Source organism: Rhodococcus baikonurensis (genome assembly GCF_040489275.1).
Classification (GTDB): domain Bacteria; phylum Actinomycetota; class Actinomycetes; order Mycobacteriales; family Mycobacteriaceae; genus Rhodococcus_F; species Rhodococcus_F baikonurensis.
This window is the reverse complement of the sequence record NZ_JBEUOQ010000003.1, coordinates 398400-454683: the sequence shown is the minus strand read 5'-3', so window position 1 is coordinate 454683 and position 56284 is coordinate 398400. Positions and strand designations below refer to the sequence as shown.

Here is a 56284-nt window from a genome sequence, read left to right as displayed (position 1 = left end):
TCGCTGATCCGACGCCCGACGCCTGGGCGAGCTCCTCGCTCGAGACGATGGAGGTACCGCGATCGGACATCACTCCGAGGACCCGCAGGTATGCGGCCAAGCGCGTCACCGTAGCCTGGGGGATGACGCGATCCTGAGTGATCGAGTCGGTAACCGAGGCGCTGGCAGCGTCGGTGACGGAAGAGCCCGCAGCGCCGGTGACGCGCTGAGCCACAGGCTCATGCGTCTGGTGCGGTTCGGTCACGTCGCTGGCTCCTCGTCCGGTCGACACGACTGTCGACCTCCACGATGCTCCGGGGGAATGTTCACACCACGGTAACCGCTTGTGAACCCATGCACAAAGTTGCTCGAGACGGGTTCGATGTGCCGTTCACCTGCAAAGCGGCTCCGCGGACAACTTTGAGGGTTGCCTTACTTGCGTAAATCGTCACGAAGGCGCTCTTCGTCAACTTCCCAATAACCGTGCTCGCGTCCGTCGAGAAGAATCACCGGCAACCGGTCTCCGTATTCCGCTCTCAGCTCCGGATCCGTCGCAGCAGCTTCGTCCACGTCGATGCACGTCAATTCGAGCTGGAACTCGGAACAGACCCGTCGTAGTACCTCCGCCGCGCCGACACAGGACGCGCATCCTGCGCGTGTCAACAGGGTTACTTCATGCGTAGCTGTAGTCATCGACGCATACCTTTCTTCTACTGGGACGCCATCTACTTGATCGGTCGAGTGTGCCTCCGGAGCCCCACTCGGTACCAAATCAGCGGAGAGGAACGTCACACACCACAGGGAAGGTCGCCATCCAACCCATCGGGCCTCATCGCGGAGGATAGGCTGACTCGAAGAGTTCTCTGCTCGAGAGTGCAACACGGGAGGTGCGGGTGCCTGCGCGATCACTACCGAACGGCTCCGGATTCGGATCAGGGCTGGCCGGGGTCATTCTCCCCGGACGTCGACATGTGAAGAATCCGCTGGGCCCGAGTGAGTCGGAAGTTCGAGCCAATCTCGCCGGCGAGGCGAGCGCTGACGCAGCTCTGGCATTGCACGAAGCTGCCAACCCCTCCGAACCGGAAACCGGCGAAGAGCCCCCGGCCGTTCCGCGCGACCTCACGGCCGCCGCATTCTTCGACGTCGACAACACCATGGTGCAGGGTGCCTCGATCATCCACTTCGCCCGTGGTCTCGCCGCACGCAAGTATCTCAAGACCTCGGATCTGGTGGATTTCGCGTGGAAGCAGATCAAGTTCCGAGTCACCGGCCGAGAAAGCAGTGACGACGTCGCGGAAGGCCGCGAGAAAGCACTGTCCTTCGTGGCCGGTCGATCCACCGCCGAACTCGCCCGCCTCGGCGAGGAGATCTACGACGAGGTCATCGCCGACAAGATCTGGCCAGGCACGAGGGCGTTGGCCCAGATGCACCTCGATGCAGGGCAACAGGTGTGGTTGGTGACGGCCACTCCGGTCGAACTGGCTCAGGTGATCGCCGAGAAACTCGGACTGACCGGTGCGTTGGGCACCGTCGCCGAGAGTGAGGACGGCGTCTTCACCGGTCGACTCGTCGGCGACATCCTGCACGGCATGGGCAAGGCGCACGCCGTGCGGACGTTGGCGGTGCGTGAAGGACTCAATCTCAAGCGCTGTTCCGCTTACTCGGACAGCCACAACGACGTACCGATGCTCTCGCTGGTGGGAACGCCGGTGGCGATCAATCCCGACGCAGATCTTCGTGAACTCGCCAAGAACCGCGGCTGGGAAGTTCGCGATTTTCGCACCGGACGAAAGGCCGCCAAGATCGGCGTGCCGACGGCACTGGTGCTCGGGGCGGTCGGCGGTGCGCTCGCGGCAATTCTCGCCCGGCGCAAAGAACAGAACGCCTGAGCGGGTTCGGTCCGGATCGATTCTCGCTCCGGACCGAACTCAGCCGAGAAAGACGTTGCGCCGCTTGGCCAACAACCGATACAGCGTCTGCTGAATCGTTTCCCGAACGTGGTCCGTGACCTCGAACAGGACCATCGGATCGTCGGCGGCACCGCTCTCGAACGTGTCGGTGACGATGGGCTTTCCGAATTCGATGTACCACTTCGACGGCAACGGCACCAGGCCGAGCGGCCCGAAGTGCGGAAACAGTGGTGTCACCGGGAAATACGGAAGACCGAGAACTCGTGCGAGAGTGGTCAGATCACCGATCTTGGGATAGATCTCCTCCGAACCCACGATCGAGCACGGAATGATCGGGACGCCGGTACGCATCGCGGCCGACACGAATCCACCACGCCCGAACCGCTGCAACTTGTACCGCTCGCTGAACGGTTTCCCGATGCCCTTGAATCCTTCCGGGAACACGGCTGCGACTTCACCGTCGTTGAGCAGACGCTCGGCGTCGGGGTTGCACGCGAGCGTGTGACCGGCCTTGCGCGCCAGTCCGCCCACCACCGGCATCTCGAATGCCATGTCCGCAGCCAGCATTCGCAGTGGACGATGCGCCGGATGATGATCGTGCACGGCAACCGACGTCATCAGTCCGTCGATCGGGATCACACCGGCGTGATTGGCGACCACCAGCGCTCCCCCGGTGAGGGGAATGTTCTCGATCCCACTGACCTCGACGCGAAACCATTTCTCGAACAACGGCCGCAACATCGGCATGACGACGTTGTCCGCGAAATGCGGGTCGAATCCGAACTCGTCGACCTCGTAGTCGCCGGAGACCCGACGTCGGAAGAATTCTGCTGCCGAGGCGATCTGGTCGACGAGCGCAGACCGGGCCGCATCGACGAACGTGTTCTCGCCGCCGTGGTCGGCTGCCGACGACGCTCCGGACGGATGCCGACGCTCACTTTGTTCACGGATGTCACGCTCCGCGCCGGTGACGGACTCACGCGAACGAGAAGTTGCCGACTTTCCGGCGTGAGTTGCGCTGGGCCGCAGGGGAATTACTTTCGCCACGTCAGTCACCCCTTCACCGCACTTCGTCCCGACAACGGCATGTGCATCACGTCTGCACTTGCTGTCGCCGCCGCGGAGTCACCGCCGAGGATGGTGGTCAACGCATTCTCCGCCCGATCGATCCACTCGGACTTGATGATCCGGCGGGTCTGCGTCGCGCGCATGAAATCGTCGAGTGCTTGCATGGTGGTCCATCGCGGCTCGAACCCCAGTTCGCTGCGCATGCGAGTGGTGTCGAGTCCGCAGCCGAATCGGAAGTACTCGAGTTGCTCGTCGGTGTAGAGCCTCATGGACGATCCCACCAATGCGCTCCCGACGCTGCGGAACAGAGCGAGCGGCATGGGAACTTCCACGCGTCCTGCCCGGCGGATCGCCTGCGACATCATCACCACTCCGTCGCCGGCGATGTTGTACGTACCCGAGGCGTGGCCGATGGTCGCCTTCTCCAACGCTGCGAGCGCATCCTCGACGTGGAGCAATTGCAGGCGCGCGTTACGGCCGACGATGGTCGGCACGAGCGGGGCGGTGACGTAGTGGCCGACGGTCGCAGTCAGCTGAGGTCCGATCAACGGCGCCAACCGCAAAATCCCGACCGAGATGTCCGGGCGCCGACGCCCCATTCCGCGAAGGTATCCCTCGATCTCGAGACTGTCGCGGGCATATCCGCCCGGCGGCCGGCGGCGCGCACTCATTTCTTCGGTGAACTGAGCGGGATCCTTCGCACTGCACCCGTAGACGACCGAAGCCGAGCGCAGGACCACCTTGCGAACCGTCGGAGCTTTCTGGCAGACCGCGAACAGTTGCATGGCGCCGATGACGTTCATGTCCTTCATCGCGGCGCGGCTGCCGGCTTTGGGGGCTTTCTGAAGCGTCGACGCGTGCACGACGGTGTCGACCTCGGCGTTTCGGATCACTTTGCCGATCAGCGGATTGCGGATGTCTGCTCGCACGAATTCCGCGCGGCCCATCCTGCGCAACATGTCCTTGCTCGGACTGACGGCGTCGACGGCGATGACACGCTCGATCGACGGATTCTGCGCAAGCCTGGTCACCAGGTACCCGCCGAGGAATCTGCTCGCCCCGGTCACCAGTACGACGCGAGGCGTCGTGCCCCCTGAAGTGTTGTCACCTTCAACCACCAAGTACCCCCATATCCAGTAGAAACGCGCTCTGCCGAAGCGTCCCTCCCGCGATTTTCCCCCACTTTACGGGCAGAGGGGGTCCCGCGCTGACTACCCAAAATTCGGCCATTCAAGACAAACCGCCCAGCCGATGAGACGCGGCACACATCGCTTCCCCCCGAATATGCTGATGCCCGCCACCCCGGAAGGGGCGGCGGGCATCAACAGGTACTGCTTATTTACCGAGTTTCCTGCGCTGTACTCGGGTACGACGAAGCAGCTTGCGGTGCTTCTTCTTCGACATGCGCTTGCGACGCTTCTTGATCACTGAACCCATAGCGGGTGTCCCTCACGTTCTTCTCTAGCGTTCCTGCGCACGCCGGTCACGTACGCCTGCGCCAAGCAATTGGCGCCTGGCCCTCGTTTTAACTAGCTCAGCGCCTTACGACACCAGCTTGCTGGTACGACAGTGACTCATCGTACCGGTGTGGAGTCACTCGGCATAAACCGAGCCTCCGGCACAGCAACCGCTGTGCCCGCGACTCGGCTCACGCCGAGCTCATCCTCCTCGAACCGGCTGGTCAGCCGGCATCGAAGTACGAGGTTTCGAGGTAATCGTGCACTGCCTTCGCATGTACACGGAACGAACGACCCACTCGTACAGCGGGCAATTCGCCACTGTGTACCAAACGGTACACAGTCATTTTCGACACCCTCATCAAAGTTGCTACCTCAGCAACAGTGAGGAATTGCGTGCCGGCCACTGCCGGCTTTCCGTCGTGGGACGAACCCATGGACGGCTTGTTTGCAGACACCATTAATCCACATACCTCCAGCACGACTCGCGCCGCCGGCTTCCCCTCCGGCGGAACAGACACGTACGTACTAAGTCGAGCTTAGCTGTACTGGTGGGGTTAAAGCGACGGGTGTGGCTAAACGGACGACTATTCCGCAGCTGCACCCATCGCGGCCGAACGCGACTTCGCGGCATCCAAGGCATCGAAGAACGCCGTCCGCAGGCCGCCCGCTTCGAGCTGACGCAATGCTGCAGCCGTCGTTCCGCCCGGTGACGTCACCGCGGCGCGAAGATCCGTCGCACTGTCGCCGGTGCGATCGAGCATCGCTGCGGAACCGACCATCGTCTGCACCACCAATTCGGTGGCGACCGGGCGTGTCAGGCCGAGACCGACTCCCGCGTCGATCATCGCTTCGGCGACGAGGAAGAAGTAGGCCGGGCCGGAACCGGAGACAGCAGTGACCGCGTCGATCTGCGATTCGGGAACCGTCACCACCTTGCCGACGCTGCCGAGGATGCCGCGTACGAGCTCGAGATGCTCGGCCTTGACGTGGCGTCCGGGTGACAGGACGCTCACGCCCTCTCCCACCAACATGGGGGTGTTCGGCATGACCCGGACGACCGGAAAGCCTGCGGGCAGACGAGTTTCGAAGAACCCGGTGGGGATTCCCGCCGCGAGAGAAACGATCAGCTGCTCGAGGTCACCGTCCAGATCGACCTTCGTCAACGCGGTGAGGGCTGATTCGACGTCGTTCGGCTTGACCGCGATGACGATGACGTCTGCACCCTCGGCTGCGTCCGCGACCGAACTGACTCGGATCGAGTATTCGGCAATCAATTCGTCTGCGCGAGGCTGATACTGCTCCGCGACAACCAGATCCTTGATGGCGTGGCCGGCCTGCAACAGCCCGGAAATCAGCGCCTCGCCGATCTTGCCGCCACCGATAATCGCAATTCTTGTCATGGCGAACAGCCTGCCACGACCGCAGCGATCGACCCTAGCGGGGCATCATCGCCAATTGACGACTCTGTACGACGACTGCGCCCGCCGAATCGAGAACAGCATGATCCTCTTCGAACCACGTGCTGCCCAGAACATCCGAGCTTGCCCGCACGCGAAGCCATCCCGGCGTCGGTAGTCGGCGCAGGTACGTCGTCAACTGCACCGTCGGCGCCCACCCGAACAGGCCACGGTTCATCGTCACCGGCGCGCTGATGTCACCGGCCATGATCGCGAACAGCACGGCGGTGTCGAGGTCGTTTTCGTCCTCGGGTCGAGGACGAACCCACATCCTGACCTCGGCCTCGCCTTGGCTCCCGGTGAGGAAGTGCGCCGAGGTGGTGTCGATCCTCATGTCGCAGCCCTGCCCGACGTGCACGACCTGCGCCATCGGGTGATCGCCGATCACTGCCACCGCACTCTCCGGCGGTTCCGGTGACATGTCGTCGATCGACGAGGCCGTGACGAAGGTGGGATCGCCGTCATCGGGGAATCCGAGCGTGACCGCCGCGCGAACAGCGCTGCGGCCCGCCTGGCTCAACTCGACGTCGAACAACGCGACCTGGCGCCCCTGCTTTCGGACGATCACCTCCAGTTCGACTTCACCCGGATCGGGCGCTGACAGATAGTTGGCGCTCACCGCGAGTGGCTGCATCTTCACCAGCGAGTCGGTCTCACCTGCGCCGTCTCGCAGACATTGACGCGCGGCAGCGGCGCACACAGCCATCATGGAGCCGCCGTGCACTTTCGGCCCGATGGTCCAGATCGGATCGATCGTTGCGGTGTATCGCCCGTCGCCGAGCGAGGTGAGGCGATTGAGATCTTGAAAGGGGCTGGTGCTCATCAATTTTCCTGTTCGGTGCTGTCTCGGTGTTGCGAGAAATGTCGTGCGGCCAAGTCTTGGTGCGCCAAGCGTCGTAAAGCTGTCAGAACGGGTTCGTACATGGCGGTTCCGAGGACGGCATATCGGATGCCGTCCTCCGTCGTGCTGGTGGGCATCAGTTCGATTTCCACCTCGGCAATCCCTCGGATGTGGTCACCGTAGGCGCGCAGACGCTCGTCCGAGAGACTCAGTCCTGCGTCCTCGAGGCCGATCAGTGCCCGCTCGAGGTGAGCGACCGCCACGTACCTCGGCTCGAAGACTTGACCGAGAAACTCCAGAACCTTGCGAGCTCTGGGGAACTCTGGATCCGGTTCAGGTTCGACGTACGGCGGTAGTTGCGCGATTGCGCGGCCGAACGTCTCGAATTCGGATCGCTCGTCACTGTCCACCAGTTCGAGCACCGCGCGAATCCTCGGAATCGCGAGTCCCGCCCCGGCCAGGGCTCTGATCAACGCGAGTCGCCGCACGTGCTGTTCGCCGTACCTCGCTCCCGTTGCGCTGGTCGGCTCACCAGGCATCAGCAGACCTTCACGGAGGTAGTACTTGATCGTGGCCAGCGCGACGCCTGACTGCGCGGCCAGTTCGGAAACCTTCACCGCTCCTCCGTCCATCCGACTCGCTTCGGCCCACTACTGGATAGTGATGCTATCCAATGGCGGCCGAGCACCGATGAGGAGGACGTGCCTTGCGCTAGGGTTGAACCTTCTTTGCGCACACCACCAGAAATTTCCGAACGGAGCGAACAGGCGGAATGACGGATTTGCAGTCGGAGGCTCAGCCCGACGAACAGTGGCGCATCGTCGAACCACTGACGCTGACTCCCCTGCTCACCGCCGCACTCGAGGTCTTCCACGAACTCGGTTACCACGGAGCGTCGGTTCGTGACATCGCAAAACGCGCCGGCGTCACCGTGCCGACGCTGTATTACCACCACGGCAACAAACAGGGCATCCTCGTCGCGCTGATGGAACCGGGCATCGAGAACGTCACCGCACGCGCGAGCGCTGCGGTCGACGCTGCCGGACCGTCGCCGACGGCGCAGTTCGGCAATCTCATCGAGGCGTGTGTTCTGCACATGACCAGTCGCTCCGACATAGCCTTCCTCGATTCCGAACTGCGGTACCTCGAGGAAGCGGAACGAAAGAGCTACGCCGCCAAACGAAAGAAGCTCGAGAACCTACTCGTCGACGTACTGACGGCCGGCGTCCAGAGCGGTGAGTTCACGGTCCCCGACATCACCGGAACGGGCCGCGCACTGCTGGGCATGTGTCAGTCCGTCGTCCTCTGGTATCGACTCGACGGACCGCAGACTCCGCGCGAAGTCAGTGTTCTCTATCGCGAGATAGCTCTGAAAGCCGTCGGTGTCACTGCGTGAGCGCTGGTCGAATTTCCAGTCATGTCCGATTAGCCCTTAACTGACGAACGTCACACCTGTCGGCTGACACCGAAACCGGGACGCGCCCACGGTCACGGGTCCACACTGAGAAGCAGAGATGCGCGGGGTGGATCCGCAGACCGAGGGAGTTCTTGACGTATGGCCAACAGCAATCCATTTGTTCCTCCGAGCGCGGTCGACGTCGACCTTTCCGCGGTTGCCTGGGGGGCGAACCGCACGATGTCCGACTTCGAGACGGGAATGTGGCGGATGGAAGAGGCGCAGCCGCAACTGCGCTCACCGATCGTTGCGGTCGAGGTTCTCGATCGTGCCCCGGATTGGGACCGGCTGCTCGACGCAGTCGAGTGGGCATCGCACGTGGTTCCGCGTATTCGTATGCGCGCGGTGGAACCGGCGATGCAACTGGGCAATCCGGTGTGGTCGGTTGATCCCGAGTTCGACATCGGCTACCACCTACGACGCGTCCGCTTGCCCGCACCGGCGGACTTCGATCACGCGCTGCGCATGTGTCGTCACCTTGCGACCGAACCTTTCGACAAGGCTCGACCGCCGTGGAGCGCGCTGCTCATCGAAGGTCTCGACGACGGTCGTGCCGTGTTCGTGGTCAAGACTCACCACTCCATCACCGACGGCATGGGCGGCATCCAGATGATGACGCTCCTGCACAGCCGTCGCCCGGACCCCACCCCGAACAAGCCCGACCGCACGCCGCCTGCTCCTGAGCACCTGTCGTCGGTAGGCGCCTTCGGCGAGGAGGTCGTCAGCGAGATCCGGCGTGCGCCCTCCCGTATCGCCAAGCTGGTCCGCGGCGCCACCAATGTTGCGACCACGGCGATCTCGAGTCCGTTCAGCACCGCTTCCGAGGTCCTCGGCTACGCCAATTCACTCCGCAAGATCGTCACTCCCCCAGCTCGTTCCGGTTCCCCTCTTCTTCACGATCGTGGTCTCGGACGGTGGTTCGGAACTCTCGAAGTGGGTGTTCCCGAACTCAAGGCCGGAGCGAAGGCTGCCGGTGGTTCACTCAACGACGCCTACGTCGCCGCCCTGCTCGGCGGTTTCCGTCGCTACCACGAGTCGTTCGGACAATCCGTCGAGAGCATCCCGATGGGTATGCCCATCAGCATGCGCACCGGCGCGGACGCCAACGGCGGCAACCGGTTTGCAGCCGTTCGCTTCAACGGTCCGGTCGCCGAGACGGATCCCGCCAAACGCATCAGGCAGGTGCGGGAAATCGTTCTGGGTCTGCGTGAGGAACCGGCGTTGGACGCTCTCGACGTCGCCGCCCCGATCCTCGCCCGCCTGCCGAATTATCTACTCGCGAACTGGTATCTGTCCCAGTCGACAGGACTGGACCTGCAGGCAAGCAATGTCGCCGGCGTACCGGTACCGGTGTATCTCGCCGGAGCGAAGATCGAACGGATGTTCCCGTTCGGCCCGGCCCCCGGTTGCGCAGCAATGGCAACGCTGGTCTCCCACGTCGGAGTGTGCTGCATCGGAATCAATCTCGACACCGCCGCGGTCACGAAGCCCGCACTGCTCATGCAGTGCTTGCAGGAGAGCCTCGACGAGATCGTGGCTCTCGGAGTCACAACGGAAGGTGCGTGAGTCATGAGCGAAAACACGACCAACCCGCGCGTGTACCTCACCGAAACCATGACAGAGGCCGAAGCCGGAGTGCTGCGAAAGTGGCTCGCCGACAAGGCGACCGCATCCGAAACTCGGCCGGTCACCGTCAACATCACCGACAAGACTCTGGCCGAACTGGCGGCACGGACCGACGACCCGATGCTCGCGCCGCTTCGCGTGGTGTGGATTCCGGACACCCATACCAAGCACAACGTCGCGGTGCGACTGCGTGACGCACTGGCACCACGCGATCCTCTCCACCCCGGACGCGGCGCACAACGCAGAACTCTGCGCACCGACCCGTCACGGTGCCAGGTCATCGAAGGCGAGCCGGCGCCACTGAGCGATCTCGAGCGTCGTCTCGAAAAGAGCGGTGGCGGTTCGCTACCCGAGTTCATCCGACGGCAGGCCGCCCTGGCGCTCGAGCGTGCCGAATTGGGCCTTCTGGGTGGCCAGTACAAGGTGTCGCGGTTCGTCGTCGACGAGATCACCGACACCCGCCGGTTCGCCACCGAGGTCATGGCTCTGGCCGACCGCTTGAACATCGCCGTCGCCGAAGTCGACCGCCGCGCGCGTGAAGCTCTCGAAGAAATGGTTGCCACCCAGAGTCGCCAAGCCATCGCGGTGTGGGATCGTCTGGGGCGCTATTTCGCTCGCGCCTACAAGCTCGACGTGGACACGAGCCGGTTCGAGGAACTCCGTGAGCTGAACAAGGAACACTCACTGGTCTTCCTCCCCAGTCACCGTTCGTACCTCGATCCCCTCGTCCTGCGCCCGGCGTTGATCGCGAACGGCTTGCCGCTCAATCACGTCATGGGCGGCCTCAACATCAGCTTCTGGCCCATGGGCTCGATCCTCAAGCGCAGCGGCACCGTCTTCATTCGTCGAAGCATCGGCAACGACGAGGTCTACAAGTGGTCGATGCACGAGTACATGCGCTACCTGCTGACCAAGCGCTTCAATCTGGAGTGGTACATCGAAGGTGGGCGCGGGCGTACCGGGAAATTACGCCCGCCGCGCTTCGGTCTCCTGACCTACCTGACCAAGGCCTTTCAGGTCAGCGGCGCATCCGACGTGTATCTCGTCCCGGTCGCGCTGAGCTACGACCAGCTCTACGAGGTCGGGGCCATGGCTGCGGAGGCTCTCGGCGCCGAGAAGACACCGGAAGGCCTGCGCTGGATGGTGGGTTACGTACGCGCACAGGGAAAACGGAACGGTGTCGCACACGTGACCATCGGCCGGCCGCTCTCACTTGCGGACGCACTCAGCCAGGAAACCGATCAGCGCCTCGCCATTCAAAAGGCCGGCATCGAGGTGTGTCACCGCATCAACGAGGTCACACCGGTGACCGTGTCTTCGCTTGCGATGCTGGCGTTCCTCGGAATCGAAGACCGGGCGTTGACCGTTCGTGAGCTCACCGCGATCCTCACGCCGCTGTTCGGGTACATCACCGCGCGAAATCTTCCGATCGCCGGCGACGTCGAACTGCCCGATCCGCGCGTCATCGAGAAGGCGTTGCAGACACACGTCGATTCCGGTGTCCTCGAGCGCTTCGATCGCGGCGGCGAGCAGGTCTTCTACCTCGGCAAGGACCAGCACCTTGTCGCTGCCTTCTACCGCAACAACACAATTCACTTTCTCGTCGTGCGTGCCATCACCGAACTCGTACTGCAGGCAGCCGTCGAAGAACGGTTCGAGGATCCCATCGGGGACGGTTGGGCCGAGGCCAAGCGCATCCGCGATCTGTTGAAATTCGAGTTCTTCTTCAGCGATCGGGACACCTTCGAGCAGGAGATGCGGACCGAGCTGACCCTGATCGATCCCGAGTGGGAAACCGTCATGGCCGACGACAAACGAACCGAGCACATGATCGAGTCGGTGCGGCCGTACCTCGCGCACCGTGTGCTCCAACCGTTTCTCGAGGCGTACCAGGTTGTCGCCGATCAGCTTGTGCTTGCCCCGATTTCGACGTCGTTCGACGAGAAGTCCTTCGTCAGCAACTGCATCGACGTCGCACATCAGCGTCGCCTACGACAGCAGATCGCCAGCAACGAATCGGTTTCCGGTGAATTGTTCGCCACTGCACTGAATTTGGCGCGCAACCGGAACTTGATCGAAGTCGACGACGACGGCGTCCGGGCCAGGCGCCTGGCATTCGCCGCGGAAATCAAGGTTCAGGTCGAGCGTCTGCGCCACCTCCGAGCGCTCGCGCATGCACGGCTCGATCAGGTGGCCATGCCGGTGCCCGACGCCGCTGCAGTAGTCACCATTCCCGAAGCAAACCGAGCGCCCGCCGCGAACGAGGAAGTAGGACTGTGACCGGACTCGAGCGTCTGCACTCCGCCATCGAAGCCGCCCCTCCCGGGCCCGGAACGATCGCCGCCTTCGACCTCGACGGCACCTTGATCAGTGGATATTCGGCCAGCGTCGTCTATCGAGACCGCCTGCGACGCTTGGATATCAGCGTCGGCGAATTGTTGCGCACCACCGGTGCCGCGATCGACACCCAGTTCCGCGGCGCTGATGTCGGAGCGTTGATGGACATCGGCGTGCGCGCCCTGGGCGGCCGTACCGTCGAGGAACTGAACGACTGGGGCCGACGGTTGTTCAAGCAGGAGATCGCCGCGATGATCTACCCGGAAGCCCGTGGGCTATTGGCGGCGCACCGGCGAGCAGGCCACACGATCGTGATGGCCACGTCGGCGACTCCGTTCCAAGCCAAGTACGTCGCCGAAGATCTCGATATCGAAGATGTGCTGTGCACCGAGCCCGAAGTCGTCGACGGCATGCTCACCGGCGAACTGTCCTCGCCCGCTCTGTGGGGGCCGGCCAAGGCCGATGCCCTTGCGGGCTATGCCGAGAAGATGGGCGCCGACTTGAAGAACGCGTTTGCGTACTCCAACGGTGTCGAAGACGTGTTCATGCTCGAGGCCGTCGGGCGACCTGTCGCGTTGAACCCCGATCGTGGTCTGGCCAAGATCGCGTTGCGCAATCACTGGCCTTCGGTCAGCCTGCGTAAACCGCAACGAGGTGCAACACCGATCTCGACGATCCGAACGGCGACGGCCATGGGCGCGCTTGCTGCTACCGCCGCCCTCGGTGCGTCGGCAGGCATCGTCACCGGCAACCGTCAACTGGGTGCGAACCTGGTGGGCACGTACGGCCCCGACATCTCACTCTCACTGCTCGGCATCGACGTCGAGATCGACGGCGAGCACAACGTGTGGGATCACCGCCCGGCGGTGTTCATGTTCAATCATCAAAGTTCCCTGGACATGTTGGTCCTCGGCACCGTCATCAAGCGGGACGTGACCGGCGTCGCGAAGAAGGAAGCGGCAAGCGATCCACGGTTCATGCCCGTCGGTGCACTGCTCGACGTCGCCTACATCGACCGCACCGACACCACAAAGGCGAAGGCTGCGCTGCAACCGGCAGTCGACAAGCTGAAGAATGGCGTCTCGATAGTCATAGCTCCGGAGGGCACCCGTTCTCCGACGCCACGCCTGGGCCCGTTCAAGAAGGGCGGCTTCCACTTGGCGATCCAGGCCGGTGTGCCGATCGTGCCCGTGGTGATTCACAACGCGGGCGAACGGATGTGGCGCAATTCGCTTGTCGCCCATCCCGGTCCGGTCTACGTCTCGGTGCTCGATCCCATCTCCACCGAAGGCTGGGAGACCAAAGACCTCGACGCACACGTCGAGAAGGTGCGCGCGCAGTTCGAAGCTGCGCTACTTGCCGGCCACCGCTGAGCGTGCCAGGTGCTCGCGTGCAAACGCGAGCGCCTGCGCCAGCATCGACGACCGCTCCCGACGGGTACGCGCATTTTGAGTGTTGATCTCGATGACAGCCTGGCCGCTGAAGTCGCTCGCAGCCAATTGCCGACACAACTCCGCGCACGGCTGTGAACCGTGTCCAGGAATCAGGTGCTCGTCCATCGACGCGCCGCGGCCGTCGGCCAGGTGCAGGTGCTCGAGGCCCTTGCCCATCCGGGAGGCCAACTCCAAAGCGTCCATTCCCGCCGTCGCGGTGTGCGACAGATCGAGTGTGTAGTGAGCGTGATCGGAATCGGTCGGGTCGTACGACGGGCTGAACGCGGACAACGCTGCCCCCGGACCGCCACGTTTACGCAGACGCTCCGCGGACTTGTCCTTGCCACCGAAGAAGCTGTCGGCGCGCATGGGGAACATATTCTCCACCGCCACCACGACGCTGCTCTTCGACTCGAGATCGACAACTTGTTCCGCGAAGCCTTCGGCGTACTTGCGCTGCCACCGGAACGGCGGGTGCACGACCACCGTCGTCGCGCCCAAGGTTTCGGCCGTGCGTACCGAACGCTCGAGCTTCTCGACCGGATCGGAACCCCACACGCGCTGCGAAATCAGCAGACACGGCGCATGCACGGCCTGCACCGGAATCGCGTACTTGCGAACGAGGGCAGCAACAGCACCGATGTCCTGACTGACGGATTCGGCCCACACCATCAGCTCGACACCGTCGTATCCGAGATCGGCGGCGTAGCGAAATGCTGCTTCCGTGTTCTCCGGATACACCGAGGCCGTCGACAAACCGACGGCTATCGGCCGACGAACCATGCGCTGCGATCCCCCGATCATCGTCCGATCAACCCGAGGTCAACAAGAACGCCAGTGGACCGAGCGTCACGATCATGCCGACAACCACCGCGATCACGAAACTCGTGATGTCGTCCGTCTTGCGTAGAACCCGCACGACGGCCACCAAGCCGACGATCACGATCAGCGCGAGCACCAACGCCACCCACGGCAGCATGTCCCACAGCTTCTCGAAGCCCTTGAACATCGCGCCGCCGACGATCAGTGCAACAACCACCTGACCGGCAAGCACTGCCCATTCACGGATCGAGTTACGCTCGCCGGCCTCTTCCGCTGCCGGTTGGGCTTCCACGTCGGTCTCGGACTCGGCGACGGCAGTGGACTTTGTCGCACCGTCAGCGACCACCGGCGCCTTGACCAGATCGACCACGGCGGTCGATTCGGCCTCGCCGGCATCCGCGTCTGCGATCTTGTCGATCAGTTCGGTGCTCTCTTCCGGCGCGGCCGGAGCAGGAGCAGTCGGTGTGGGTGCCTTGGCGACGGGAGTGGGGACACGCGGCGGCAGGATCGGCGGACGCAACGACGGCGACTGGGTTGCGGCGCGCTCCTGACGCATCAGGTCGCCCGCCAGGGTCTGACCCGACAGCAGGGCTGGTTCCTGCGTTACCTGCGTCGGTGACGAGGAGTTGAGCGGTGCCCGGCTCACCCACTGTCCGGGCGAGGACTTCGAGGTCTGTCCCGGCGAAGGTGTGGAAGTCGGCTTCGGAGTGGTGACCGGCGGCGCGGCAACCGGCTTCGACTCGGCCTTGGGTGCCTGCGGCTCGTCGTCATCGTCATCGTCGTCGTCGAACGAGACGGCGAAGGCTGCGGTGCGGTCGGCGGGAACGTTCGGTGCATGTTCGGCCGACTTGGCGGTTTCCGCGACAGCCTCGGCCGGCGCAGAAGATGCAGCGTTTTCTGGCGCAGGGGCTTCAGGCTGAGAAGCTGCTGATTCGGCTGACTCGGGCTCGGCGGCCGCGCGCGATCCCGACTGGCGAACGATCGGGATCTCACCCGTCAGTTCGGCGACGGAGATGCCACCGGCTACGCCGCGCCGACGTCGTCCACCTCGGGATTCGACGCTCTGACCGTTCCGCTTTAGCAGTTCCGCTACGGAAATCTGCTGACTGTCCTCGGTCATCAAGCACTCACCACCAATTCACCGCCCATTTCTGTGTCGAGCTTTCGCAGAATCAGACCCTCACGCAATGCCCAGGGACAAATTTCCAGTTCGTCCACTCCGAGCGCCCGCATGGTTGCCTCTGCGATGAGCGCGCCGGCCACAATCTGCTGTGACCGATCCGAGCTCACTCCTTCCAATTCTGCACGGTCCGCTGCCGTCATCCTGGATATGAAGGCTATGAGTTGCCTGAGTCCGCTGGAAGTCAGGGTCCGTTTCGCCCGGGGGCCTGCGGCAGAAGGGGCCGCGCCGGTGAGCCGAGCCAACGATCGGAAGGTCTTCGAGGTCCCGACCGTGCGGTCCCAGTCGCCGGCCGCGCGCAGGTCCTTGGCTGGTCCGACCAACTCCGCGTCCAGCCAGTCGCGCAAGACGGCGACTCGGCGCTTGCCCGGCGGATCGGCCTGGAGCCAGTCGCGCGTCAACCGTCCGGCACCGAGTTGCAGTGAGAAGGCGACGTCCGGATCCTCGTCACCACCTGCGGTGAGTTCGAGCGAGCCGCCGCCGATGTCCAGGTTCAGGATGCGTCCGGCGCTCCAGCCGTACCAGCGGCGCACTGCCAGAAAGGTCAGCCGTGCTTCGTCGACCCCGGAGAGAACCTCGAGATTGACTCCGGTCTCGGCGCGCACGCGGGCGAGCACGGCTTCGGAATTGTTGGCGTCACGGACGGCGGACGTGGCAAAAGCCATCATTTCCTCGCATCCGGACGTCTTGGCGATACCGGCGAATTCGGAGACCGTCGACACCAAGCGATCGGCTCCTGACGTGGTGATATCGCCGCGGTCGTCGGTGTTCTCTGCCAGCCTCAACGTGGACTTGGTCGAGCTCATGGGTGTTGGGTGGCCGCCCCGATGGGCGTCCACAACCAATAGATGGACGGTATTGCTTCCGACGTCGAGTACCCCTAGTCGCACATCGCCACGTTACTGGGTCTACGGTCGGCCCTTGTGACAGCAGGTAACCCAGACCGGTCCCACAAGATGACTCCGAGCCCCGAGGTCGATCTCGATTTCCCGCGCGAATGGGTCGAATTTGTCGATCCGGATAACTCCGAACACCTCATTTCCGCTGATATGACGTGGTTGCTCTCGCATTGGACCTGCGTGTTCGGCACGCCGGCGTGTCAGGGCATCATCGGCGACCGCCCGGACGACGGTTGCTGCTCGCACGGCGCTTTCCTCTCCGATCAGGAAGATCAGGACAAGCTCGACGCGTCAGTGAAAATGCTCACAGCCGAAGACTGGCAGTTCATGGAAAAGGGTCTCGGCAAGAAGGGATACGTCGAAGAAGACGACCTCGAGGACGAGCCCGCGCTGCGCACCCGCCGCTACAAAGGTGCGTGCATCTTCCTCAACCGGCCCGGTTTCGCCGGCGGCGAGGGCTGCGCCTTGCATTCCATGGCGCTCAAGAAGGGCATCGAGCCGCTCGAGGTGAAGCCGGACGTGTGCTGGCAGCTACCGATCCGCCGCACCCAGGACTGGGTCGACCGACCGGACGGCGTCCAGATCCTCAAGACCACGATCACCGAGTACGACCGCCGGGGCTGGGGTGAGGGCGGCGACGACCTCGCCTGGTACTGCTCCGGCTCCCCTGACGCTCATGTCGGGGAACGGCAGGTCTGGCAGTCCTACGGGCCGGAACTGACGGAGCTTCTCGGAAAGCGTGCGTACGACGAGCTGGCTCGCCTCTGCAGGCGTCGTGCCGGCCTCGGCCTCATAGCAGTCCATCCGGCGACCACGATCGCTCAGAACAAAGCTCAGGGCTGACTCCGCAAGAACAAATAAATTCAGCCGCTCACACGATCGTGTGAGCGGCTGAATTCTTCTCGACGAACTTAGATCACGCTTCGAGCTTGTAACCCAATCCACGGACCGTGACCAGATGTTCCGGCTTGGCCGGATCCGATTCGATCTTCGAACGCAGCCGCTTCACGTGTACGTCAAGGGTTTTGGTGTCACCGACGTAGTCGGCGCCCCAGACGCGGTCGATCAACTGTCCGCGGGTCAGCACCCGGCCGGAGTTGCGGAGCAAGTACTCGAGGAGGTCGAACTCCTTGAGCGGCAACGTCACCGGGTTTCCAGCTACCTGCACGACGTGGCGCTCGACGTCCATCCGTACCGGTCCGGCCTCGAGCACCCCGTTGTCGGAGGCGAGGTCCGCCTCGTTCTCCACCCCGCGGCGCAGCACCGCACGGATACGGGCGATCAGCTCACGCGCCGAATACGGTTTGGTCACATAGTCGTCCGCACCCAGTTCCAGGCCGACGACCTTGTCGATCTCGCTGTCACGCGCCGTCACCATGATGACGGGAACGCCCGAACGCGATCGCAACGCCTTGCAGACGTCCGTACCGCTCATGCCGGGCAGCATGAGGTCGAGCAGGACGATGTCCGCTCCGGAGCGATCGAATTCCGCCAACGCCGACGGTCCGTCGTTGACGATGGTGGTCTCGAAGCCTTCCTTGCGGAGCAGGAACGCCAGCGGGTCCGCCAAGGACTCCTCGTCCTCCACGATCAGCACACTCGTCATCGTTTGGCCTCCATGCCGTTTTCTCTACTGCCTTGTTCTCGTCTGCCGATCCGCGTGGAACCGGCGGTTCCCGCGTCGTCAGAGTCGATGTCGTCGTCCGACTCCACGTGTGCCGGTATCTGCAACGTGAAGGTAGACCCTGTTCCCGGTTTGCTCCACAGTTCGATGGAGCCGTTGTGATTGGCCGCGACGTGCTTGACGATCGCCAGCCCCAGACCCGTTCCGCCGGTCTGCCGTGACCGTGCCTTGTCCACGCGGAAGAATCTCTCGAACACTCGCTCCTGATCCGCTTTCGCGATGCCCTCTCCTCGGTCGGTGACCGCGATCGCGACATTGTCGCCGCGTACCGACCGACTGACTGACACCGGAGAACCCTTGGGCGAGTAAGCAATAGCGTTCTCGATGAGGTTGGACAGTGCCGTCACGAGAAGAGTCTGATCCCCGAGCACCTCCAGCCCACTCGGATGGTCGGTGGTGACGGTGATCCCGGCGGCCTCGGCCGACAGATTCGACCTCGACAGCGCCTCGGACACCACGGTGTCGACGTCGACCACGTCGAGATCGGGCAGCTTCTCGGCACCTTGCAGGCGAGAGAGTGCGATCAACTCGGTGACCATCTTGCCCAGACGAATCGACTCGCCCAGCACCCGTTCACCGAAGTGGCGCACGGATTCCGGATCGTCAGCGGACTCGAGCAGCGCCTCCGCGAGCAAACTCATCGCGCCGACCGGCGTCTTCAGTTCGTGGCTGACGTTCGCGACGAAATCGCGTCGCGTCGCCTCCATGCGGACCTGCTCGGAATCGTCGTCGGCGAACAGGACCACGAAGTTGCGATCGTCCTTGCTGAGCAATCGGGCCGTCCCACGTACCGCGATCTTGTCGCGGCCGCGCTGCGCGGTCTGTGCCGTCAGATCGACCTCGACGGGCTGACCTGTCCGCAGGACTTCCTGCGCCGCCCGCCACGCCCGCTCGTCGACCAGACGATTCTTGACGAGGCCGAGTTCTTCGGCGCGAGGGTTGAAGAGCACGACGTCGTGGAAACCGTCGACGACGGCGATGCCGCTTTCCGACGCCAACACGATCAGGTCCAGAACCTGGGACATCGTGAGCCCGGTCTGTTCGTCGGAGCGCTGACTCTGACGCGACGACAGCCTGGGGACCAGCACCCCGCCGACGAGGTAGCCGACCAAGCCGGCGACCACGACCAGCAGCACTGCAATCACGACACTCACGGCGCAATCGTACGTTCGCGCGAAGTGTCGGTTACGGCGGGTTCGGACGTTCCCGCCCGCGTAATCCGCCAGGTGGACGGCGTTGGTTCGTCGTTCATCTGTTGTTGGCCGAGGCCCCCCGAAAACACTGTTCGGGGGGCCTCGACGCACATCATCGGGTTGCTACTTTCCGCCCTGATTCGCCACCGCGGCGGCGCCGGCGGCTGCGGCCTCCGGGTCCAGGTAGGTGCCGCCGGGATTGAGCGGCTTCAGGTTCTCGTCGAGGTCGTAACGCAGCGGGATTCCGGTCGGGATGTTCAGGCCCGCGATGTCCTCGTCCGAGATGCCGTCGAGGTGCTTGACCAATGCACGCAGCGAGTTGCCGTGCGCCGTGACCAGTACGTTCCGGCCGGCGAGCAGCTCCTGCGAGATGGTGTCCTCCCAGTACGGGATCAGGCGCTTGACGACGTCGAGCAGGCACTCGGTCAAGGGAACCTCGTCGAGGTTCGCGTACCGGGGATCGGTGTCCTGGCTGTACTCGCTGCCGGCTTCGATGGCGGGCGGCGGGGTGTCGTAGCTACGACGCCAGAGCATGAACTGCTCGTTTCCGTACTCTTCCTTGGTCTGAGCCTTGTTCTTGCCCTGCAGAGCGCCGTAGTGGCGCTCGTTGAGACGCCAGTCGCGGACCACCGGGATCCAGTGGCGATCGGCGGCGTCGAGTGCGAGGTTGGCCGTGCTGATCGCGCGGCGGAGCAGAGATGTGTAGAGAACGTCAGGCAAGAGGTTGTGCTCGGCGAGCAGTTCGCCGGCGCGCTTGCCTTCGGCCATGCCCTTGTCTGTCAGGTGGACGTCCACCCAGCCGGTGAACAGATTGAGTGCATTCCATTCGCTCTCGCCGTGGCGGAGCAGGACCAGGGTTCCGATACTCATGGCGTTCATCCTGGCACGAGTACCGGAACCCTTCTTGATCAACCCTGTCTGGAAATCAGCTCGGAGCTACTTCCGCTGTTCGCAGATCCTTGCGGAGGATCTTTCCGGCCGCGGATTTCGGCACGGTGCTGATGAACGAAACCTGGCGAACCTTCTTGTGCGGTGAGACGCGCTCGGCGACGAACGAGATCACGTCGTCTTCGGTCAATTCGGCGCCGTCCTGGAGCACGACGAATGCCTTCGGAACCTCTTCGCCTTCGGCGTCGAGCACACCGATCACTGCAGCGTCGGCGATCTGCGGGTGTGTCAGAAGCAAAGCCTCGAGTTCCGCCGGGGGAACCTGGTAGCCCTTGTACTTGATCAATTCCTTGAGGCGGTCGACGATCTTGACGACGCCGTCGCCGTCGACGGTCGCGATGTCACCGGTGTGCAGGTAACCGTCGTCGTCGAGGGTGTCCTTGGTGGCCTGGTCGTTGCCGAGGTAACCGAGCATGATGTTCGGTCCCTTGCACCACAGTTCCCCGGGCTCGCTGACGCCGTCCGAGCCGAGCGCGGGGTACGCGACCTCTTCGCCCGTTCCCGGGTCGACGAGCTTGCATTCCATGTTGGCGATGGTCGGACCGCAGGTGTCGAGTGCGATGTCGTCACGATCGAACGGGATCGCATGCGAGACGGGGCTCATCTCGGACATGCCGTAGCCCTGGCGCACATGGCAGTTCAAACGGTCCGCGACGGCCTTGCCGAGCGCCGCGTCGAGGGGGGCCGCGCCAGAGAAGATGGTGTGCACGCTCGACAGGTCGTACTGATCGACGAGCGGGTGCTTGGCCAACGCGACGGCAACGGGCGGTGCGACGAAGATGTACGTCGACTTCTGCTCGGCGACGATCCGTAGGAACTCGACGAGATCGAACTTCGGCATCGTGATGAGGCTCGCGCGGCGGTAGAGCGCAGCGTTGAGCAGCACCGTCATGCCGTAGATGTGGAAGAACGGCAGGACCGCGAGGATCTTGTCGTCGGTCTCGATGCCCATCCGCGGAATGATCTGGCAGACGTTGGCCACGAGATTGCGATGGGTGAGCATGACGCCCTTGGGCCGGCCGGTGGTGCCCGACGAGTACGGCAGCACCGCGAGCTGGGTGGCCGGATCGAAGGAAACCTCGGGCGCCGCTGCGCCCTCACCGAGCAGATCTCGCAGCGACAGATGGCCTTCGGCGCCGTCGAGCACGAACACGTTCTCGGTCGGGATACCGACCAGCTCGGCGGCGGCCTTGGCCTGCGGCAGCAGCGGCGAGACGGTGAAGAGGAACTTGGCCTTGGAATCGGTGAGCTGCTTGGCGATGTCCTCGGCGGTGTAGAGCGCGTTGATCGTGGTCGCGACGCCACCGGCACGCAGGATGCCGTGGAAGACGGAACCGAAGGCCGGGACGTTGGGCGAATGGAGCCCGACGACGTCGCCGACGGCGAGTCCACGCGCTGCGAGAGCGCCTGCAACGCCGTTGATCTGCGCGATCAGCGAAGCGTATGTGGTTACGGCGCCCGAACTGCCTTCGACGAATGCCGTCTTGTCGAGGTCTGCGGGGTCGGTGTTTCCGAACAGGAAGTCGTAGACGCTGAGGTTGGGGATTTCAACGTCGGGGAACGGACTCTTGAAGCTCACTGTGCTCCTCGAAAAGTTGCGCGGCGGGGTGGTGTGACCAACTTACTGTGACTCACGGGAACAGTATTATTCCGTGACGACAGTCACAAGTAAAGGCCACTTTACGTGACACATCCGCGATGTGTCTCACCCCGCTCGATCAGCTTTGCGCGGGCTCTTCCTCGATGAGGTGCTTGAACGGCTCGAGATTCGCCAGCGACTCACCACGCGACACCCGCCACGCCCACTCACGCTTGATCGACGAGGAGAAACCGAGTTCGAGGATGACGTTGAAATCGCCGTCGGCGGCCTCGAGAACCTGACCGAGCACTCGGTCCAGTTCGTCGCCGGTCACGGCATGCTCGGCGATCTTGCCGACCAGGTAGATGTCCCCGACCTTGTCGAGTGTGTAGGCCACTCCGTACAGACGACGGTTGCGCTTGAGCAGGAACTTGTAAACGCCTTCGAAGTTCTCGTCCACCTTGCGGCACACGAAGGCCTCGACCCGCACGCCGTGATTACCGACGGTGAGCAGCGTCGACGTCTTGAGTTTGTGTTCGCCGGGAAGTTCGACGACGAAATGCGCGTCGTCTTTTCTGGTGAAGTCGAGTTCACGCTCCGTGAGAGCCTGCTCGATGGTGTCCGAAATGCTGCTCATGTACGCACCCCTCCGGTCCGGCGCAGACGCCACAGACCCCGCGCACGGCGGGGCGAGAAGTCGCTGGGACCGGTTCCGTTGTTGTAGTTGACTGCGGCTTTGCGATAGCTCTCGAGCAAACCGTCCGCGGTGTGTTCCCACGAGAAATTCTCGGCGTGACGCGGTGCCTGCGCGGCGAGTTCGGCCAAGCGTTTCGGCGCTGTCACCAAGGATTCGAGAGCGCCGGCCCAGTCTTCGGTGCGGTGCCCTTGAACCAGCAGGCCGGTCTCACCGTTGCGTACGGCCACTCCCAGTCCGCCGACATCCGCGGCGATCACCGGGGTTCCGCAGGCCTGAGCTTCGATGGCTACCAGTCCGAAGGACTCCGAATAGCTCGGCACCGCAACCAGATCCGATGCGCGGTAGACATCGGCGAGACGCTGCGGCGCCTGCGGCGGCAAGAACGTCACCTGCGCTGTGATGCCCAGTGAGCGTGCCAGTTCGATCAACACGTCCGGCCGCGCGAGACCGGTTCCGGACGGCCCGCCGACAACGAGGATGCGCAGCGGCAACCCCGGGCGACGGCTGATCACCTCGGCTGCTGCGCGCAGCAGAACGTCCGGCGCTTTGAGCGGTTGGATGCGGCCGACGAAGGTCACGACGATCTCGCCCGGGTTCAACCCCAACGACGCGCGGGCGGAATCGCGATCGCCCGGTCGGTAGCGGGTGAGATCGGCGCCCGGAGCCACGACGTCGATACGCGTGGGATCTGCGCCGTACAACTCGTGCAGCGCTTTGGCTTCGTCGGTGGTGTTGGCGACCAGGCGATCGGACTCGGCGACTACTTGTTGCTCACCGATCTGACGTGCTGCGGGCTCGGGGGTGTCCCCCTCGGCCAGCGACAGATTCTTCACCGCCGCGAGGGTGTGGGCGGTATGTACGAGGGGCACGCCCCAGCGGTCGCGGGCCAGCCATCCGACCTGCCCGGACAACCAGTAGTGCGAATGAATCAGGCTGTAGTACCCGGGCTCGTGACGCGCTTCCTCCCGCAGAACTCCCGCGACGAAGGCACACAGTTGAGTCGGCAGATCTGCCTTGTCCAGTCCTTCGAAGGGACCGGCCGCGATGTTCCGAACCCGCACTCCGGGAGCGGCGTCCACCACGGGTGCGTCGGCCGAGGACGTCGCGCGGGTGAATATCTCCACCTCTACGCCACGTTTGGCGAGCTGAATGGCGGATTGCAGAACGTAGACGTTCATCCCACCCGCGTCACCGGTGCCGGGTTGCGCCAATGGCGAGGTGTGGACCGAGAGAACGGCCACCCGGCGAGGGCGCGAAATGTGCATGGGCGTCACCACTCCATACTGCCCCCTCACCGGGCGCGAACTCTAACCGAGGCTCGAGATGAAGGCTCGCACTTCGGACACGAATCGTGTCGGATCCTCCACGAACGGTCCGTGATTGCAGCCTTCCCAGTACGACGCCTGGGACTTGGGAATCAGTTCCTCGGCGTGCTTACCTGCGCTCACGTCGACGACGGAGTCCTCGGTTCCGTGCAGAACGAGGACCGGGATGTCGAGGCTGCGGAGCAACTCGTCGTGACCGACGGCACGATTGAACAGTGCTCCGCGCACCCGCGGACGCGTCGAGAGGCTGTACCCGAACAAGGCCTGCGACGCTGCGCCCTTGCCCTCGGGTGGGCCGGTGAGCGCGTTGCCGAAGGCACCGAGTGCCCGGATCGCCTCGCGGGGATCTTCGGACATCGCGCCGGGAACCGCACTCCGCATCGCCGAGCCGACTTTGCCGCCCTTCTCACCGCGACCGATGCTGGTGATCGCACCGACCAGAACCGCACCCGCCACCGCACCGGTTCCGTGTGCTGCCAGGTAATCGCAGATCACCAGTCCGCCGTACGACCAGCCGAGCAGGATCGCGTTCTCGGTGACGTCTTCTGCCGCGAGAACGGCCGCAACGTCGCCGGCCCAGTTCGCGGAGTCGTCGTATCCGGATTCAGGCGCATCGGAGTAACCGTGGCCGCGCAGATCGACGGCGATCAGGCGGTAGTCCGCGGCGAGGTCCGCGAGGACCTGCTCACCCCAGCACTGCGACGACTGAGCCCAGCCGTGCAGCAGCACCAGCGGGGTCCCAGCCGAATTTCCGGTTACTCGATAGACGATGGACGTGCCGTCGACGCTGACGGCTTCACGAATAGACATGCCGTCACGATAGAGGCTGCGACTGCGGCGCCGACGGCGAGCATGTAGGCCGACGGGACGCCGTAACGATCGATCAGCTGTCCGGCCAGCGCAGACCCGAGCGCCACGCCGACGCCGAGGCCGGTGACCGTCAGGGTCATTCCCTCCGTGAGCTTTTCCGGGGGGACGATCTGCTCGACCAAGGCCGTCGCGATGATGAGGGTCGGAGCAATGGTCGCGCCCGCGAGCACATATGCACCCGCCAGTGCGGCCACGTTGCCGACGAGGAGAAGCGGGACGCTGAGAACGGCGACCGCCGAGGACGCGATCATCAGCTGACCGCGCAGCGATCGCGCCGGGTGCATCGACCCGAAGATCAGTCCCGCGATTCCCGAACCGCCGGCGAACAGCGCAAGGACCAGCGTCGCGGATCCCGGCGAATTCTGTTCCTCGGTGAACGCGATGGCACCGACGTCGATGACGCCGAAGATCGTTCCGAGCATCACCATGATCACGATGACGATCCACATCACGTGGTTACCGAGAACCGATCGTCCGCGGCCGGGTCGACGCGGGTGCACCTTCGGTTCGGTTCCACGTTGAATGACCAACAGCAGGGTCCCGGTCACGAGCAGAATCAGTCCCGCCAGCGGTCCCGCTTCGGGAAAGAGTCCGATGCTCAGGCCCACCGAGATGACCGGACCCGCCACGAAACAGAGTTCGTCCACCACCGATTCGAAGGCGAAGGCGGTGCGCAGCTGAGGTTTTCCGACGTAGATCGCGACCCACCTGGCGCGGATCATCGCCCCGATCGTCGGGGTGGCGCCACCGGGGACGACCAGAACGAAAAGCAGCCAGTCAGGAGCTTCCATCCGTACGGCGAGCAAGAGCGCCCCGATCGCGGTGACGCTCACGGCTGCGGCAATCGGCAGGACCGCTCGCTGCCCGAAGCGGTCGACCGCACGCGAGACGGCGGGCGCGATGATCGCCGACGACAGCGCGAAAACCGCGGCGAGCGCGCCGGCGAGCGCGTAGTCACCACGAAGTTGCGAGATCATCGTCACGATTCCGATGCCGATCATGGCGATCGGCAGCCTTGCGACAAATCCGGCGGCCGAGAAGGCGACCGATCCGGGGGCGGCAAAGATCTCGCGGTAGGCGCTCAACAGGCCTTTGTTGGTGGATTCGCTCATGTCAGCTTCTCGTGCACTGAACAAGGTTCACAGAGCCGAGGCCGACTCGACAAATCGTTTTCACTGTGCGCTCGGGTTGACCTGTCGGTAACTTGCCTTACGATTGCGCGAATGAGTGTCCTGGTGTGTTTCCACGCCCATCCCGATGACGAAGTTTTCACTACGGGCGGCGTGATGAGAATGGCCGCCGACGCAGGTCACCGCGTCGTAGTCGTCACCGCTACCGACGGTGCTCTCGGTGAATTCCCCGACGGCCTGTTGGACGAATACGAGACGTTGGCTCAGCGCCGCAGCCGTGAACTCGAGGCGTCCACCGACGCGTTGGGCGCCAATCGCGTCGTGTCCCTGCACTACCCGGATTCGGGGATGGTGGGTACGCCCGAGAACGAGAATCCGGAAGCGTTCTGCAACGTCGACGTCGAGAAGGCCGCCGAGCGTTTGGCCGAGGTACTTCGTGAAGAGAACGCCGATGTCCTGACCATCTACGACCCCAACGGCGGATACGGGCACCCGGATCACATCCAGGTCCACCACGTCGGCGTCCGGGCGGCAGAACTCGCAGGCACGCCGTTCGTCTACGAGGCGTCCACCAACCGCGATCACATGAAGATGCTGATGCAGGCCAACCCCGAGTGGACCGAGGAGGCGCAGCCGCCGGACATCGAATCGTTCGGGCTTCCGGCAGATCAACTCACCACCGCCGTCGACGTCAGTTCGGTGATCTCGTCCAAGCGCGCGGCCATGTACGCGCACGCAACGCAGGTCGGCGATTTCGGCCCGTTCCTCGAAATGCCGACGGAGCAGCTCGCCGCGGCATTCGGCACCGAGTGGTTCCGTCGCCGCAACGCGCCCGAGGGACTGTCCGAAACCGCCCTCCCCCTCTGAGCCACCTCCCTCGATAAACCGAAGTCCCGACGGAGGTTTCGGCGGCTCGTTACCATCGGTAGGCATGGACCTCGAACAACTTGTCGCGACCATGCCTTTTGCAGTTCACACCGGAATTCAGTTGGACAGCGCGGCACCCGAACAGGTTGTCGGCCATCTGGATTGGGACAGCCACCGCACCACCGCCGGCAACGGAATGCACGGCGGCGCCTTGATGACGCTGGCAGACAGCGTCGGCGCCGTCTGTGCGTTCCTCAATCTTCCGCCCGGTGCAAGCACTTCCACCACCAGTTCGTCAACCGTCTTCACGCGTGGGGTCCGCAAGGGCACGGTCACCGCAACCGCCCGGCCACTGCATGCGGGGCGCAGCACCATCGCGGTCGTGACCGAGATTCGCGACGACGAGGGCCGCCTCGTCGCTCAGGTCACCGCATCACAGGCAGTATTGGGACCGTGAAGCTTCCCGCGTACCGCGCTTCGGGCGCCACCCTGCCGTACGGCAATCTGCTTGCCTCCCATGACGTTGCGATGGAGGGTTACTTCTGGCGATTCACGATGCCAGGCAGCGGACGGGTGGTGATCGCGCTCGCCGGTATCAACAAGTCCGACAGTGGCAGTTGGTCGACGCTCGGTCTCGCGGCGCATCCGGGCGGATTTCTCCGTACCGCCGAGCATCCGCGTGGATCGGCGGATCCCCGCACACTGGGGGCCTACGCCGACAACGTTTTCCGCGGTAACGCCGATCGACTGCAGGTCGATTTCGGCGACAGCCACCTCGACGTGCGCATCAGTAATCAGCGATTCTGGCCGCACCGCCGCTTCGGGGGATCGAGTTACTTCCAATCAGTTCCCGCACTCAATCAGTACTGGCATCCGTGGCTGCTCGGCGGCCGGGTCGAGGGAAGCGCCGTCATCGACGGACAGAGCTGGGATCTCACCGGAGCGCAGGTGTACGGCGAGAAAAACTGGGGAAAGGGAGGATTCCCGGAATCCTGGTGGTGGGGACAGGCACAGGGGTTCACCGATCCTCGAGCCTGCGTGGCGTTTGCCGGCGGACAGGTCAGCGCCGGACCTCTGCGCACCGAAGTCACCGCCGTCGTTGCCGCGCTACCGGACGGAACGGTGTTGCGGCTGGGTAATCCTCTGACGTCACAGGTGGAGACGACGGTGTCCGACGATCGCTGGACGCTTCGGGGTTACAGCCGGAAGTGGAGCATCGACATCGACGGGACCGCACCCATCGCCGACGCACACATACTTCCTGTTCCGATACCCGCCGAGCGCCGAAACGTGCCAGGAGCGCTCGAGCATCTCGGTGGAACGATGTCGGTCAGCGTCCGGCGACGCGGCACCATCGTCTGGAAGGACAGGTCACGGTTGGCTGCTCTCGAGCACGGCGGATTGGATCGGGCGCAGGCCGAACTCACTCGGCGGGAACAGCTCTCGCAAGATCGATGAGAGCGGAGGCCGCCGGATTCTTGCCGCCCGACGAACGCCAGACCAATTCCAGCCGAGATCGCGCCTCCGGTTCGAGATCGATCCGATGCAACTCCCCCACTGCCGACTCGGGAAGCACGGCCATTCCCAACCCCTGCGCTGCCAATGAAACGATGATGCCGAGATTGCTTGCCTCGAGCGCAACCGTCGGCGTGGTGCCGGCCGCGGCGCACGCGAAGTTCAGACACGTCCTGATACCGGTTCCCTCCGGCAGACAGATGACCGATCGCGTGGCGAGCTCGGCAAACGGTAGAGACGACACCTCGGCCAGCGGATGATCCGTTGCCACTCCGGCCACCAGTCGTTCGTCGGTGATCACCCTCGATTCGAGCCCTTCCGGCAGTTCGCCCGCCACCCCGATGACGGCTATGTCGAAGGTTCCGTCCAGCACTCCGGCAAGCAAGCTGCGCGAGTCGTCCTCGGACAGGGAGATGTCCAGACCGGGGTGTTTGTTGTGCAACCGACTGAGCAGGTCGGTCAGGTCGGCAGACGCGCATGCAGTGACCATCCCCACCGCTACCGAGCCCCGCACCAGTCCGTTCAGGGCGTCGACGACATCTCGGGTGCTCTGAACGGACGCAAGCACAGCGTGGGCATGTGGGAGGACAGCTCGCCCGGCCTCGGTCAGACGAACGGTTCGACCACTCCGATCGAGCAATTCCTGACCCAGCTCACGTTCCAGCCTTTTGACCTGCGCACTCACACCCGGCTGCGCTACGTGAAGCCGCTCGGCGGCGCGAGTGAAGTTGGCTTCCTCCACTACCGTGACGAAGTATTCGAGCTGCCGAAGTTCCATAACTGATAATTCTAGCTTCGAGACAAACTAGATCTTGGACTTATCGCCGGCGGACTCGCAAGATGGAGACATGACAACAACACATGAAGCTCAGAAGGCCGAAACCCCGGAAGACATCGCCCGATTGTTCGTCCAGTTCGCGAACGCCGGAGATGCAGACGCCGTCGCCGGACTCTACGAGGAAAACGCCGTGATGGCGTTTCCACCCGGGTCACTCACTGCGGGAAGGACGGCCATCCGAGACGTCATTTCTCAGATGCTGGCCGCAGCACCGACATTCACCGTCGAGGAAGCGCTACCCACGGTAATCAGCGGCGACCTCGCCATGACCTCGACCAAACCTTCCGACGGGACCGGCGGACGTACTCAGGTGGCACGCCGCCAGCCCGACGGTTCGTGGTTGCGGGTGCTCGATCGTCCGGAACTCTGACTGCCCTCTTCGCAGTCAGATGGCCGAAGCACGCCGCATTGCCGCCGCAGGATCGGCGAACAAGGAACTCAGCGACACGACGGTGGACGCGTATTCCTGAACCCGATTGCCGAACCCGGTAATCCGAATGTCCTTACGCTCCAACGAGGATGCCGTCGAGAAGGCCTCGGCGACGTGCGGCACGCCGGCCGGGTAGTCGGTGAAGGCCTGGCCGCCGAGGATCACCCGATCCGGATTGAACAGGTCACGCAACATCGCCACCGTTCGCCCGAGGACGCGTGCTCGATCAACCAGAAGTTCGTGCGCCGGAATGGAACCCGCCGACGCAGCACGGTAGACATCCGCGATCGTCACACGCTCACTGCCCTGGATCACTGCGCCCGAAGACAGTGCCTGCGCGACGACAGCGCGGTCGCTGATCGTCGCTTCCAAGCAACCCACCGCACCGCAGGTGCACCGTGCCGACGAACCGGTGGGGAGGTGTGCGATCGAGCCTGGCCCACTGGACGGCGTGTGCACTCGCCCTTCGAAAGTGATTGCGATACCGGCAGTTTCGCGGGCATAGAAGTAGAGCCCGGTGGTTCCCGGCGTCGGGGCCTCGGCGCGGTCGGTGCTGAGCAGAAGTTCCGACGCCGCCATCGCCTCGACGTGGGCGGCAACCGAAACGGGAAGGTCCAAGCCGGCTCCGATGATGGATCCGACCTTGGCGCCTTTCCACCCCAGGCGCGCGTGGTCGACTACTCCCGTAGCCGAATCGACGCGACCGCCGATGGCCACCCCGACCGCGAGCGGACGACGCTTGTGCCACCGCGAGGCGAACGATTTGGCCGAGCGCGCAATGGTGGCAAGCGCGACAGCGGAATTGGTGGCGGGCGTCGGGATCTCGACGGCGCCGAGCACCTTGCCACGAATGTCGCTGGCGATGATGCTGGTGACGACGGCACCGATGTGGATGCCGACGGTCAGGTACGGCTCGTGATTGACCTCGAACGGAACTCGCGGACGCCCAATGGCGCCGGAAGCTGTCAGGTCTGCGCGTTCGCGCAGGATCCCCAGGTCCAGCAGGCTCGTGACCTGCCGGTTCACGGTGGCAATACTCAGCCCGGACGCTTTGGCCGCGGTATCGCGAGAGAGCGGTCCGCGGGATCGAGCAATGCGCAACACCGTCGCGGACGGACCGTCGGCAATGCGCAGCTCCGGCGCAACTATCTGGGTTCGGGTCCGGCTTCCCGAGAGCGCGGTTCGCGATCGGATGTTCGGAATGGCGGAAATTGTGGGTGTCGACATGGCTGTCCCTTGCAGAAGGAGGAGAAGGCGCACATCTCTGTCGACCGAGAACTCAGCGTTTCCACTGGTCATACGAAGAAATAGACAGAAAAGGCGCAGAAATTAGCTGCAGAAAGAACGGCGGCGACAACACAGCTCTCGCGCCAGAGGCAGACGCGAACCAAGCGCAGCGGTCACATAGGTGACCCGCAAAGCGGCAGGCTGGTCGGTCGACATGGCTCCAAAAGTAGCAGCTTCACCGAGATTCACAAATCAGGTGCGGTAACGATCACACTGAACGCAACCCTGTCGTGGCGAAATCTCGCGTGTTTGGGTGGGCACACTCCCCACGAAAGGTGCACCATGTCTACAGCTTTCGCCAAGCCGACTCTCACGAACACGGCATCAACGAACGGGGTGGCTGCTGACGCCGCTCGCGGCACTGTCACCACCCTCGGCGCGCATATCGGCGCCCGAATCGACGGAATCACTCTCGGCGGGCACCTCGACCCGGCGACGATCTCACTCATCCGACAGGCCCTTCTCGAGCACAAGGTGATCTTCTTCCGCGGGCAGGACCACCTCGACAACGATTCGCAGTACGAGTTCGCCCAGCTACTGGGCACCCCGACCACTGCCCACCCCACGGTGAAGTCGCACGGCGCAAAAGTTCTGCCTATCGATTCGGATCTCGGCAAGGCCAACAGCTGGCACACCGACGTCACCTTCGTCGATCGCATCCCCAAGGCCTCGATCCTGCGCGCGGTGCAGCTCCCCGAGTACGGCGGTTCCACCACGTGGGCGTCGGGGGTAGCCGCGTACAACGGACTGCCGGATCCGCTCAAGGCGCTCGCGGAGAACCTCTGGGCCCGTCACACGAACGTCTACGACTACGCGGCTACCAGCGCCGAGCGGCTCACCGAAGATCGCACGGCCGCCTACCGCGAGGAGTTCCAGTCCACGTACTTCGAGACGGAACACCCGGTGGTGCGTGTACACCCCGAAACCGGAGAGCGCACGCTCGTCCTCGGGCATTTTGTCAAGAACTTCGTCGGGTTGAGCACCGAACAGTCGAACGGTGTGTTCAAACTCTTGCAGGACCACGCCATCAAGCTCGAGTACACGACGCGATGGAACTGGGCGGCGGGTGACGTCGCGATCTGGGACAACCGCGCCACCCAGCATTACGCGATCGCCGATTACGACGACCAGTACCGCCGTCTGGAGCGCATCACACTTGCCGGTGACATTCCGGTCAATATCCACGGGGAACGAAGCCGGAGCATAGCCGGCGACGCTTCCGAATACTCGGTTATCGAAGGTGCAGTTGCGGCAGAAGGTGCCTCGAACAACTCATGACTCACGCAGATTCCGCCCTTCCGCCGCATGCCCGCGGCTACGAAGGCTTCGAAGGTCGAATCGGCCGCACTGCAGCCGATTCGACCCCGTCGTGGCTCACCGCGACGGCCCCGGCCCCCGGCTCACCCAACATCGTCGTGGTTCTGATCGACGACATGGGATACAGCGACATCGGGCCGTTCGGCTCCGAGATCGAGACTCCGACCCTCGATCGCCTTGCTGCGCAGGGTATTCGAATGACCAACTATCACACGACGCCCCTCTGCTCGCCGTCGCGCGCCGCTCTTCTCACCGGCCTCAATCCGCACCGCGCCGGGTACGGTTTCGTCGCCAACGCCGATCCGGGATACCCCGGACTGCGCCTGGAATTGGCCGACGACGTACAGACACTCCCCGAAATCCTCCGCGGCGCAGGCTATGCCACCTATGCGGTGGGCAAGTGGCATCTCGTGCGCGACGCAAACCTCGCCCCGGGACGAAGTCGTGACTCCTGGCCGACTCAGCGCGGATTCGATCGCTACTACGGCTCTCTCGAAGGACTGAACTCCTTCTACTACCCCAATCAACTGATCTCCGACAATTCAGTGGTCGACGTCGACGAGTATCCCGAGGGCTACTACCTCACCGACGATCTGACCGACAAGGCGGTCGGGTACGTCAAGGACCTTCGCGCCCACGATCAGGACAAGCCGTTCTTCCTTTACTTCGCACACGTCGCCATGCACGGACCGTTGCAGGCCAAGCCCGCCGATCAGGCGAAATACCGTGGTCGATACGACGAGGGCTGGGATCGAATCCGCGAGTCGCGGTTCGCCTCTCAACTCCTGCAAGGACTCTTTCCGGAAGGAACACGGCAGGCACCACGAAACTCCGAACCCGGGTTCGACGTGCCCGAATGGGATTCGCTCACGCCGGAGGTGCGGTCTCGGTTCGCCCGCTACATGGAGGTGTACGCGGCGATGGTCGACTCGATCGATCAGAGCGTCGGACGCATCGTCGACACCCTGGACGAACTGGGCGAACTCGACAACACGATCATCGTCTTCACCTCGGACAACGGCGGCACCGCCGAGGGCGGTTCGGACGGGACTCGAAGCTACTTCGCGCAGTTCGCACATATTCAGGATCCGGACTGGGTGGGCGATGTCCCACACGACGAATCCCTCATCGGCGGACCTGAATTGGGCGTGCATTATCCACGTGGATGGGGGCAGACGTCCAACACCCCCTTCCGGTTCTACAAAGGGCAATCCTTTGCCGGTGGGATCCGTGTTCCCTTCCTCCTGTCCTGGCCCGCGGGATTGAAACCCGAAGCCGCTGACAACGGGATCCGCGACCAGTTCGCGTATGTCACCGACCTGACACCGACGCTTCTCGAACTGGCCGGAATCGACACACCTACCGTGCGAAACGGGCTGCCGGTCAAGGAGTTCGACGGTGTGTCGACCGCGCCGGTTCTGCGTTCACCCACCGCGCCGAGTACCCACACCGAGCAGTACACCGAGATGAGCGGAAACCGTGGCTACTACAAGGACGGCTGGAAACTGCTGGCGCTCACCCCCGCGGACATCGACACACCGCACTGGCAGTTGTTCGACGTCCGAACCGACCCGACCGAGCTCGACGACCTCGCATCACGGTTTCCCGACAAGGTTCGCGAACTCGCCGAGGCCTGGGACCACTCGGCGTGGGCGAACACCGTATTTCCACTGCTCGGCAACACCGTCGGCGCGGTCCGCCGTCCAGAGGAAGAGGCGCTCTCACGCCCGGTGCGACTACTTGCCGGAACGCCTCCACTCGAGCGCTACCGCTCATCCAAACTGATCGGGTTCCGTGACTTCGACATCACGATCGAACTCGACGGCTACCGCGAAGACGACGCCGGTGTCCTTGTTGCCCATGGTGATCCGCAGGGTGGATATCTTCTGTACGTCGAGGACGGGCACCTGCATCTCGGGTACAACGCGTTCGGTTCCTACTCCGTGGTCGATGCGGGCCCGTTGGCGGTCGGCACCAAGCGCATCGACGTGTCCGTGACGGTGGTACCGCGGTTGCGCTGGGACCTCCACGTCAGCGTCGACGGCGTCCACGCCGGTCAACTGCTGGGTCAGGTACAGCTGGTCGGGATGGCGCCGTGGACCGGCATCTCGGTCGGGGTCGACGCCCGAGGGCCTGTGTCGTGGGAAGTACGACGACGCCACGGACCGTTCCGGTACAGCGGCGCGCTGCGCGCCGTCACCTACACCCCCGGCCCGGTCAAGGTGCCGCATCGTCACATCGAATCCATCGAACGGGAAGCAGAGTATGCCGCCGACTAGCCCTACGATTGCGTCATGACCATTTCTTCCGATGCCCGCATCGCCGTAGTCACCGGAGCCAGCTCCGGAATCGGTGAGGCCACCGCCCGCACCCTGGCAGCTCAGGGATTCCACGTCGTGATCGGTGCTCGCCGCGTCGATCGTCTCGAGAAGATCGCCGAGGAAATCGGTGGTACCGCGCTCGAACTCGACGTCACCGACGAGGATTCCGTCGACGCATTTGCCGCCGTGGTCCCCCGTGTCGACGTGCTGGTCAACAACGCCGGTGGCGCGAAGGGCCTGGCGACGGTCCTGGACGCCGATCTGGACGACTGGCGATGGATGTGGGAGACCAATGTCCTGGGCACGTTGCGTGTGACGAAAGCACTGCTGCCCAAACTGATCGATTCGGGTGACGGTCTGGTCGTGACCATCACCTCGGTAGCGGCGCTGGAGGCATACGACAACGGGTCGGGCTACACCACGGCCAAGCACGCTCAAGCCGTCCTTCATCGGACATTGCGCGGTGAACTCTTGGGTAAGCCCGTTCGTCTGACCGAAATCGCGCCCGGAGCAGTGGAGACCGAATTCTCACTCGTCAGGTTCGAGGGTGACCAGGACAAGGCCGACAAGGTGTACGAGGGAATCACACCGTTGGTGGCGCAGGACATCGCCGAGATCATCGGTTTCGTCGCGTCCAGGCCGTCACACGTGAACCTCGATCAGATCGTCGTCAAGCCGCGGGATCAGGCAAGCCCCGGTCGGTTCCACCGCACCACCAGCTAGTTCGAACAACTCTGGCTAACCAGTCCGAATCGCCCGGTGCAGGACGAGGCCGAGATTGCGTGCAATCTCGGCCTCCGTCATTTCCGCGGAAGCGCTGCGGGCACTCACGGTTTCACCGGCGGTGATGATGTACCGACCGTCACCGGCATAGTCGTACCAGTGGAAAGTCATGCCGTCGTCGGTCGGCCTGCTGTCGACGGCTGCGCCCGGATATACAGTGACTTCACCGATCGAGGTCCGCTCTCGGCCGAAGAACCTGCTCACTTCCTCACTCGCTCGCGCACCGTCGACACTGCGCAGAAAACCCTGTTTACCATTAGGTTTCGACGTTCCGATGCTCACCCCACGCTCCGATCCGGCGGGACAGGTCGGCAGGTGATCGACGAGCATCCGTGGAATTGCCGATGGCCGTGCCACGGTGAGAACCACGTCGGAGCCACAGTCGACAGTCCTGCCGGGCAGTTGAGCCAGGAGCACACCCAGGTCGCCGGCGACAGCACCGTGCAATCGCGTCGCCGTACTCATTTTCTGTCCGTGAAAACCGGAAACCTCCACGCGAGCATCAGGATTCGCAAGAACACCGAGAACGTGATGCAGCCGATCGTCGAGAACGCACGACAGGTGCGCTCCCGCTCGACGACGCTGCGCTGTCAGCTCGTCCATGGTTTCGGCCGCCGGACGAAATCGCAGCGGGTACGGGAGTCGGTCGCGTCCGATCGCTTCCCAGAGGATCGAGAATTCGAGGCCGGTGAACCGCCACCGCGTGGTCGTCATTCGCCCAACACCGCCGGAGAGACCATGGGCAGGTCGCCGATCAGGGCGTTGCCGTTCTCGACCGTGACGAGGTAGCCGGGGGTGTCGTGAACGTTGTCTTCGTCGTGTCCTTGTCCGCGTCCCGGTGCCATGCCGCCGACGCCACCCATCGCGCCCCGACCGCTCTGCGCGCCCGACGCCGAGGTACCGCCAGTTCCGTTGACGCCCCCACGTCCGCCACCGGCGAGGCCGCCGGAGCCGCCAGAGCCGCCAGGCCCGAGAGCGCCACCTCCGGTTCCGACAGGCCCGAAGCCGCCGGTACCGATTCCACCTGCGGAACCACCACCCGAACCGCTACCCATGAGGCCTGAAGGCACTCCGGAACCGAGCTGAGCACCATTCGGAGTTGGACCTGCCAGGCCACCTGGCAATGCACCGGACGGCAGTGGGCCGGCATGTGCCGCGGCAGTCCCGGCCGGGCCGGAATCGTGTGCGAACCGGGCAGCATCGGCACCCGAATTCCCTTGAGCATCAACGCCGCTACGGTTGTCACCACGTTCGGAAGCGGTGCCGGATGGGTTCTGACCGGAACCGCCTCCGGCCGGGTTTGCACCGCCGGAGTTTCCACCGTCCGCGCCTCCACCAACTCCGCCACCCGGTGTAAATGGCGCGCCGAGTCCGTTCCCCGAACCCGACGTGTTCCCGCCGCCGGAACCACCGCCACCGAATGCGCCGCCCCCAGACCCTCCACTGTCATCCCCTCCACTGCCGGTGACCGGATTGAACGCGGCCGGGAGGATCGGCACCTGGTCGTCCGCACGCTTCATGTACGGCAGATACACGTCCTTCATCACCTGACGCGCTTGACGTTCGGCTTCTTCCGCTTCGTATTGGGCCTGCTTCCACGTAGCCCCGGGAACCATGCTGAGGATCATCTCGACCGTCGAGGCGCTGTCGGGTGCCGGAATCGAGCGTTTGGCCTCGTGGAGTGCGATCTTCGCCTCCTCGATCTTGTTCGAGATCAGGTCGACCCGCACCTTCAGCTCACCCGCATCTGCCGAGTAGGCCAGCACGGCTTCCAACGCCGCCGAGCCGCCGCGCCCCTGCCAGCCTTCGGTGATCGCGCCGTTCACATCGCTCCGGAACTTCCCGATACCGGCTTCCACCCGGCCGGCAATTGCCTTCCAGGCCTCGCCGATTGCGCTCAGGGTTGCCGGATCCATCTCGTTGACGTGATCGAAGATTTCGGAGTGCGACATCGCGTCGAACGGATCGTCGTCCACGATTGCATGTTCGCTGTACTGCAGCGACGAGGTCTGAGCGGAGAGGGCATCGCGCTCGCCCCAGGCCCGTGCGCGCTCCGCATCGGCGTCCGCAGTGGCGGCAGCCATCTCGTCGTCGAACGCTCCGCGGTCGTCGGTCACGGATTGAACCAGAGCAGATGTAGCGATTGCGCTCGCGATGGGAGTGCCGACAACCGGCAATGCCGCCACGCCGGGAGGCACGGCCCGCGTCGCTTCGGAGATCCTTCCCAGCACGTCTTCCAGAAATGGAATGCCCACCGCTGTCCCCCCTGAAGTCGAAAATCCCCGTCAGACTCCCCCGAGCCGACAGCACTTACCTGTACTGACGGATGCAGAGCCCGGACGGTTCCCTTCGTCCACCGATTTCTCGGTTCACAGCAGGAGAAAGCTAAGCCAGTGCAGACATCGACTTCCAGGTCGGCAGATCGATCGCCCAGTCGTAGATGTCGCCGTCCGCAGGAGACAGGTCGATCGACGTGCCGGTTACCTCGACGGGGTCACCGTAGAGGGCCGTTCCGAAGTACTCCTGCGCGTCGGACGTCGATAGATTGATGCAACCGTTCGTGACGTTCGACGAGCCCTGCACCCCGGTGGTTTCAGGATTGGCGTGGATGAATTCACCGTTGTTGGAGATGCGCACCGCCCAACGCTCACGCACGTTCTCGTAGAACGGCGGATTGGACATCATGAAGTCTTCGTACTTCTCCGTCACCATGTGAATGCCGCTGCGCGTGACGTTTCGAGGTTCGTTTCCCTCGCCGTAGCTGACGGGAATGTCCATGATCGTCTGACCGTCGCGCACGACCTGCATGCGGTGGCTCGGCGCGTTCGCCTTGACGATCTGGCTACGACCGATCGTGAAGTCGAGCGTGAGATCCTGGTCGCCGAAGGCGCCACCGCCGTAGTTCAGGCCGTAGAGCTTGGCGTCCAGATGGACAGTTGTACCCGGCACCCAGTAATCGGCCGGACGCCAATGGGCCCGTGATCCGCCGTTGTCGTCGGCCAGCCATGCCCACGATCCGGCGGTGGGCGGCACGGTGGTCACGACAAGCGCCTTCTCGACGGCCGCCTTGTCGACGACGGAGTTGTCGAACTGCAACGTGATCGGTGCCGCGATACCAACTTCCTGGCCGTCGGCGATGTTGAGGGTGGCGCCGGTGGTCGACTCCGGGGCAACCGTCGTGAAGCTCCCCTGAACCGGCACCGCTTTGCCGTCGGTTCCGGTTGCCGTACCCGACCACGAATACGTGGTGCCGTAGCCGAGTGCCTCACTGACGGTGAAGGTTGTCTTGTCAGGCGACAGTTGCCCGGCGACGGCCTTACCGGCCGCGTTGCTGAGATTGACGTCCGACAGTGTTCCCTGGGTCACCGCTACCGAGACGGGAGCTACCGGGCTGACGTCTTTGGTGCCTGGTGCGGGCGTCGACACCACGGTCGCGACCGGGGCCGGTTCGGCGGCGGCCGCGCCGCCCTGTCCGTCCTTGCCGCCGATCGTGCAGCCGACTACGGCCACCATCACAGCGAGTAAAACAGCTACCAACGCAACAAGACGCGAACGACTTCTCCGACCACCCAGCTCATGCACTTCAACAGGCTACCTGCGGGCTCTGTCAGGAATCAGATGGTGCAGCCCACAGTTACCGGTTCCGGTTCCAGCCGGACGCCGAACGCGGCCTCGACGCCGTCGCGCACTGTCTGCGCGAGCGAGACCACATCCGCACTTGTTGCGGACCCTCTGTTGGTCAACGCCAAGGTGTGTTTGGTCGACAGCCTGGCCGGTGCATCTTCGCCGGGATAACCCTTCGAGAATCCGGCCCGTTCGATCAACCATCCGGCCGAGAGCTTGGTTCCACCACTGCCGGGGAACTGTGGCACGGTGACGTCTCCGAGCTGTTCGGTGATGGCCCCGAGCACAGCAGGCAGCTCCGCGTCCGGCACCACGGGGTTGGTGAAGAAGGAACCCGCGCTCCAGGTGTCGTGGTCGTACGGATCGAGGACCATCGCCTTACCGGTCCGCAACCCCAGAACTGCCTCGCGGACCTGCGACGCAGGCAACCGCGCGCCTTCCTCGGCGCCGAGTGCAGTGAACAGTTCGCGGTACGCGAGCGGGGCGCTCAACCCGTCGGTCGACGCGTCGAATTCGACGGCCAGAACCAGTGCTGCATCCGAATGCTTGAGAACGCTCGACCGATAACCCAATTCGAGTGTCGACGGTTCGACCCACGACACTTCCCCGCTGCGTCGGTCGAGCAATTGAACCTGCCGGAGCCGCGAGCCCACCTCGACGCCGTACGCGCCGACGTTCTGCACCGGCGTCGCACCGGTCGAGCCCGGAATCCCGGACAGACATTCGAGGCCGCCCAGTTCCGCGGCGACGGATTGGCCGACTACTTCGTCCCACACTGCGCCCGCTTCGGCGACGACGCGGTCCGTGTCGAGGCTCACGGTGGTGTTGGCCACACGAACGACAACTCCGTCGAATCCCGCGTCGGAGATCACGAGATTGGACCCGCCGGCGAGAATCAGCGTCGGGATCTGCTCGCGATCGAGCAGCGTCACGACGTCGATCAACGACTGCGTCGTCGGGCATTCGGCGAGCAGCCGCGCCGGTCCCCCGATTCGGAGCGTCGTCAATCCCGACAAGTCAACGTTCTCGGACACGAAAGCGCCTGATTCCACGACGCGTCTGCCAATGGTTACGTCCCACACATCGATAAACGGTAGCCTCCACAATCGTGAGCCGTCGCATCGAGCATTCGTCGAAGTACACAGTCCCCGCCGAGAAGGTCCATGAGGCGGTGACCTCCGAGCAGTACTGGCGCGACCGAATCGTCGCTGTCGGCGGTCCCGGCGCAACGATCGAAGAGCTGACCGTGCGCGACGAGACCGTCGCAGTCACGATGTCGCAGATCATTGCCGCCGAACATCTCCCGAGCATGGTGTCGAAGGTTGTCAACGGCGACATCGTCATCAAACGCAGCGAAACGATGGCGCCGTTCAAGGACGGCAAGGCCACTGGCACCTTCTCCGCCCACGTCGACGGCGTTCCCGCGCGTATCGAGGGCACTCAGGTCCTGACGGGTGACGAGAACTCCGCCACTCTCGAGATCGACGGTGAGGTCGAGGTCAAGATCCCGTTCCTCGGCGGAAAGATCGAAAGCGCGATTGTCGACGAGGTTGTCCGGCTCATCCAGGCCGAGCAGGACTTCACCCGGGAGTGGATCGCAAAGTAATTCGCTGCGGGCGGCGAGAGTTTGTCGATACAGCCAATTTGCCTTGTCACAGCGCGTAACCGGTATTCTTTCCGATCATGGCTCGCCGCATCGACTACTCCGCCCGCTATCAGCACTCCCCCGAGCAGGTCTACGCGGCGCTGGCGGACCGCTCGTACTGGGAGGCCCGCGTCGACGAGATGCGCAAGCATTCCGAGAACCATGTCGAACATTTCGAGGTCACCGACTCCGGAATCGATCTCGTGCTCCACCACATTCTTCCGCGTACCGATTTGCCGGACATCGCACAGACTGTGATGAAGAAGGACCTGGTCATCACTCGTAAGGAGTCGTACGGCGCCTTCGGTGACACCGTGACCGGCACATACGAGGCTTCGATCCCGGCCGGTCCGGGAAGTCTGTCCGGAACCATGGAGTTGTTCGCCACCGATACCGGGTCCACGCTGCGAACCACGTCCGAGGCCAAGGTATTCATACCGTTCATCGGCGCGAAGTTGGAACAGCTCATGCTCATCAACCTCGTCGATCTGTTCCGCACCGAAGCTCAGGTCACGGCGACCTGGCTCGCCGCTCGCTGAAGCCGGCGTGAAGAAGGCTCCACCCCCGAAGATCGAGGGGGTCATCACCCGTGGCACGACGGGGATCAACCGACTACGCCGTAGTGACCGGTGGATCGTCCACAACCGGACGATTGCGCATGCCCTGAACAACGCAGCCGATCCGTTGATCGTCGACCTCGGATACGGAGCGAGGCCGGACACCACCTTCGAGATGGCAAGCCGCCTCACCGCTGTCCGGCGGGATCGACGCGTCATCGGGCTCGAGATCGACCCTGCCCGCGTGGTCGAGAGTCGTGACGGTGTCAGCTTCGCCCGTGGTGGATTCGAACTGGCCGGTCTCACACCCGTTTTCGTACGCGCCTTCAACGTCCTCCGGCAGTACCCGGAGGACGCCGTGGGTTCGGCCTGGTCGCACATCCAGTCCGGCCTTGCACCAGGCGGACTGCTACTCGACGGCACCTGCGACGAACTCGGAAGGCGTTGCGCCTGGGTACTTCTCGACGCCGATCGTCCCTTGACCCTGACACTGGCATGGGATCCCTTCGACATCGATCGCCCTTCCGACATCGCGGAACGTCTCCCGAAGGCCCTCATCCACCGCAACGTTCCGGGCGAGCCGATCCATGCACTGCTCAGCGCTGCCGATCGAGCCTGGGCAACTGCCGCGCCGCACGCCTCCTTCGGCCCTCGCCACCGCTGGGCCGCTGCCTTGGAGATTCTTCGGGCGCAGGGAATTCCCGTTCAACCGGCGCGACGTCGCCTTCGCGACTGCATCTTGACGGTGCCCTGGCATGTGGTGGCGCCGAACCCCTGAAGTCGCCGACTTGAAACGCCCCGCCGCGGAGGTTCTCTCCGCGGCGGGGCGTCTTCGTGCAAGCGTCGGGCTAGGACCCGAAGATGTTTTCCAGGCTTCCGAGCGAACCGGTCGAACTGCCGCCGTTGCCGGGCTCTCCGCCGTCGGACTCTGCCGTGACCTTGACGGTGACTGCAGTCTGGGTCTCGGAACCGAGGTAGCCGTCGGTTCCGCTGAACACCGCGGTGATTCGGCGATCACCGAGTTCGGTGAAGGTATGCGAGAGCGTGGCCTTGCCGTTCACTACCGCAACCGGTCCGCCGATCGGGGTGGTTCCGTCCATGAACTGGACCGTTCCCGCACTGAGCGTAGGAACAACTGCCGCAACAAGATCGACCTTCGCGCCCTTGACCGCTGACGTCGGAGCGCTCACGGTGATGGACGTTTCCTGATCCTCCGCAGCCGGAGCTGTGACCGAAACCGTTTGCGCGGCCGAGGTAGAGGTGAGGAATCCTGCTGCACCCGAGTACACCGCCGTGATGTCGTGAGTGCCAACGCTCGCGAACTCGCGCATGATCGACGCTTTGCCGTCGACGACCGGCACCGCCGAGCCGAGATTGCCCGAGCCGTCCTTGAACTGCACTGTGCCGCCAACCGGCGTCGGCGTGACCGTCACGGAGAGACCCACTGCCGTACCGGTTTTCGCATCCGCCGGAACGGTCAAGACCGTCTCGGTCTGCTGGTCGGTGGGAGCCGGCGCCTTGACGTTCACAGTCTGGGTGTTCGACGTCGACCCCAGGTAGTTGCCCGAACCCGAGAATACTGCGGTGATGCTGTACTCGCCCGCCACGTTGAAGGTCGGCATGGTTGTCGCCTTACCCGCGGCGTCCACTGGAACCGAGGGGCCCAGATCCCTGCCACCTTCCTTGAACTGCACGGTGCCACCTGCAGCACCGGTAGAGACCGAGGCGGTGAACGACAATGCCTCTCCGGTCGAAGCGGTCGACGGACCGACGAGAGTGGTCGTGGTGTTCTCCTCGACCACCACCGGGGCGACCGTCAAAGCATGCGGCGCTGACGTCGAGGTTTGGTAAACGCCGGAACCGGAGTACACCGCCACGATCGAATGTGCGCCTTCTGCATAGGAATTCGCCAGTGACGCCTTGCCGTTGGCGTCGACCGCAACAGCGCCGCCGAGGTCGGTTGCACCGTCCTTGAACTGCACTGTTCCACCCGCCGGGACAGGAGAGACCGAAGCTTCGAGGGTTACGGACTCACCTGCGACCGCACTCGCGGGACCGGTAATCGTGGTGGCGGTGTTCTTGTCGGCTTCGGACACGACGACGTCGATTGCCGACGACGTGGAGGTCGCTACTTTGGCATTACCGAGATATTTGGCCGTCACGCTGTGCGTCCGGACGTCAGCAGCTGTCCAGGCAAGTGTTGCAACACCATTGGCAAGAGCGCCCGCACCGATCTTGGTGGCACCGTCGAAGAACTCCACCGAATCACCGTCGGCACCACCAGTCACCGTCGCGCTCAGCGCAACAGACTGCCCCACCTGAGCGCCACCGACGGGAGCCAATGTCGTCGCCGAAATGTTCTTCTGAACCCTCACCGACGGACCGACACCCTTGAGTTGACCCGAACCCAACGTCCCACTGACATGCAACTCGGTCATCAAATCCACATCACGAGCACACCCCGCACCAACGGTGTAACTGAACTCAACCGTCCTGAACTTCGGATTGATCAAACCGCCGTTCCAGTACACCGCCCAACTGCCCGAGATCTTCGCATAATCAGAACGAACCTCGACGTCGTTGCGACCGATCACCGAGCCGTCAACCTTGGCCGAATCAGTCACGTAGGTAAGACAATCCGGATGAACATCCTTGACCTGCTGAAGGTACTCGAGAGTCCCCGTGCGAGTCAGCACCGACTTCACCGTAATCGTCTCCCCCTCATTGGGGGTTCCGTTCGAGACAGTGCGCACAACCTTGTAGTCATGCACATTTCCCTCCGCCGTCACCGGAGCCGCACCCGCAACCCCGGCACCCGCCACCACCGCGAACCCCGCAGCAACAGCAAACACACTCAAACCTGCAACTGCACGACGTGCAGAACTTACAGACATAGATTTTCCTTCTCGAGAAGTGAGCGATATGGGTGATGCCCCACCACCGAACGCGGGCGGGGCATCACCGGTGTCGATGGCTAGGAGCCGAAGATGTTGCCCAGGCTGCCGAGTGAACCGCTTCCACCGGTTCCGGGTTCTCCACCGGTGCCGGGTGCGGCGATCTGGACGGAGACCTGATCGGACGACGCCGTCACCGTTCCGGCGCCCGAGTACTCCGCTGCGACAACTCGCTGCCCCTGAGTTGACGGCTTCCACGAGATGCTGGCTTTTCCGGAGGAGTCGACCGTCGCCGTGCCGATGACCGACTCACCGTCTTTGAAGGTGACTGTGCCACCGGCATTGGCGGGGCTGATCTGAGCGGAGATGGTCTGCGCTACACCGACCTGCCCTGCTCCCACGCTCAGATCTGTTGTCGAGCTCGTCGTTCCGGCGGGCTGTTCGGCAACTGTCACATTCGCGGTGGTGCTCGATCCGGTGACGCCGGATCGGCCGGCAAACACAGCCTCGACGGTCTGCGCACCTGCAGCCGTCGGAACCCAGGCATACGTTGCTTCACCGTTGCCCGCCACCGGCACCGAAGCGAGCACTGTTCCGCCGACCTTGAACGTGACCGTTCCACCGGTGCCCGACGCGGACACAGTCGCTTTGAGAGTGGTCGACTTGCCGACCTGCGCGCCCGAGATCGGCGCCAGAGTCGTGCTGGACTGAGCATCGGCCTGCGAAACGTTCACGTTCACCGGCGCCGAAGCGGAACCGACGGCACGCGCCGTGTCGGCGAACTTCGCTGTGATCGAGTGGTCTCCACGGGTGGTCGGCGTCCAGGCAAGTGTTGCAACACCATTGGCAAGAGCGCCCGCACCGATCTTGGTGGCACCGTCGAAGAACTCCACCGAATCACCGTCGGCACCACCAGTCACCGTCGCGCTCAGCGCAACAGACTGCCCCACCTGAGCGCCACCGACGGGAGCCAATGTCGTCGCCGAAATGTTCTTCTGAACCCTCACCGACGGACCGACACCCTTGAGTTGACCCGAACCCAACGTCCCACTGACATGCAACTCGGTCATCAAATCCACATCACGAGCACACCCCGCACCAACGGTGTAACTGAACTCAACCGTCCTGAACTTCGGATTGATCAAACCGCCGTTCCAGTACACCGCCCAACTGCCCGAGATCTTCGCATAATCAGAACGAACCTCGACGTCGTTGCGACCGATCACCGAGCCGTCAACCTTGGCCGAATCAGTCACGTAGGTAAGACAATCCGGATGAACATCCTTGACCTGCTGAAGGTACTCGAGAGTCCCCGTGCGAGTCAGCACCGACTTCACCGTAATCGTCTCCCCCTCATTGGGGGTTCCGTTCGAGACAGTGCGCACAACCTTGTAGTCATGCACATTTCCCTCCGCCGTCACCGGAGCCGCACCCGCAACCCCGGCACCCGCCACCACCGCGAACCCCGCAGCAACAGCAAACACACTCAAACCACCGACAACGCGACGAACACCACTCACGGACATCCACATCCCTCTCGACAACGGGGGCAGACAGCCGTCCAGGACAAGCGTCCGTCTGCTTTCGATGCCGTGACGTTATCCCATTGACTGTAAAGTAACTACGCTTTTCGCAGATTTGGTTCATCGGCGACACCACTGAGCAGCCGTGACCCTAGGCCGAAAGTCCTAGACCACTCATCGCGAGGTAGTTCAACCAGCGCAGATGAGAAAATGTTTACCCCGACGTTGCGCGTCTCAAATCTCTGATATCGGCGTCATGTTCGATTTCGGGAGCGATGCCAGAAGGTCGCAGCGACTCAAGGGAGCGACAAAAGTGACTGGCTCGACTACAGGCTTGCGGCGAGCGCCAACTCCACCCGAACGGCAACGTCGACACTCGCGTTCTCACACGAGAGATACAACTCGTGTGCGTCGAGTCGGCCTATCGCTACGGCATCGGCGACTACTTCATTGAGCAGGACTTGAGAGATTCCACCCGAAGCGAGGTCGTGCACGGTACGCAAAGGCGTGGTGATGCGGATGGGTCCGATCTGTTCGCACTCGTCGTCCGCAAGCGGCAGTCGGTGCAGTGCCACCTGACGGGTGGGCGCCGCGAGAGGGTGAGCTATCGAGAGGTGAATGAAACGAGGTTGCAGGTGCCCGAGGCCATGGAGGTCAGCGGCGCTGTAATGCGAGACGGTGGCACTACCGGCGAACCACGTGCACCACTTCGCGAACTCGTCCAAGGCGGTATGCCTGACGCGTTCGAGACGAAAGAGTCCACGGCACTCACATGTCCATGTTCCGGATTCCGTCATTTCTTCCATCAACGCCAGACCGAAACCCAGTTCCGATGCCTGGAGAGCCGTGACAAATCCGCACTGTCGCAGCGCCAGCAGCTCGAGTGACTCGTAGTCCGAAGCCATGACCACCTCCGGTGACCGTCGAAAACGCCGTTTCGAACAGACTACGGGCGACTGTGTCGCGCATCACAGGAATGAGGAAGTGCGTATTCACAGAGTTCGTTCAGACTCGTCGGGAAGAATCTGGCGAATGACTGTCGCAGCGAACAACCCTCGTCCGCGCAACCGAGTGCTCATCATCCTTCTCGTGGTGATCGCCGTACTCGTCGCGGCACTCGTCGGTGGAGAACTGTACGTACGCAACCAGGTGAAGACCTGCATGGCCGATCAGTTCCAGAGCGAACTGGGATCCCAGGTCGACGTCGGGTTGAGCTGGAAGCCCGTACTCCTGCAGGCAGTCGACAAGAAGGTGCCGTACATCAGCATCGACAGTGACGACTCTTCGTTCGGCCCCGCAACGGGAATGCAGGTTCACGCGAAGGTGAACGACATCAACTTGCAGCCCTCGGCGGGTAACAGCGGCACCATCGGCAGCTCCAGCGCCGACGTCACCTGGTCTACCGCAGGCATTCTCGCCACCTTGCAGGAGCAGACCTTCGGTGGCCTCGTCTCCGGCGTCACCGCCGACTCGAGCGCCGGAACACTCGCTTTCGACGTCGGACCGGTCGGGCTCGCGAAGCTGACAGTCAAGCCCACCGTCACCAACGGCGTAGTCGACGTTCAGACCGTCGGCGCCGAAATTCTCGGATTGGGTCTGCCGACCGACCTGGTCGACGGCATCGTTCAGACACTCACCGACAGCCTGCAGACGTACCCGCTGGACATGAAGCCCACGAAGCTGACCGTCACCGACGACGCGATCCAGATCTCACTGGAGGGCGGCGCTTACGCCATGCCCGTCGCCGACGCGAACAACCAGAACACCTCGGCGGTGCCGGACAGCTGCGGCCTGCTGACCTAGTCGGTCAGACCGTCCAATACTGCTCGGGTTCCGGACAATCCGAGGCGGGTGGCGCCGGCCGCAATCATGTCGAGTGCGGCCTGCGTCGTACGTATTCCGCCACTGGCCTTGACTCCCACGCCCGGGCCGACGGTTTGCGCCATCAGTCTGACGGCCTCGACGGTTGCCCCACCTGCAGGGTGGAATCCGGTGGAGGTCTTGACGAAGTTCGCCCCGGCGCGCACGGCTGCGCGGCAGCATTCGACGATGGCCTCGTCGGACAGCGCTGCGGTTTCGAGGATCACCTTGAGGATCGCACTCTCCCCCATCGCCTCACGGACGGTGAGGATGTCTGCGAGCACAGCGCTGTAGTCGCCCGCGACCGCCGCTCCCACGTCGATGACCATGTCGATCTCGGCTGCGCCCTGATCGACGGCCAGTCGCGCCTCGGCACCCTTGACCAGTGAATGATGCTTCCCCGACGGGAATCCGACGACGGCCGCCGTCACCAGTCCGTCGGCGCGAATCGGCAACATCGACGGCGAGACGCAGACAGCCAGCACACCGAGGCTGCGCGCCTCGTCGATCAGGGCGGTCACATCGGCCGCGGTGGCTTCGGGTTTGAGGAGAGTGTGGTCCACCATCGCGGCAACCTGGGAACGAGTGAGTGCAGCTTCAGACATGTTGGAAAGCTTGGCACACCACCACGCGACCGTCGCTGCAGCCGCACCTGAGAGACTAGGCCGCATGACCGCTGCACCTTCGATCGATGATCGTCGCTATGTTCTGTCCCTCGGCTGCCCCGACACCACGGGCATCGTCGCACGCATCTCGACCTTTCTCACCGATGTCGGTGGATGGATCGTGGAGGCCGCGTATCACGCCGATGCCGACACAGGATGGTTCTTCACGCGTCAGGCGGTCCGTGCGTCGTCTGTGAGCATGAGCATCGACGAACTTCGTGAACGGTTCAAAGCTGTTGCGGCCGAGATCGGTCCGGAAACCGAGTGGACTCTTCACGACTCCGGCGCACCCAAGAAGATCGTGTTGCTCGTGAGCAAGGAAGGCCACTGCCTGCATGACCTCCTGGGCCGTGCCGCGGGCGCAGAACTTCCGGCAGAAATCAGCGCCGTCATCGGAAACCACGAAGATCTGCGCAGTGTCACCGAGCGCCACGGGATCGACTTCCACCACGTTCCGTTCGCCAAGGACCCGGCCGAACGCGGACCGTCCTTCGAGAAGGTTCGCGCCCTGGTCGACGCTCACAACCCCGACGCCGTCGTTCTTGCGCGCTTCATGCAAGTGCTGCCGGAATCACTGTGCGAGCACTGGGCCGGACGCGCGATCAACATCCACCACAGCTTCTTGCCATCGTTCATCGGTGCCCGCCCCTATCACCAGGCGTTCGCGCGCGGCGTGAAGTTGATCGGCGCCACCTGCCACTACGTGACCGCCGAACTCGATGCCGGTCCGATCATCGAGCAGGACGTGATCCGCGTCGACCACGCCGACGATGTCGCCGACATGGTCCGGCAGGGCCGAGACATCGAAAAGCTCGTGCTCTCACGCGGACTGCGCTGGCACCTCGAGGATCGGGTTCTGGTCCACGGGCGCAAAACGGTCGTCTTCAGCTAGAGCTGCGTTGCGCTAGAGATTGCGCAGTCGCACGATTTCCTTGTCGAACTCGTCGATGTTCTCGATCGACGACATATGACCGACGCCCGGCAACACGATCAACCGTTCGAGGTTGCCGGCGTCGTCGAGGACCTGCGCAAGCTTGCGCGCATGGACCGGCGGAGTGAGCCGATCGAGCGAACCGACGAGCACGGTGGTCGGCACTTCGAGATTGTCGAGTCCTTCGTGAATGTCGAGGGTGCTCAGCGCTGCTCCCCAACCACCACGGATGCGGGGCTTGCACTCACGAACGATGTTCTCGCAGAACTGAATCTCGGCCTTGGTCGCGTTCGGTGACATCGAGACGTACTGGATCGCCTTCGTCATGGCGCCCGAGGAGACAAATGGAACGGGCGAGCTGAGGATGGCGCGGCCCACGGGGACCGGAACCCGAGGAAAACGATTGGGCAGTGGGATGACCGTGGTCTCGGCGATCAACCTTTCACTCGCCGTACTCGCGAGCATGACCGCCGACGCGTACTTCTTGACCTCGTCGGGGTGACGACCAGCCCAGGCGATGATGCTCATCCCGCCCATGCTGTGACCGACGATGACCGCCTTCTTGTCCTCGCGAACCGTCGCGGCCAGCACGGCAGAGAGGTCGTCGGCAAGGACGTCCGGGCCGAGCGGAAGATTACCGACGGTACTGCGTCCGTGACCGCGCTGATCGTAGGTGATGACGCGATATTCGCCGGCAAGCGCATTGACCTGCGGGTACCAGAATTCGGTTGAGCACGTCCAGCCGTGACTGAGAACGATCGGATCGCCGTCGACGGGACCGTAAGCCCGGACATTGATGATCGCACCGTCGTCGGTGGTCAGTTCGCTGATATCAGCTTTGAGCGTCGGAGTCTTCAGGAGTGCGTTGGGCTCGACGTCGCTCGAAAGAGTCAACCCGCGCGTGGATCGCCGATGACGGATTCCCGCGACGGCCGCGACGAGTGCTCCCACTCCGACGGCGCCTGCCAGTACTCGAAGCTCTGTGGTGCGCGAACGACTGGACATGCATTTACCCCTGACTGCTGCTGACGACAGACGGATGCAATCTATGTGTGACTGCCGTTAACCGACACTATCACTCGAACAACGCCTGTTGTCAGAGTTGGAGCGAAAGAGTGGGGCAACACACGATGGCCGGAAACGGCGTCACAGGATCAGCAGAACCGCGGTACTACCAGCGAGAACCGCCGTGCTGGATGTCGTCAACGCGGGGGCGAACGTCGACGAGATACACGCACACTGCAACGACCGCGATGATGCCCAGGAGACCGACAGGTGACGTCGCCAGAAGGATCAACGCCGCAACGATCAGGATTCCGAGCCAGATCGGCTTGGTCAATTTGTTGACCGCAGTGAAGGCGTCCGGACGCTGCCTGACGGCATGAACGATCGCGTAGACAGCACCCACCAACGCGAGCACCTTGAGTGCGAGAAAGATCAGACCGACTAGCCCATCGACTTGAGTCACAACTACATCCTAAGTTCTCATCCGGTTCCCGACGAACACGAAGGCTCCCACACTCGGCTGAGCGCGGGAGCCTTCGTCAGGTGGAGCTGGGCAAATCAGGCCTTCTTGGCCGGAGCAGCCTTCTTGGCCGGAGCAGCAGCGGTGGCCTTGGCCGGAGCAGCCTTCGCGGGAGCAGCCTTGGCCGGAGCAGCCTTCTTGGCTGCGGTGGTTGCGCGCTCCTGCACGTCGGAGGCTGCAGCGGTCACGCGAGCGGCAGCTTCCTTGGAAGCCTCGTCGGCCTGGTCACCGAGGTCGAGAACCTTCAGTGCAGCCTCGTCGCCTGCGTCGGCGATCTTCTCGCCGGCGTCAGCGATCTTCTCGCCGACCTCTTCTGCGGTGTCGGAGATGCGTCCGGCAGCGCGGCCGGCCAGCTTGGCAGCCTGCTCGCCCACGGCACGAGTCTGACGAGCAACGGTTCCGAGTGCGTCTTCGGTCAGCTCGACGGCGTCGCCGAGTGCCGACTCCGCAGCAGCGATGCCTTCTTCGACTGCGGGCTGCTTGCGGATGCGCTCGACTGCGTCTTCGCCGCGCTCTGCGAGAGAGTTGTACAGATCGCCGGCAACCTTGAGGTATGCCTCGGCGACCTTGCGGAGCTCCTCGGGTGAGAACTTCTCGCGCAGCTCGGCAAGCTCTTCGGGCAGCTCGGACGGCAGGCCGGCGAGACGCTCGCGCAGTGCCTCGACGCTTTCGGCAACGTCACCCTGAACGGAAGCGAGCTTCTCGCGGGCACCGTCGACACGGCCGTTGACGTCACCCTGCGTGTTCTCGGCGCGCTCACGAACCTGAGCAACGACGTCGGCTACGGCCTGGACAACCAGGTCGCCTGCGCCGACGGCGGCGTAGAGCGAGGTCTTGACGCTGTCGATGGCGTTCTTGTCAGTCATCTTGTTCTCCTAGTGAAGTCTCGGTGTCTGGAATTGCGGCCGATTCGGCGAAATCGGGCGCTGCGACTGGTCTCGACGACTCGTTCTCGCGACAGAACGAGTCGTAGATTTCGAGCAGTACTTGCTTCTGCCGTTCGTTGATGGCCGTCTCGGCCAACACCGCGTCCCTGATGGGACTGTGCGGGCGTTGTTCGAGATATCCCGCTTGGACGTACAGGACTTCCGATGAGACTCGAAGGCCCTTGGCAATTTGCGCCAGTACGTCTGCCGACGGTTTGCGCAATCCGCGTTCGATCTGACTCAGATACGGATTGCTGACGCCGGCGAGTTGAGCAAGTTGGCGCATCGAAACTTGGGCGGCTTCCCGCTGTGCACGAATGAACCCCCCGATGTCGTGTGCCGCAGAGCTGACGACGCGAGCTGCCAAGTCGCTTGCTCCGGCTGCGGCACCGGATGATTCACGATCTCCGTCATCGGAGTTCGTCGACTTCGCTGGCATTGCGTCCTCCCTTTCCAGTGGACATTTCCCAGGATAGGAGAGGGTGCTAACTATTGCAAGCACTACTGCTAGCACTCGTGGTGGACGTCACATACCGGACAGCTCAGCCGAAGATGAGCGTCGAAATCGTGTAGATCAGCAGCCCGGCGATAGATCCGACAACGGTGCCGTTGATACGGATGAACTGAAGATCTCGACCGACCTGCAGCTCGATCTTCTGGCTCGCTTCGTCGGCATCCCACCGCTCGACCGTGTCGCTGATGACTCCGGTGATCTCGTCGGTGTAGTTCTCCGCGATGTACTTGGTGCCCTGCACCAGCCAGCCGTCGACCTTCTCACGCATGGATTCGTCGTCTCGCAGCCTGATTCCGAAGCCGGCCACGTTCTCGGCGACCTTGGTCCGCAGGGTGCTGTTCGGATCGTCGACCGACTCCATGATGAGGCGCTTGGCGACCTGCCACGTCGAGGACGCCAGACCCGTCACTTCCTCGCGGCCCATGATCTCCGCCTTGATCCCTTCGGCCTTCTTGATGGTCTCCGGGTCGTTCTGCAGATCATCGGCGAAGTCGATCAGGAAGCGGTTGGCGGCGAGACGTACCTCGTGTTCCGGGTTGGAACGGACCTTCCAGGTGAACTCGACGAGTTCCTTGTAGATCTTCTCCCCCAGCATCGCGTCGACGAATTTCGGCGACCACGCCGGCGAATCGCGAACGATCACACGGTCGATCGTCTCTTGGCTGCCGAGTGCCCACTGATGCGCGCGCTCGGCAAGCAATTCGATGATCGGCAGTTGCTTGTTGTCCTTGAGCAACTCCCCGAGCACTCGGCCGATCGGCGGTCCCCACATGGGCTCGGCCAGCCGCTTCACGATCGTGTTGTCGATGATCTGGGCAATGTCCTCGTCGCGAAGAACCTCGACCATGCCGCGCAAGACCGTCGACGTCTCGGCGGCGACGCGAGCGGCATTGGCAGGTTCGGCCATCCACGTACCGAGGCGGAGCGGAATCTGCGCCTGCTGCACCTTGGCCGACACAACTTCGGGAGCCAGGAAGTTCTGGCCGACGAACGAACTCAGACTGGCGCCGAGTTGGTCCTTCTTTCGCTTGATGATGGCGGTATGCGGGATGGGGAGTCCCATCGGATGACGGAAGAGCGCGGTGACGGCAAACCAGTCGGCCAGGGCGCCGACCATGCCGGCCTCGGACGCGGCGCGGACGTAGCCGACCCACTCTCCGGCACCGCGGGATTCCTGCCACCGACAGAAGATGTAGACCACCGTCGCGAAGCCCAGAAGGCCAGTGGCGAAGACCTTCATCTTGCGAAGGTCCCGACGCTTGGCGGCGTCGTCGAAGGCGGAGAGGCTCAGTTGCTGCACCCTCGCCATTGTGCCGAAAGGTGTGACTCGGCGTAGCGCGAGTGACACGATGTCTGATTCCTCAGGACCTAATCCCCCGAACTGCCGATGTGAGTGCCCGAGATAAAGGCACGGACATTAAGCTGGACCGGAAAGTAGACCGATCGGACGTGGCTCGCACCACAGATATGAGATGACTCGTGGCCAAGAATGCCGTGCAGGACAACGAGCAGGTAGACGGCCCAGTCGTTGCTGATGCGAAGCCCGAGAAATCCGACGGTCGCAAGCGTCGGTGGCGCGAACACAAAATCGCTCGCCGCGAGGAACTCGTCGACGGCACCATCGCCGCTATTCGGGCGCGCGGCCGCGAGATCGGCATGGACGAGATCGCGTCCGAGATCGGTGTCTCCAAGACCGTGCTCTACCGGTACTTCGCCGACAAGAGCGACCTCACCACCGCCACGATGATGCGGTACGTCGAAACCATCCTGTCGCCGCGTATCTACGAAGCGATCAGCGGCGATCTCGACGATTTCGAACTCACCCAGGCCAGCATCACCGCGTACGTCGAGACGGTGGCATCCGACCCGGACATCTATCTCTACGTCATGGCCAACGGCGCCGGCGCCAACCGCGACGTCGTTGCCGATTCCGAGCGCATGATCGCCGAATTGCTTTCCACGGTGTTGGGCAATCGTCTTCGCGAGATGGAGATGGATTCCGGCGGTTCCCTGCCGTGGGCGTTCGGGATCGTCGGCGGAATTCAGCTTGCGACGCACTGGTGGATCTCCAACAAGTCGATGTCTGCAGAATCGTTGATCGACTACCTCACGATGATGACGTGGGGCGGCATCACCGGCATCGCGGCGGTCAACGGATCACCGGCCAAGTTCAAATCGGTACCGCATCCGCTCGTCAAGCCCGCCGAGGACTGACTCGCCCGAGACCGAACTTTCGAGCCACAGTGGTCGATCCTGTGGCACTCTTTCGGCATGGCACAAGACTCGCTGTGGGAAACACCGGCCGCCAAGACTCTGCGGGCAGAGCCCGGGTTCGAACTCGATCAACTCGATCGCAACAGCACACCGGGATTCACCGGAAACAAAGCTGACGGCGAGCGTCTGCTCGAGGAGCGCGGCGCGGTTCTGTCCGACCTGCAGGAGTTGCTGTACGCCAACGGCAGGTCCGGAGACAGCCGTTCGATCCTGCTGGTCCTGCAAGGCATGGACACCGCCGGCAAAGGCGGCATGGTCCGACACGTGATCGGTCACGTGGATCCTTCGGGAGTTCAGCACGCGGCATTCGGCGTGCCGACCGAAGAGGAAAAGCAACACCACTACCTCTGGCGGATCAAGAAGGAACTCCCCCGCGGCGGCTATCTCGGCGTGTTCGATCGCTCCCACTACGAGGACGTCCTGGTCGTGCGCGTCCACGATCTTGTCCCCGAGGATGTCTGGAGCAAGCGCTACGACGAGATCAACCAGTTCGAGAAAGAACTCGTCGACGCCGGAACCACCATCGTCAAGGTGGCGATGTTCGTCTCGCTCGACGAGCAGAAGAAGCGACTCGAAGAGCGTCTCGACCGCCCGGACAAGTACTGGAAGTACAACCCCGGTGACGTGACAGAGCGCGGATTGTGGCCGGCTTACCAGCAGGCATATCAGGCGATGCTCGACAAGACGTCGACCGAACATGCTCCGTGGTACGTCGTGCCGTGTGATCGGAAGTGGTACAGCCGAATTGCGGTCACGGAGCTACTGATCGACGCTCTGGAAAAGCTCGATCTCGACTGGCCGCCTGCCAACTTCGACATCGAGGCGGAGAAGGCGCGACTCGCACAGTCCTGATCAGAAGCAGTCCCGATCAGAACAGGTGTGGGGATTCGCGGTGCACTTTGTGGTCGTGATGAACGGTGCTGGTGTACAGGGCAACCGCCAGTCCGATGGACGCGACACCGGCGAGCCCGGCAATCAACGCCCAACCACCGTGCCCTGAACCGGCGGCCACGAGAAAGCTGCCGAGACAGACAACTGTGGCCAATACCAGGAAATACGACGCCCACGCTGCAAAGAGATTGAGCTTCATCTTTCGCTCCTCCGGTCGGATCTCTTTCGTTTCGACCGTACGCCGGAGCATGACGGTCGACAAGACACTCCCGCCGCGAGGTTTCCCGACGTCTACGCCGGGTAGCCGAATTACATGGACATCGGAACTCTTTACCGCGGAATCGAATCCGCTCGCGGACTGGACGGTCCGTCCATTGGCCTTCGGCGCAGAATCCTCGAAATCACCGAGAGATCCGACAGATCGCGCACTGTCGCAGCGCTTCTGCGCGGCGCCGCCGTCGGGCATCCCCTCCACCCCGCTCTCGTAGCCGTTCCGGCAGGCGCGTGGACAGCTTCGCTGATCTTCGACACCGTGCTCCGCGATCCGCAGACTGCACGACGATTGATCGGGCTCGGTTTGATCTCGACGCCGCCGGTTCTGCTGACCGGCTGGCTGGACTGGTCCGAACGCGGCGACGTCGCCCGTCGTGTGGGGCTCGTGCACGCAGCGTCGAATGCCGTGGGCATCTGGTCGTTTGCCGCGTCATACCGGCTACGCGGAAAGGACTCGCTCGCACTGGCACGTGTTTTCTCGGTGCTGGGACTCGCTGCGGTCGGTGTCGGTGGTGCGCTCGGCGGTCACATCGTCTTCAAACTGATGGACGATCCGGCCGTCGAGGCTGCAGCAACTCCCGTTCTCGATCCCATCCTGGACGTGGTCAACTGAGCGGCCAGGGAATGAATACCGTTCAGGCGTAAGCACTTCCGGAGTAGCTTCGCAGTTCTCGCGCAGTCTCGTCCGAATCCGCCAGGGGCCTGTTCATGACCCAGTGCGGGCTGCGGGTGCCCAGCGTCGCGGCAAAGTCGGCGACGGCGTCCGGGGCCGGCACAGCGTGTTCGCCCAGATATCCGAGAACGATGAGGTCCTCCCCTGAACGAGTCTCCACGGCCAGGGCCCAACCGCATGTCTCCTCCCAGAGCAACGCCACCTCACGCCCTGGAAAACGCGGCACAGTTCGGTCCAACGCGATGTAGGCCTCCAGA

Annotated in this window: 58 protein-coding genes (2 of these 58 only partly in view); 21 read left to right on the top strand and 37 right to left on the bottom strand. The window is 63.4% G+C overall.

Translation table 11 applies throughout. The annotated features are described in order from the left end of the window. Together ABWI03_RS09800 and ABWI03_RS09795 are read right to left on the bottom strand one after the other, a co-directional pair. Positions 1–271 carry the beginning of a redox-sensing transcriptional repressor Rex gene (locus tag ABWI03_RS09800; protein WP_095970377.1) on the bottom strand. Its footprint begins 617 nt before the window's first position, so the window shows 271 of its 888 coding nt (coding positions 1–271); its start codon is at positions 269–271; the stop codon falls past the left edge of the window. 140 nt (positions 272–411) lie between these two features. Then, positions 412–672: a glutaredoxin family protein gene (locus ABWI03_RS09795; RefSeq protein WP_095970481.1), complete on the bottom strand. Its 261-nt coding sequence runs from the start codon at positions 670–672 to the stop codon at positions 412–414. A 200-nt stretch (positions 673–872) separates the two neighbouring features. On the opposite strand from ABWI03_RS09795, the gene ABWI03_RS09790 reads away from it, so the two are divergent. Continuing rightward, positions 873–1868, top strand: coding sequence for an HAD family hydrolase (locus ABWI03_RS09790; protein ID WP_124568188.1), 996 nt, complete (start codon positions 873–875; stop codon positions 1866–1868). Positions 1869–1907: 39 nt separating this feature from the next. Here the strand turns inward: ABWI03_RS09790 and ABWI03_RS09785 are convergent, their stop codons facing one another. The 7 genes from ABWI03_RS09785 to ABWI03_RS09755 form a co-directional block, all read right to left on the bottom strand. After that, entirely contained in the window at positions 1908–2945 is a 1038-nt protein-coding gene (locus ABWI03_RS09785) for a lysophospholipid acyltransferase family protein (RefSeq protein WP_095970378.1), read from the bottom strand. After that, on the bottom strand, positions 2942–4075 hold the full coding sequence (locus tag ABWI03_RS09780; protein WP_298774162.1) for an NAD-dependent epimerase/dehydratase family protein: 1134 nt from the start codon (positions 4073–4075) through the stop codon (positions 2942–2944). Before ABWI03_RS09780 ends, ABWI03_RS09785 begins: the two co-directional genes overlap by 4 nt. Before the next feature lie 217 nt (positions 4076–4292). Beyond that, entirely contained in the window at positions 4293–4394 is a 102-nt protein-coding gene (locus ABWI03_RS09775; protein WP_003402602.1) for a 30S ribosomal protein bS22, read from the bottom strand. Positions 4395–4638: 244 nt separating this feature from the next. Continuing rightward, the gene (locus ABWI03_RS09770; RefSeq protein ID WP_003941845.1) at positions 4639–4875 is read right to left on the bottom strand and encodes a helix-turn-helix domain-containing protein; all 237 of its coding nucleotides are present in this window, start codon (positions 4873–4875) and stop codon (positions 4639–4641) included. A gap of 126 nt (positions 4876–5001) precedes the next feature. Next, positions 5002–5817 carry a pyrroline-5-carboxylate reductase gene (gene proC, locus ABWI03_RS09765; RefSeq protein ID WP_124568185.1) on the bottom strand — a complete coding sequence of 272 codons (816 nt, stop codon included), beginning with the start codon at positions 5815–5817 and terminating at the stop codon, positions 5002–5004. A gap of 34 nt (positions 5818–5851) precedes the next feature. Further along, positions 5852–6697: a thioesterase family protein gene (locus ABWI03_RS09760; protein WP_235171642.1), complete on the bottom strand. Its 846-nt coding sequence runs from the start codon at positions 6695–6697 to the stop codon at positions 5852–5854. Continuing rightward, positions 6697–7332, bottom strand: coding sequence for a MerR family transcriptional regulator (locus ABWI03_RS09755; protein WP_095970483.1), 636 nt, complete (start codon positions 7330–7332; stop codon positions 6697–6699). The genes ABWI03_RS09760 and ABWI03_RS09755 overlap by 1 nt, the downstream gene beginning before the upstream one ends. Positions 7333–7487: 155 nt before the next feature. Between ABWI03_RS09755 and ABWI03_RS09750 the strand changes: the two genes are divergently transcribed. From ABWI03_RS09750 to ABWI03_RS09735, 4 genes are all read left to right on the top strand, one after another. Further along, positions 7488–8111 (top strand): TetR/AcrR family transcriptional regulator, encoded by a 624-nt coding sequence (locus ABWI03_RS09750; RefSeq protein ID WP_166811142.1) that lies wholly within the window; start codon positions 7488–7490, stop codon positions 8109–8111. A 159-nt stretch (positions 8112–8270) separates the two neighbouring features. Continuing rightward, on the top strand, positions 8271–9737 hold the full coding sequence (locus ABWI03_RS09745; RefSeq protein ID WP_124568181.1) for a wax ester/triacylglycerol synthase domain-containing protein: 1467 nt from the start codon (positions 8271–8273) through the stop codon (positions 9735–9737). Positions 9738–9740: 3 nt separating this feature from the next. Further along, positions 9741–12077: a glycerol-3-phosphate 1-O-acyltransferase gene (locus tag ABWI03_RS09740; RefSeq protein ID WP_298774153.1), complete on the top strand. Its 2337-nt coding sequence runs from the start codon at positions 9741–9743 to the stop codon at positions 12075–12077. Next, complete coding sequence (locus tag ABWI03_RS09735) at positions 12074–13507, top strand: HAD-IB family hydrolase (protein WP_166811138.1); 1434 nt, start codon at positions 12074–12076, stop codon at positions 13505–13507. Before ABWI03_RS09740 ends, ABWI03_RS09735 begins: the two co-directional genes overlap by 4 nt. On the opposite strand, the gene ABWI03_RS09730 is transcribed toward ABWI03_RS09735, so the two are convergent. Genes ABWI03_RS09730 through ABWI03_RS09720 form a run of 3 tightly spaced genes read right to left on the bottom strand, consistent with a single transcriptional unit; the run spans position 13487 to position 16459 of the window. Further along, the gene (locus ABWI03_RS09730) at positions 13487–14371 is read right to left on the bottom strand and encodes a sugar phosphate isomerase/epimerase family protein (RefSeq protein ID WP_095970386.1); all 885 of its coding nucleotides are present in this window, start codon (positions 14369–14371) and stop codon (positions 13487–13489) included. The two genes, ABWI03_RS09735 and ABWI03_RS09730, sit on opposite strands and share 21 nt — an antisense overlap. Before the next feature lie 7 nt (positions 14372–14378). After that, positions 14379–15509: an Rv0497 family membrane protein gene (locus tag ABWI03_RS09725; RefSeq protein ID WP_298774150.1), complete on the bottom strand. Its 1131-nt coding sequence runs from the start codon at positions 15507–15509 to the stop codon at positions 14379–14381. Continuing rightward, positions 15509–16459, bottom strand: a complete 951-nt coding sequence (locus ABWI03_RS09720; protein ID WP_298774148.1) for a Ppx/GppA family phosphatase — start codon at positions 16457–16459, stop codon at positions 15509–15511. Before ABWI03_RS09720 ends, ABWI03_RS09725 begins: the two co-directional genes overlap by 1 nt. A 66-nt stretch (positions 16460–16525) precedes the next feature. Between ABWI03_RS09720 and ABWI03_RS09715 the strand changes: the two genes are divergently transcribed. Continuing rightward, on the top strand, positions 16526–17311 hold the full coding sequence (locus tag ABWI03_RS09715) for a DUF3109 family protein (RefSeq protein ID WP_003941928.1): 786 nt from the start codon (positions 16526–16528) through the stop codon (positions 17309–17311). Positions 17312–17384: 73 nt separating this feature from the next. Here the strand turns inward: ABWI03_RS09715 and ABWI03_RS09710 are convergent, their stop codons facing one another. The 8 genes from ABWI03_RS09710 to ABWI03_RS09675 all read right to left on the bottom strand — a co-directional run bounded on the left by ABWI03_RS09710 (position 17385) and on the right by ABWI03_RS09675 (position 25876). Beyond that, positions 17385–18074 carry a winged helix-turn-helix domain-containing protein gene (locus ABWI03_RS09710; RefSeq protein WP_003942020.1) on the bottom strand — a complete coding sequence of 230 codons (690 nt, stop codon included), beginning with the start codon at positions 18072–18074 and terminating at the stop codon, positions 17385–17387. After that, complete coding sequence (locus ABWI03_RS09705; RefSeq protein WP_003941938.1) at positions 18071–19306, bottom strand: sensor histidine kinase; 1236 nt, start codon at positions 19304–19306, stop codon at positions 18071–18073. The genes ABWI03_RS09710 and ABWI03_RS09705 overlap by 4 nt, the downstream gene beginning before the upstream one ends. Positions 19307–19468: 162 nt before the next feature. Then, positions 19469–20224, bottom strand: a complete 756-nt coding sequence (locus ABWI03_RS09700; RefSeq protein ID WP_003941992.1) for a phosphoglyceromutase — start codon at positions 20222–20224, stop codon at positions 19469–19471. A 46-nt stretch (positions 20225–20270) separates the two neighbouring features. After that, positions 20271–21872 (bottom strand): AMP-binding protein, encoded by a 1602-nt coding sequence (locus ABWI03_RS09695; RefSeq protein ID WP_095970388.1) that lies wholly within the window; start codon positions 21870–21872, stop codon positions 20271–20273. Between the two features lie 139 nt (positions 21873–22011). Further along, on the bottom strand, positions 22012–22509 hold the full coding sequence (locus ABWI03_RS09690) for a type III secretion system chaperone family protein (protein WP_298774143.1): 498 nt from the start codon (positions 22507–22509) through the stop codon (positions 22012–22014). After that, on the bottom strand, positions 22506–23834 hold the full coding sequence (gene mshA / locus ABWI03_RS09685) for a D-inositol-3-phosphate glycosyltransferase (protein WP_095970485.1): 1329 nt from the start codon (positions 23832–23834) through the stop codon (positions 22506–22508). Before mshA ends, ABWI03_RS09690 begins: the two co-directional genes overlap by 4 nt. Positions 23835–23876: 42 nt before the next feature. Continuing rightward, positions 23877–24704, bottom strand: coding sequence for an alpha/beta fold hydrolase (locus ABWI03_RS09680; RefSeq protein WP_235171639.1), 828 nt, complete (start codon positions 24702–24704; stop codon positions 23877–23879). Then, the gene (locus ABWI03_RS09675) at positions 24650–25876 is read right to left on the bottom strand and encodes an MFS transporter (RefSeq protein ID WP_095970486.1); all 1227 of its coding nucleotides are present in this window, start codon (positions 25874–25876) and stop codon (positions 24650–24652) included. The genes ABWI03_RS09680 and ABWI03_RS09675 overlap by 55 nt, the downstream gene beginning before the upstream one ends. A gap of 111 nt (positions 25877–25987) precedes the next feature. Between ABWI03_RS09675 and ABWI03_RS09670 the strand changes: the two genes are divergently transcribed. The 3 genes from ABWI03_RS09670 to ABWI03_RS09660 all read left to right on the top strand — a co-directional run bounded on the left by ABWI03_RS09670 (position 25988) and on the right by ABWI03_RS09660 (position 28219). After that, positions 25988–26761, top strand: coding sequence for a PIG-L family deacetylase (locus ABWI03_RS09670; protein WP_019744397.1), 774 nt, complete (start codon positions 25988–25990; stop codon positions 26759–26761). A gap of 64 nt (positions 26762–26825) precedes the next feature. Then, positions 26826–27218, top strand: a complete 393-nt coding sequence (locus ABWI03_RS09665; RefSeq protein ID WP_124568177.1) for a PaaI family thioesterase — start codon at positions 26826–26828, stop codon at positions 27216–27218. Next, on the top strand, positions 27215–28219 hold the full coding sequence (locus tag ABWI03_RS09660; protein ID WP_298774134.1) for a tocopherol cyclase family protein: 1005 nt from the start codon (positions 27215–27217) through the stop codon (positions 28217–28219). The genes ABWI03_RS09665 and ABWI03_RS09660 overlap by 4 nt, the downstream gene beginning before the upstream one ends. Here ABWI03_RS09660 and ABWI03_RS09655 read toward each other — a convergent pair. Further along, positions 28185–29054 (bottom strand): LysR family transcriptional regulator, encoded by an 870-nt coding sequence (locus ABWI03_RS09655; RefSeq protein WP_283376754.1) that lies wholly within the window; start codon positions 29052–29054, stop codon positions 28185–28187. The genes ABWI03_RS09660 and ABWI03_RS09655 overlap by 35 nt on opposite strands. A gap of 70 nt (positions 29055–29124) precedes the next feature. On the opposite strand from ABWI03_RS09655, the gene ABWI03_RS09650 reads away from it, so the two are divergent. Then, positions 29125–29484: a YybH family protein gene (locus ABWI03_RS09650; RefSeq protein WP_298774131.1), complete on the top strand. Its 360-nt coding sequence runs from the start codon at positions 29125–29127 to the stop codon at positions 29482–29484. A gap of 15 nt (positions 29485–29499) precedes the next feature. Here the strand turns inward: ABWI03_RS09650 and ABWI03_RS09645 are convergent, their stop codons facing one another. Further along, positions 29500–30771, bottom strand: coding sequence for an ROK family transcriptional regulator (locus tag ABWI03_RS09645; RefSeq protein ID WP_298774127.1), 1272 nt, complete (start codon positions 30769–30771; stop codon positions 29500–29502). Positions 30772–31113: 342 nt separating this feature from the next. Here ABWI03_RS09645 and ABWI03_RS09640 point away from each other — a divergent pair, with 342 nt between their 5' ends. The 3 genes from ABWI03_RS09640 to ABWI03_RS09630 are packed head-to-tail and all read left to right on the top strand — an operon-like array spanning position 31114 to position 35192. Beyond that, positions 31114–32109: a TauD/TfdA dioxygenase family protein gene (locus ABWI03_RS09640; protein ID WP_234036804.1), complete on the top strand. Its 996-nt coding sequence runs from the start codon at positions 31114–31116 to the stop codon at positions 32107–32109. Further along, positions 32106–34427, top strand: a complete 2322-nt coding sequence (locus ABWI03_RS09635; protein ID WP_298774120.1) for an arylsulfatase — start codon at positions 32106–32108, stop codon at positions 34425–34427. Before ABWI03_RS09640 ends, ABWI03_RS09635 begins: the two co-directional genes overlap by 4 nt. 15 nt (positions 34428–34442) lie before the next feature. Then, positions 34443–35192: an SDR family NAD(P)-dependent oxidoreductase gene (locus ABWI03_RS09630; RefSeq protein WP_095970396.1), complete on the top strand. Its 750-nt coding sequence runs from the start codon at positions 34443–34445 to the stop codon at positions 35190–35192. Positions 35193–35207: 15 nt separating this feature from the next. Here the strand turns inward: ABWI03_RS09630 and ABWI03_RS09625 are convergent, their stop codons facing one another. The 4 genes from ABWI03_RS09625 to ABWI03_RS09610 all read right to left on the bottom strand — a co-directional run bounded on the left by ABWI03_RS09625 (position 35208) and on the right by ABWI03_RS09610 (position 39910). Continuing rightward, a complete protein-coding gene (locus ABWI03_RS09625; protein ID WP_298774115.1) occupies positions 35208–35966 on the bottom strand; it encodes an ESX secretion-associated protein EspG in 759 nt (252 codons plus the stop codon). Continuing rightward, positions 35963–37507 (bottom strand): hypothetical protein, encoded by a 1545-nt coding sequence (locus ABWI03_RS09620; RefSeq protein WP_298774112.1) that lies wholly within the window; start codon positions 37505–37507, stop codon positions 35963–35965. The genes ABWI03_RS09625 and ABWI03_RS09620 overlap by 4 nt, the downstream gene beginning before the upstream one ends. Before the next feature lie 130 nt (positions 37508–37637). Beyond that, positions 37638–38834 carry a L,D-transpeptidase gene (locus ABWI03_RS09615; RefSeq protein WP_095970399.1) on the bottom strand — a complete coding sequence of 399 codons (1197 nt, stop codon included), beginning with the start codon at positions 38832–38834 and terminating at the stop codon, positions 37638–37640. Between the two features lie 32 nt (positions 38835–38866). Beyond that, positions 38867–39910: a UDP-N-acetylmuramate dehydrogenase gene (locus tag ABWI03_RS09610; RefSeq protein ID WP_200315975.1), complete on the bottom strand. Its 1044-nt coding sequence runs from the start codon at positions 39908–39910 to the stop codon at positions 38867–38869. Between the two features lie 74 nt (positions 39911–39984). Between ABWI03_RS09610 and ABWI03_RS09605 the strand changes: the two genes are divergently transcribed. From ABWI03_RS09605 to ABWI03_RS09595, 3 genes are all read left to right on the top strand, one after another. Then, the gene (locus tag ABWI03_RS09605) at positions 39985–40482 is read left to right on the top strand and encodes a DUF2505 domain-containing protein (RefSeq protein ID WP_095970400.1); all 498 of its coding nucleotides are present in this window, start codon (positions 39985–39987) and stop codon (positions 40480–40482) included. A 77-nt stretch (positions 40483–40559) separates the two neighbouring features. Further along, complete coding sequence (locus ABWI03_RS09600; RefSeq protein WP_095970401.1) at positions 40560–41060, top strand: DUF2505 domain-containing protein; 501 nt, start codon at positions 40560–40562, stop codon at positions 41058–41060. Positions 41061–41067: 7 nt separating this feature from the next. Beyond that, a complete protein-coding gene (locus ABWI03_RS09595; protein ID WP_095970402.1) occupies positions 41068–41856 on the top strand; it encodes an SAM-dependent methyltransferase in 789 nt (262 codons plus the stop codon). 70 nt (positions 41857–41926) lie between these two features. On the opposite strand, the gene ABWI03_RS09590 is transcribed toward ABWI03_RS09595, so the two are convergent. The 3 genes from ABWI03_RS09590 to ABWI03_RS09580 all read right to left on the bottom strand — a co-directional run bounded on the left by ABWI03_RS09590 (position 41927) and on the right by ABWI03_RS09580 (position 46400). Further along, complete coding sequence (locus tag ABWI03_RS09590; protein WP_298774106.1) at positions 41927–43972, bottom strand: Ig-like domain-containing protein; 2046 nt, start codon at positions 43970–43972, stop codon at positions 41927–41929. Positions 43973–44052: 80 nt separating this feature from the next. Continuing rightward, positions 44053–45498, bottom strand: coding sequence for an Ig-like domain-containing protein (locus ABWI03_RS09585; RefSeq protein ID WP_298774104.1), 1446 nt, complete (start codon positions 45496–45498; stop codon positions 44053–44055). A 323-nt stretch (positions 45499–45821) separates the two neighbouring features. Next, on the bottom strand, positions 45822–46400 hold the full coding sequence (locus ABWI03_RS09580; RefSeq protein ID WP_095970405.1) for a type IV toxin-antitoxin system AbiEi family antitoxin domain-containing protein: 579 nt from the start codon (positions 46398–46400) through the stop codon (positions 45822–45824). 127 nt (positions 46401–46527) lie between these two features. On the opposite strand from ABWI03_RS09580, the gene ABWI03_RS09575 reads away from it, so the two are divergent. Continuing rightward, positions 46528–47298 carry an LmeA family phospholipid-binding protein gene (locus tag ABWI03_RS09575; protein WP_007735358.1) on the top strand — a complete coding sequence of 257 codons (771 nt, stop codon included), beginning with the start codon at positions 46528–46530 and terminating at the stop codon, positions 47296–47298. Here ABWI03_RS09575 and deoC read toward each other — a convergent pair. After that, the gene (gene deoC / locus ABWI03_RS09570; RefSeq protein WP_095970489.1) at positions 47295–47960 is read right to left on the bottom strand and encodes a deoxyribose-phosphate aldolase; all 666 of its coding nucleotides are present in this window, start codon (positions 47958–47960) and stop codon (positions 47295–47297) included. The genes ABWI03_RS09575 and deoC overlap by 4 nt on opposite strands. A gap of 64 nt (positions 47961–48024) precedes the next feature. Here deoC and purU point away from each other — a divergent pair, with 64 nt between their 5' ends. After that, positions 48025–48912, top strand: coding sequence for a formyltetrahydrofolate deformylase (purU, locus tag ABWI03_RS09565; RefSeq protein ID WP_298774100.1), 888 nt, complete (start codon positions 48025–48027; stop codon positions 48910–48912). Positions 48913–48924: 12 nt separating this feature from the next. On the opposite strand, the gene ABWI03_RS09560 is transcribed toward purU, so the two are convergent. The 5 genes from ABWI03_RS09560 to ABWI03_RS09540 form a co-directional block, all read right to left on the bottom strand. Next, positions 48925–49956: an alpha/beta fold hydrolase gene (locus tag ABWI03_RS09560; RefSeq protein WP_021333908.1), complete on the bottom strand. Its 1032-nt coding sequence runs from the start codon at positions 49954–49956 to the stop codon at positions 48925–48927. Positions 49957–50122: 166 nt separating this feature from the next. Continuing rightward, the gene (locus ABWI03_RS09555) at positions 50123–50419 is read right to left on the bottom strand and encodes a DUF2516 family protein (protein ID WP_003941505.1); all 297 of its coding nucleotides are present in this window, start codon (positions 50417–50419) and stop codon (positions 50123–50125) included. A 95-nt stretch (positions 50420–50514) separates the two neighbouring features. Next, positions 50515–51342 carry a heparin-binding hemagglutinin gene (locus tag ABWI03_RS09550; RefSeq protein WP_124567906.1) on the bottom strand — a complete coding sequence of 276 codons (828 nt, stop codon included), beginning with the start codon at positions 51340–51342 and terminating at the stop codon, positions 50515–50517. After that, a complete protein-coding gene (locus ABWI03_RS09545; RefSeq protein WP_234036806.1) occupies positions 51335–51841 on the bottom strand; it encodes a helix-turn-helix domain-containing protein in 507 nt (168 codons plus the stop codon). The genes ABWI03_RS09550 and ABWI03_RS09545 overlap by 8 nt, the downstream gene beginning before the upstream one ends. Positions 51842–51944: 103 nt before the next feature. After that, a complete protein-coding gene (locus tag ABWI03_RS09540; protein ID WP_029254820.1) occupies positions 51945–53216 on the bottom strand; it encodes a DUF445 domain-containing protein in 1272 nt (423 codons plus the stop codon). Positions 53217–53395: 179 nt separating this feature from the next. Between ABWI03_RS09540 and ABWI03_RS09535 the strand changes: the two genes are divergently transcribed. After that, positions 53396–54130, top strand: coding sequence for a TetR/AcrR family transcriptional regulator (locus ABWI03_RS09535; protein ID WP_003941527.1), 735 nt, complete (start codon positions 53396–53398; stop codon positions 54128–54130). A gap of 57 nt (positions 54131–54187) precedes the next feature. Further along, positions 54188–55042, top strand: a complete 855-nt coding sequence (locus ABWI03_RS09530) for a polyphosphate kinase 2 family protein (RefSeq protein WP_095970408.1) — start codon at positions 54188–54190, stop codon at positions 55040–55042. Positions 55043–55058: 16 nt separating this feature from the next. Here ABWI03_RS09530 and ABWI03_RS09525 read toward each other — a convergent pair whose 3' ends face one another. Continuing rightward, positions 55059–55280 carry a hypothetical protein gene (locus ABWI03_RS09525; RefSeq protein ID WP_020968904.1) on the bottom strand — a complete coding sequence of 74 codons (222 nt, stop codon included), beginning with the start codon at positions 55278–55280 and terminating at the stop codon, positions 55059–55061. Positions 55281–55394: 114 nt separating this feature from the next. Here ABWI03_RS09525 and ABWI03_RS09520 point away from each other — a divergent pair, with 114 nt between their 5' ends. Further along, a complete protein-coding gene (locus ABWI03_RS09520) occupies positions 55395–55967 on the top strand; it encodes a DUF2231 domain-containing protein (RefSeq protein ID WP_298774088.1) in 573 nt (190 codons plus the stop codon). Between the two features lie 22 nt (positions 55968–55989). Here the strand turns inward: ABWI03_RS09520 and ABWI03_RS09515 are convergent, their stop codons facing one another. Continuing rightward, positions 55990–56284, bottom strand: the 3' portion of a protein-coding gene (locus ABWI03_RS09515) for a DUF6292 family protein (protein WP_296553690.1). It continues 119 nt past the right edge of the window; 295 of the gene's 414 nt are visible here — the last part of the coding sequence; the start codon falls outside the window, past its right edge; the stop codon is at positions 55990–55992.

What these genes read in the sequence shown, in the direction of transcription:
- ABWI03_RS09635 (WP_298774120.1), top strand. Translation starts at nt 32,106, where the DNA reads ATGACTCACGCAGATTCCGCCCTTCCGCCGCATGCCCGCGGCTACGAA.
- ABWI03_RS09630 (WP_095970396.1), top strand. Translation starts at nt 34,443, where the DNA reads ATGACCATTTCTTCCGATGCCCGCATCGCCGTAGTCACCGGAGCCAGC.
- ABWI03_RS09645 (WP_298774127.1), bottom strand. Translation starts at nt 30,771, where the DNA reads ATGTCGACACCCACAATTTCCGCCATTCCGAACATCCGATCGCGAACC.
- ABWI03_RS09715 (WP_003941928.1), top strand. Translation starts at nt 16,526, where the DNA reads ATGACTCCGAGCCCCGAGGTCGATCTCGATTTCCCGCGCGAATGGGTC.
- mshA (WP_095970485.1), bottom strand. Translation starts at nt 23,834, where the DNA reads ATGCACATTTCGCGCCCTCGCCGGGTGGCCGTTCTCTCGGTCCACACC.
- ABWI03_RS09585 (WP_298774104.1), bottom strand. Translation starts at nt 45,498, where the DNA reads ATGTCCGTGAGTGGTGTTCGTCGCGTTGTCGGTGGTTTGAGTGTGTTT.
- ABWI03_RS09725 (WP_298774150.1), bottom strand. Translation starts at nt 15,509, where the DNA reads ATGACCGAGGACAGTCAGCAGATTTCCGTAGCGGAACTGCTAAAGCGG.
- ABWI03_RS09690 (WP_298774143.1), bottom strand. Translation starts at nt 22,509, where the DNA reads ATGAGCAGCATTTCGGACACCATCGAGCAGGCTCTCACGGAGCGTGAA.
- ABWI03_RS09590 (WP_298774106.1), bottom strand. Translation starts at nt 43,972, where the DNA reads ATGTCTGTAAGTTCTGCACGTCGTGCAGTTGCAGGTTTGAGTGTGTTT.
- ABWI03_RS09675 (WP_095970486.1), bottom strand. Translation starts at nt 25,876, where the DNA reads ATGAGCGAATCCACCAACAAAGGCCTGTTGAGCGCCTACCGCGAGATC.
- ABWI03_RS09580 (WP_095970405.1), bottom strand. Translation starts at nt 46,400, where the DNA reads ATGGCTTCGGACTACGAGTCACTCGAGCTGCTGGCGCTGCGACAGTGC.
- ABWI03_RS09655 (WP_283376754.1), bottom strand. Translation starts at nt 29,054, where the DNA reads ATGGAACTTCGGCAGCTCGAATACTTCGTCACGGTAGTGGAGGAAGCC.
- ABWI03_RS09775 (WP_003402602.1), bottom strand. Translation starts at nt 4,394, where the DNA reads ATGGGTTCAGTGATCAAGAAGCGTCGCAAGCGCATGTCGAAGAAGAAG.
- ABWI03_RS09550 (WP_124567906.1), bottom strand. Translation starts at nt 51,342, where the DNA reads ATGACTGACAAGAACGCCATCGACAGCGTCAAGACCTCGCTCTACGCC.
- deoC (WP_095970489.1), bottom strand. Translation starts at nt 47,960, where the DNA reads ATGTCTGAAGCTGCACTCACTCGTTCCCAGGTTGCCGCGATGGTGGAC.
- ABWI03_RS09520 (WP_298774088.1), top strand. Translation starts at nt 55,395, where the DNA reads ATGGACATCGGAACTCTTTACCGCGGAATCGAATCCGCTCGCGGACTG.
- ABWI03_RS09665 (WP_124568177.1), top strand. Translation starts at nt 26,826, where the DNA reads ATGGACCTCGAACAACTTGTCGCGACCATGCCTTTTGCAGTTCACACC.
- ABWI03_RS09740 (WP_298774153.1), top strand. Translation starts at nt 9,741, where the DNA reads ATGAGCGAAAACACGACCAACCCGCGCGTGTACCTCACCGAAACCATG.
- proC (WP_124568185.1), bottom strand. Translation starts at nt 5,817, where the DNA reads ATGACAAGAATTGCGATTATCGGTGGCGGCAAGATCGGCGAGGCGCTG.
- ABWI03_RS09750 (WP_166811142.1), top strand. Translation starts at nt 7,488, where the DNA reads ATGACGGATTTGCAGTCGGAGGCTCAGCCCGACGAACAGTGGCGCATC.
- ABWI03_RS09680 (WP_235171639.1), bottom strand. Translation starts at nt 24,704, where the DNA reads ATGTCTATTCGTGAAGCCGTCAGCGTCGACGGCACGTCCATCGTCTAT.
- ABWI03_RS09640 (WP_234036804.1), top strand. Translation starts at nt 31,114, where the DNA reads ATGTCTACAGCTTTCGCCAAGCCGACTCTCACGAACACGGCATCAACG.
- ABWI03_RS09710 (WP_003942020.1), bottom strand. Translation starts at nt 18,074, where the DNA reads ATGACGAGTGTGCTGATCGTGGAGGACGAGGAGTCCTTGGCGGACCCG.
- ABWI03_RS09745 (WP_124568181.1), top strand. Translation starts at nt 8,271, where the DNA reads ATGGCCAACAGCAATCCATTTGTTCCTCCGAGCGCGGTCGACGTCGAC.
- ABWI03_RS09600 (WP_095970401.1), top strand. Translation starts at nt 40,560, where the DNA reads ATGGCTCGCCGCATCGACTACTCCGCCCGCTATCAGCACTCCCCCGAG.
- ABWI03_RS09770 (WP_003941845.1), bottom strand. Translation starts at nt 4,875, where the DNA reads ATGGTGTCTGCAAACAAGCCGTCCATGGGTTCGTCCCACGACGGAAAG.
- ABWI03_RS09545 (WP_234036806.1), bottom strand. Translation starts at nt 51,841, where the DNA reads ATGCCAGCGAAGTCGACGAACTCCGATGACGGAGATCGTGAATCATCC.
- ABWI03_RS09700 (WP_003941992.1), bottom strand. Translation starts at nt 20,224, where the DNA reads ATGAACGCCATGAGTATCGGAACCCTGGTCCTGCTCCGCCACGGCGAG.
- ABWI03_RS09625 (WP_298774115.1), bottom strand. Translation starts at nt 35,966, where the DNA reads ATGACGACCACGCGGTGGCGGTTCACCGGCCTCGAATTCTCGATCCTC.
- ABWI03_RS09670 (WP_019744397.1), top strand. Translation starts at nt 25,988, where the DNA reads ATGAGTGTCCTGGTGTGTTTCCACGCCCATCCCGATGACGAAGTTTTC.
- ABWI03_RS09795 (WP_095970481.1), bottom strand. Translation starts at nt 672, where the DNA reads ATGACTACAGCTACGCATGAAGTAACCCTGTTGACACGCGCAGGATGC.
- ABWI03_RS09530 (WP_095970408.1), top strand. Translation starts at nt 54,188, where the DNA reads ATGGCACAAGACTCGCTGTGGGAAACACCGGCCGCCAAGACTCTGCGG.
- purU (WP_298774100.1), top strand. Translation starts at nt 48,025, where the DNA reads ATGACCGCTGCACCTTCGATCGATGATCGTCGCTATGTTCTGTCCCTC.
- ABWI03_RS09525 (WP_020968904.1), bottom strand. Translation starts at nt 55,280, where the DNA reads ATGAAGCTCAATCTCTTTGCAGCGTGGGCGTCGTATTTCCTGGTATTG.
- ABWI03_RS09575 (WP_007735358.1), top strand. Translation starts at nt 46,528, where the DNA reads ATGACTGTCGCAGCGAACAACCCTCGTCCGCGCAACCGAGTGCTCATC.
- ABWI03_RS09650 (WP_298774131.1), top strand. Translation starts at nt 29,125, where the DNA reads ATGACAACAACACATGAAGCTCAGAAGGCCGAAACCCCGGAAGACATC.
- ABWI03_RS09760 (WP_235171642.1), bottom strand. Translation starts at nt 6,697, where the DNA reads ATGAGCACCAGCCCCTTTCAAGATCTCAATCGCCTCACCTCGCTCGGC.
- ABWI03_RS09560 (WP_021333908.1), bottom strand. Translation starts at nt 49,956, where the DNA reads ATGTCCAGTCGTTCGCGCACCACAGAGCTTCGAGTACTGGCAGGCGCC.
- ABWI03_RS09730 (WP_095970386.1), bottom strand. Translation starts at nt 14,371, where the DNA reads ATGATCGGGGGATCGCAGCGCATGGTTCGTCGGCCGATAGCCGTCGGT.